Here is a 43,822-nt window from a genome sequence, read left to right as displayed (position 1 = left end):
CCATTTATGCCCTCAACTTCGTTATTATTCGCTTATTTAGAATAACTAAACTACGCTCATGCTGCCTTGTTGAGAACAAAAATGGCCTCCAGCAGGGACGATGAAATTAGTGTTTACAGGCCCTAAGAAAAATAGCTCCATGGAAGGAAGCTTATGTCACTTGCTATTACCTATACCCGGGCGCAGGTAGGGATTGATGCGCCGCTGGTTACTGTTGAGGTCCACCTGTCAGGTGGGCTACCTAGTTTTGCCATTGTTGGTTTACCGGAAACTGCTGTTAAAGAGAGCAGGGAGCGGGTACGTAGTGCCCTGATCAACTCTGGATTCGATTTTCCCCAGCGTCGTATTACCGTTAATCTGGCCCCGGCAGACCTGCCAAAAGAGGGCGGGCGTTATGATCTGGCGATTGCTATTGCGATCCTTGCTGCGACTGGCCAGATACCTGTAGATACGCTATCCAATGTTGAGTTTATCGGTGAATTGGCGCTGTCTGGTGAGTTGCGCTCCATTACAGGTGTTTTGCCGGTTGCATTGGCATGTCGTTCGGCAGACCGGAAGCTTTTTCTGCCAAAGCAGAATCAGGATGATGCATTGCTAGCTAACGGCTTGGAGGTTCTTCCCGTTTCCCATCTACTGCAGTTGTGTGCTCATCTTACCAATACCGAGTTGATACCTGTTCAGGTTGGTAAAAAGCAGAGGGTTGAGATAACACAGCAATATCCTGATATGCAGGATGTTAAGGGACAGGCTCAAGCTAAGCGTGCCTTAGAGATCGCTGCGGCTGGTGCACATAATTTATTACTTGTCGGTCCTCCGGGAAGCGGTAAAAGTATGTTGGCTAACCGTCTGCCCGGATTGCTTCCGGAGATGACCGAGGATGAAACTCTGGAAGTGGCCGTCATTCATTCTATTTCTCAAGTGAACGGTGATTCGTTACCGCAGATCAGGCCTTTCCGTGCTCCTCACCACACAGCGTCTTCCGTAGCATTGGTAGGTGGAGGTGGAAATCCTAAACCCGGAGAGATCTCTTTAGCGCATCAAGGTGTTCTGTTTCTTGATGAATTACCCGAATTCAGTCGCAAGGTTCTTGAGGTGTTACGTGAGCCTATGGAGTCTGGTGAGATTCTTATCTCGCGGGCAGCAAGGCAAACAACTTTTCCTGCTCAGTTTCAGTTGGTCACTGCAATGAACCCTTGTCCCTGCGGTTATTTTGCGGATGGAACTGATCGTTGCCGTTGCACACCTGATCAAGTTCGACGTTATCAGTCTCGTGTCTCCGGGCCATTGTTAGATCGTATTGATCTGCAGTTGTCGGTACAGGCTTTGTCGCAACAGGAGCTGATGTCGCATTCATCAGAAGAGGAAGGCAGTGGTTCAGTACGTGACAGGGTCGTGGCATGCCGTCATCGTCAGTTGCGAAGGCAAGGGCTACCTAACCAGTTGCTGGTAGGAAAACAGCTGGAACAGTGTTGCCAGGTAAGTGATTCAGATAGAGAGATGCTGGCGCAAGCGTTAGAGAAACTGCAGCTATCAGCGCGGGCTTATCATCGGGTGTTGCGGGTTGCTCGGACTATTGCCGATTTAGCTGGAGATGAAATGGTCGAACAACGGCATCTGTTTGAGGCGTTAAGTTATCGTGTGTCAGCTCGGAATTCGTTTAATTAGTGCTTAGCATGCGTATGAAATCTTCGAAGCTAACTGGAGGGCTGTAGTAATAGCCTTGAATCTGGTCACATTGATGGTTAATCAGAAAATCCAACTGTTCACGGGTTTCCACGCCTTCAGCGATGACCTTCATTTTCATGTTCTGCGCCAGGCTGATGATGGAGCGGACAATCTCGGCTGCTTCGTTAGAATCATTTACATGGCTGACAAATGAACGGTCAATTTTTAGAGCGCTTATAGGCAGCTTGTGTAGCAGTGCGAAAGAGGAGTAGCCGGTACCAAAGTCATCTAGTGAGAAGGTGATACCATCTTCTGAAAGTGCATCCAAGCATTCACGAACATGCTCTTCATCGTTAAAGATAGCCGACTCTGTGAGTTCAAATTCCAATACCGAGGTGTCGATCTGATTCTGAGTGATGATCCTGCGAATTGTACTGACCAGATGGTCGTCTCTAAATTGACGGAAAGAAAGATTCACACCAAGGCGGTCAATATGCAGTCCGAGCGTTTTGATTGTTTGTAGGTGTAGCCCCGCCTGATGGATGACCCAGTAACCTATAGGGACGATAAGCCCGCTCTTCTCACTGGTTGGAATGAAGTCGCTAGGCATTATTAGGCCACGGCTTGGATGATTCCAGCGGATTAATGCTTCTGCTCCTACAATCCGGCCGGAATGGAGATCGATGCGGGGCTGATAATGCAGAGTAAACTGTTCACCACGAAGTGCGTTCATTAGATCAGCAGCAAGATCGGGTTGGTTGTTTATTTCCTCCTCCATGCTGGAACGGAAGATGGAATAGCTGCAGCCATGAACCTGTTTTGCAGAGAAACGAGCGATAGTCGCTTTGCGGGTTAACTCATCAAGTTGAATGCCATGTTCTGGCGCTAACGCAACACCAATACTGCAGTTTAGTACCGAGCTTTCATTGCCGTGAATGTAGGGGTCTTTCAAAACGCTGATAAGGCGATTTATATGTGCATTAACTGCGATATCCAGATCTTCTTCCGGACTGCAGTCCAGAATTAAGGCAAATTCATCGCTGCCAAGCCGTGCGATAACCTCATCAGCTCGTGCGCTGTTCTGTATGCGTTGGCACATATCCTGAACAATCTGATCCCCACTGGATACCCCAAATCGGGTATTAAACTTACGGAATTCATCCAGATCTATAGTGATGAGCGCCAGTTGGCGTGGTACATGAGGAAGTTGTGTCAGTTTTTGCAATAGAGCTCGATAGAAAAATTGTCGATTCCCGACAGTAGTTAAAGGGTCTCGATGCAGGAGCTGATCAATTTCACTATTTTTCTGTTGGGTGCTTTCCGCATAGCGGAGACAGCGTAACAGTGAATCGCTGGTTAAGGTGTCTGTAGATAGATAATCGGTAGCATTGGCCTGAATCAGTCTTTCACCATGTTCCGGGCTGATATTTTCGCCGATAGCAATAATAGGCAGATCGGGATGACACTGAATAAGGTCGGCTATCATGCCCTGGCAGGGCAGAGGGCTAGAGCTGCAGCAAAGCAATACGATATCAGCACCAGAAGCGTACATGATCTGCATCGCCTCAGTGTGATTTTTGCACACGGTGAGCTGGTATTGCTCCATAGGAGCAAGTAGGGGCTCTATCCGTTTCAGATTGTTGCCAATTTCTTCAATCAGCAGCACCTGTTTGGTGGTATTGGCTTTCTGTCCAAGCGCTGAGCGCATACTTCTTTATCTCAGTTTTCGCACTTAATCTTTGGCAAAGTGCTCCGTAAGAAATCCATTCATGTCATAATTACCCCTGCAAGTACCTTATGCAGGGTAACACTCCTGAAAATCGATTTAAACGGCTGTTTGAATCTTTGTTTTTCAATGAGTTATGTGGCTTTTTGATGTCCATTTCTAGCTGTCAGGTCTACTATATCTCGGCTTGAATGCAAAAAGCTTTAGCCTTTATTCAGAGTTTATTAAGGTTTTTTCAATGTCCCGGTTAAATCCCCGCCAGAAAGAGGCGGTGGAATATATAAGTGGGCCGCTTCTTGTGTTGGCAGGGGCAGGTTCAGGTAAGACAAGTGTTATTACTCAAAAGATAGCGTATCTGATCAACCGATGCGGTATCTCTGCGCGTAATATTGCTGCGGTTACCTTCACCAATAAAGCATCACGTGAGATGAAGGAGCGTGTGACCTCTTTATTGCAGGGAGGGGATGCCAAGGGACTAACCGTAGCGACTTTCCATAACTTGGGTTTAACCATCATCCGCCGAGAATATAAAACTTTGGGCTTTAAGCCGGGGTTCTCGATCTTCGATGATCAGGACAGTAAGGCACTATTGAAAGACCTGATGTTGCAGCATGGGGAAGAAACTGATCAGGTGGATATGGTGCTGAACTATATCTCCAACTGGAAAAACGAGATGCTTACGCCTGAACAGGCTTTAGCAACAGCACAGTTACCGCAGGATATTCTGGCAGCAAGAGCCTATGAAGTTTATGAGCAGCATTTGAGAGCTTATAACGCTGTTGATTTTGATGACCTTATTCTGATCCCCGTGCGTCTTTTTGAGGAACATCCACATATTCTGGAGCGTTGGCAGAATCGCCTACGTTACCTGCTCGTGGATGAGTATCAGGATACCAACCTGTCGCAATATAAGCTGGTTTCTCAACTGGTTGGTATGCGAGGGGCGTTGACTGTTGTAGGTGACGATGATCAGTCGATCTATGCCTGGCGTGGCGCTCGTCCGGAAAACCTAGTACAGCTTGAGAAGGATCACCCGAGCCTGAAAGTGGTGAAACTGGAGCAAAACTATCGTTCTACCAGTCGCATTCTTAAAGCGGCTAATACGCTTATCGCGAACAACCCTCACGTCTATGAGAAAACCTTATGGAGTGAGATGGGTATGGGTGACCCAATCAGGGTTATTCACACTAAAAATGAAGATGGTGAATGCGAACGTATTGCTATGGAAATTACCACATTGCATTTGAATCACCGAGTCCAGTTTAAGGATATGGCGATCCTCTACCGTGGCAATTTTCAGGCACGTCTATTGGAGATGAAACTCCAGCATTACCAGGTGCCGTATAAGTTAAATGGTGGCACTTCATTCTTCGCCCGTGCCGAAATTAAAGACCTAATGAGTTATCTCAAGGTGCTGGTAAATCCGGATGATGACAATGCCTTCCTGCGTATTATCAACCTGCCCCGTCGTGAGATAGGCCCTAGCACCCTGCAAAAGCTGGGGCAGTATTCGGTAGAGCGTCAGATCAGCATGTTTGAAGCCTGCGACGAATTAGGTCTGGAACAGGTGATGCCCGCCAATGCGTTGGAGAGATTACGCCGTTTCTGTAACTGGATGCAGCATATCAATCGTCAATGCCATACGGGCGATCCTATCTCTGCCATTAACGAGATGATTCGTGATATCGATTACGAAGGTTGGATAGCACAGAACAGCTCCAGCGAGGCGATGGCAGAGAAACGAATGCAGAATGTCTGGTTCCTCATCGATTCACTAAAATCCACTTTGGAGCGCCTGCAAGAGGATGATCCGGATGCGGGTATTCAGGAGGCGATTAATCGTCTGATCCTGTTGGATATGCTGGATCAGCAAGAGGAAGAGGATGACTCCAACCGTGTTCAGCTCATGACACTTCACGCGTCAAAAGGTTTGGAGTTCCCCCATGTGTTCCTGATGGGGATGGAAGAGGAGCTGCTTCCGCACCGTAACAGTATCGAAACAGACAATATTGAAGAGGAACGCCGTCTAGCCTACGTAGGGATTACACGTGCGAAACAGTGCCTGACTATTACGCTAGCAAAACAGCGCAAACAGTATGGTGAAGTGATGGACTGTATGCCGAGTCGTTTTCTTGATGAACTGCCGCCAGAAGATCTGGAGATCGAAGGGGCTGGGGAGAAGTGTCAGGTGCAGAACCAGAAACGTGGTAAAGCAACACTGGATAGTTTGAAGAACCTATTTGATTAAGCTCCTAAAGATGAAGCATTAAAAAAGGCCGCATATAGCGGCCTTTTTTATAAACGATACTCTTACTTAGAGCCGTCCAGCATGTGCTGAATAGCGCCTTTCAGGTCATCGTCTGAACAGTCCATACACAGACCACGTGGTGGCATGCCACCGATACCATTGATCGCGTTAGACAGCAGAGTGTCCATGCCTTTCGAACCACGGTCAGCCCAGTCTGGAGTGCCGTACTTAGGAGCGCCTGCAGCGCCTGTAGCGTGACAAGCAGCACACTTAGTGTTGTAAACTTCTTCTGGCGTACGTGCAGCACCACCTGCTGCAGCCGCTGGAGCAGCAGCGCCACCACAGCTGTCATCGCCTTCAATACATACAGAACCAACAGCTTTAATACGCTCAACTACAGCTTCATCGTTAGAAGTAGCCTGAACAGATGCACTTAGTGCAAGACCCAGACCTAGAGCAGCTAGTGCTGAAGTGATTTTTTTCACAGTCACGACCTCTCAATACCATAAATTTTAATATGGGCAGCGCGGCCTGTCAGGATGCCCGGCCTTAAGAGGTGCTCAGGGGCGGATATTCAGACACGACTGCTCAAAGTTTCACCGGCTGCGGATTATAGCGGTAAATAATCACAACTGAAATGGGGCTTTGGTCCGCAGGGGCTAGAAACTTCTGATTTGAGACATAAATTCGTCTAATCCCTATAAAAAATTATGAATTGAGACAAAAAATAAAATAAAGGTTGGCTTTTAGTCAGTGAAAGGAGTAAAAACGAATTAAGACTAAGGTCTATAATAATTATAAGAGTGAATTCTAATGACCAGCAACGGAATGTATGCAAAATGCGTTTGCCACACTCTAAGTGGGGAACCGGGTGAAGATTCTAAACTGACACTGCTCAGTACTATTCCTAATCAACGAATTTACAGGTGTTGTAACTGCCATTCGTTCCTTTCATATACAGAAGATGAGGAGCATTGGGAGGTATTACTTCAGGGTAATCTGGAAGAAGAGATCAAAGATCTATATCAGACTGATGCTTCCGCACATGGCGCAGCATGAAAGTGTAATAAAGCTTGGCGAACTCAAACCTCCCCGGTAGAATACGCCCCGCAAACACTTCTTGAGTGCGCCTGTAGCTCAGCTGGATAGAGTAGCAGGTTCCGATCCTGTTGGTCGGGGGTTCGAATCCCTCCAGGCGCGCCATTTTTTTACGTTAACTCATTGATAATTAAAGATAATCAGTATTTTCTGATAATTTGATACCCTAAAAAATACCCTAAATGTAAAAGGCTTTCGTGGTTCTCTATCGGACTTTGTGGGAAAGTTCCTGTGTTGTTTCTTGCGGGGTATCTGACTGCCACTCCTCACGGAGTGTCATCATCTCTTATCCCGAACGCTAATGGAGTGGCGTAGCTCCGTGTCGCTTCGCTAACTCCGCTACTTCTCCAGCGTTCAGTAACGAGATGAAAAGTTCCAATGCTTAATCTTCCATTGTTTATTTTCTTATAGGAAAAATGGAACGTTTTTAGAGTTGGAAGCTCATTGTCCAGGCAGTTATGTTTAGGCTGTTATTTGAGCTAGTGAGGGTAAGGCTAAGGTTTCACAAGCCAAGGAATAATGTCTGACCATTACCCACTAGCTCCCCTTCAAGCCTTGGACTGTTCAGGCCTTCTGCAACACACTTTCGATGCGCACTTCTTGCGCGTTAAGAGTTTAAAAAATTCCCATCAATCTATGTGCCCCTAGCTCCCCTTCAGTCCAAGCATTAATCCTATACATATAACTTCTACATGCACCTTCCTGTAAACGTACAGCAACGTACAGACTTCGCTATAAGCGAAACTATCTGCATTTATTGAAGAGGTAATACTTACTAAGCGCATTGATTGGTGCTGACATGCCCCCCGGTGTTTTTCTTTTAAGAGGAGTGCTGGTAGGAGGTCTGTCCTGTTGTGCTGGAAAAACCATTGGAGAACCCAGCAATGATTAAATATTCAGAGTACGAACAGGAAGCTATCAACGTAGCTTTATCAGCAATACAGCAGACCCTAACAAGCAGTGACGTTATGGACTCACCGAAGGAAGTTCAGAACTACCTGACATTAAAACTAGCGGCTGAACCAGACGAATGGTTCGGTGTAATGTTCCTTACTAACAAGCATCGCCTGATAAGCTTTGAGAGGCTGTTCAGGGGTACTGTAAACGCATCACATGTCCATATCAGAGTCATAGCCAGAAAGGCCTTAGAGTTCAATGCAGCAGCTGTCATACTGGCTCACAATCACCCCAGCGGTATAGCTGAACCTAGTAGTGCAGATCAGAGCATAACGACCAACATTAAAGAGGCATTACAGATCTTTGATGTTAGGGTGCTAGATCACTTTATCGTTTCACCAGGAGAGTCATGCTCTCTTGCTGAACGTGGTTGGTTGTAAGCAATCTATATTAGCCAAGCCGTAAGGCCTGGCTATTTTTTTCTGGGCAGTCTGTTACCTAGGTAAAGCGCGAATAAGGCCAATAATCTAGAAGGCCACTCCCAAACCATCCGACCTACAGAGCTTCTTCATTAAAAACTTAATCGAAGGTTCCCTAGCTGTTTTTCTAGACTCCTTGTCAGATTAGGTCTGGTTTCTATTGACGTGAGCATTTCATTTTATGAGTTTATCGCACTAGCCAATTCATTCAATAATTCACGGCCATGAGTGGCAGGTGTTAGATCCCTGCTTGCCACTCGATTATCAATGTCCTCAACAAGTCTATTGAAGTCTCTCAGGTCGTCATTACAGTATTCTAAAATTTCTTTTTGACCAATCACCAAAAAGCAAATTAACGTCGCCTTATCGACTAAGTCTGTCACTACCGCTTGTGTTTCGCTAAAACTAATAATTGAGGCGGGCATTGAAGTGAGATTGTGTTTTGCAGAAAGCACATTGGATAGCTCGGTACATAAATCGATCGCTGATAGCTTAGATAGTCGGGTTACATAATTCTCGATACCTTTTTCATCGTGAACATCAGTCGATTTCTGCATTGGTGAAGTGATAATAATTCTATTTATAGACTCATCGTCTTCGTCAACTTCCGAGTTTATCAGTGATGCTATCTTTTCCAGGTAGGAGTCAACAAAACCGTCAGGAAGCTGCATGCGCCTGCCTACCTCGCGCATTAGTTCGACTTCGTTATCATGCAACACACCATCCTCATAGGCTAATCGACACAAAGCGATTAAATACTGCTGCTTGGTTTTTATGTCTTGCGGGTAGACATTGCCGACTTCCGCCAAATTCTCCAGCAGCTGCCTGACTTGATCTGGTGTTAAATCAAGCTCGTCTACTGCTATTTTAAAAATAATTTTTACTTCGCCCTCATCCATTTCACCATCAACAGCGCTGAGGAATACCAAGTCCCTAATTAGCGTTTTTTTCCATAGCTGCTCCGAGTCGCTGCTTCTTTTTAAAAAATCAAACATTCCCATTCAATATCCCTCTAAAAATGTGATTGAGTGTCTCGCTCTCTTCCTAAAGTAGCACCAAGAGCCATATTACATGGCGCTTATTTGTTATTTCTACATCTAAGTAAGCAAGCGTATCGGTGATATACGATACGGTAACTATCGAGAACCTACCAGAGATTGTTCATAGACGATCTCGCTTTGGTAATTGGGAAGTGGATACAGTCTTAGGCAAGAAAGGGACAGGCGCCTTGGTCACCTCAGCAGAACGAAAAAGCCGAATGTATTTATACTGCAAAGTTGCAGCAAAGCGTGCTGCAGATGTTCGAGATACGATGATAGATATGCTGAAGCCTTACGCTGATTCTGTACAATAGTAATCGAGGTTCGATATCTAACAACAAGATCATTTGTAAAGTGAATGAGCATAACGGCTAAGAATCGCCTAATACAAAGCCGTCCTTGCGCTGCTTGATTACGCCATCAACCTGCCTGTAGTCGTCATAAGGGACGACTAAAAACACCGTAGAGCTATTAGGGTGAACCCAGAACTCTATACCTAGGTGACTATCTCCCTTCTCAGCCGTACGCTGTGCAATGCCTGCCGGCACTTCTAACTTATCAATCTGCTGGCTCTGTAACACCAGCGCAACTTCTTCAGTGCTCTTGGCAAGATCCCCATGCTCACTATGATTCCTGAAGTGTTCAATTACACGGAGGGACACTGCTATAGGGCCTAGTTTCGAAGTCTCAATAAATGAATCAATGTTGCTCCTTGGTCAGATGCGCTCTGATAAGTATAGCTACCGCGCTTCACTTGCTAGATGCCTGCACAATGACATCTGGTTCATGGACTGAGAATCTGCATTCAACATAAGGTAGGAATTATGCGCAACTGCAAGCAGTCGTTCACTATCGCCGCATAATTTACCTTATGTGTAAATGCTTGCATCGGCAGTGTTCTTTTCTTGATGCTAGTAGAATTGATTTGCAGCCCTAAGGCACAAAAAAATAAGAATATTTCCTAAAGAATGTCATGTATTTTTATGCTAGGTTCATGAAAGTTAATTTTACAATGCCATTAAAGGAATAAGATAAATTAAATTTCTAGCAACAATGATAGCAGCATCGCCTCTGTCATCAACTGCTAGCTGATAACCACTATAAATATAAAAAGGCTTAATGTTATTTTTAAAGCGCGCTTTGTCTTGATAAATATATATTATTTAACCCAAAGATCATGATTTGAAAAAGGAACTGATTATGCTGTTTGATATATTTAGTAAAGAAGAAAAGAACAACGAAACTCCTCTAAAGATCTATATCAAAAACTGTAATAAATATCGAGGAGATGATGTTTTTGTAACTATATGGAATGATTTAGATACAGATTCCTTTACAGGGGATACTTTCGCGGAAATGACTTATGCATATACTAGGCGAACCATTGCAGCTTTTCTTTACTTGCAAGGACACTTTAATGCCGAGGAAATTGGTTATCAGCAAGAAGTTTTTCAAGCGTTTCAACATAGGACTAATGCGAGCTATGACTTCCAAGAAGCAACGGCTGCGGCGTCAATCGATTTTCTGATCGAATATTCGACTTGGTTTACCAAGGAAAGAATACAAAGCGCTGTAGGAGCTGTAATTGGTGGGCAAGTGGTTGATAACAAGTCAATGGGGATTTTCCACTCAGCAGACACCATCATGAACATGGTGGCCAACATAGCTTCTCAGCAAGGGTGATGATTTACATAAATTTAAAAAACATTTTACAATAAGCTTTCAGATTCTATAACTAAATAAACTATATCGGATTAAAATTAAATGGAATTGAATTTTAATTTAATTGAAAGCGTCCATGAGCTTAATCGCTTCAATTGTGATGCTATTACCTGTTTAACTTCGTTTGTAGTTGGTGGCTGTGAGTCTGGCAATGTATATAATATTTTTTTTGAGACTGGGAAAGGGAAATATTGCTACCAAACCTTAGATGTGAGCGATTACATTTCTGCACAAGACTTTGTATTTGAATGGTCACGTAAAAGGGTTAACCTCATAATATCTGCTATTAATAACCATAGCAGGATAATTATTGGTGCCTACACTATTTCTCAAGAAGGGATCTCTATTGATGGTGATATCTTTTGCTGGAAGGATTCGTTTTTAATATTTGATGGAATTCGGACGATACTTAAGAATAATTCGACTGGAAAGGCATATTCAATAGATAATACCGAAGATTTTTGGGGGTATTTGATTACATGCTTGTTGCATCCTTCACCTACTCAAGAAGTTAAAGAAGCCAAAGCCAAGTGGGTAGGTCGTGATTTAATTGCCGAGCAGGCTGAGAAGAATAAAATTGAAGCAGTGTTGCATTTGCAAGCTTTAGAGAGAAATTATTTAGAGTCTATATTTAGAGGAATGGTTCTTAACGCTTTAAATAATTCAAGTTCAGTCATGTATCCAGCCTCCGATGATTGTGATCCCCAAGATACTAATCAAAGCTTTCATCGTGAAATATGGAAGTGGGATGAGTTCTCTGATGATGAATTAGAGGTTGAAAAAAATAATGATGCATTCGGGTCTGTTAGTTCTTACGTCGGCGATTGGGAATTAGAAAGTGGGAGCCTTGACGATGAACTATTGCTAGACGACTTTGATATTGACTATGTATACCATATTACTCATTATTCAAACTTTCAGAATATATTGCGTAATGGCTTGCGTGCGCATGGTAATAGATTTGTTGTAAATAATATAGATAATGCTGCTGTTAATAAATTGCGGTCTAAATCTGAACCTATTTTTAATAGAAGTATTCATTCCTATGTGCCATTTTATTTTAACCCTAAGAATCCAATGCTTTATGTTAACAAACATCGGCAAAACGACATTTTGATTTTAGCCTTCAATCGTAATCTACTAACAAGAAAAGGAGTTGTTTTTACCGACGGTAATGCGGCTAAAGATAAAACCCATTTTTACAAAGATCTATCGGATCTCGATAAATTAAACTGGGATTGCTTGCATGCTAGTTCTTGGGCTGACTTTGAAAACGGTAAAAGTGATCGCATGGCCGAAGTTTTAGTTGAAAAAAAAGTAGGCATTGAGCATATAGAAAAGATATATTGCTTTGATAAAGAAACATACTTATTCATTAAAGATATTGATAATGCAATAGATGTTGAGATCAATAAAGAATTATACTTCTAGGCTATTTAAATAAAATGATAGAGATCATCAAAGGAAATATCTTTACAACGAAGTGCCAAGTAATTGTCAATACTGTCAATTGTGTTGGAGTAATGGGTGCAGGTATTGCTCTAGAGTGTCGTTTACGTTATCCAGACATGTATGGGCGCTATGTTGAACTATGTAATCAACATAAAATTGATATAGGGAATCTATGGTTATATAAGTCTTCAACTCCTTGGATACTAAATGTCCCCACAAAAAAGGATTGGAAAAAGCCATCCTCTGTTTCATACCTAAGAGCTGGGCTTGATAAGTTTTGCCAAACTTATGAATCTAAAGACATTCATTCTATAGCCTTTCCTTTATTAGGGGCAGATAAAGGCGGTATAGATCAAGAAGTTAGTTTAGATATAATGACTGAATATTTGAGCGATCTTGATTTGAAAGTAGAAATATACAGATATGACCCAAAAGCAAGTGATGACTTATACGATAAGCTAAAGAGCTGGATGTTATCTAACGATGAGACATATATTTCATCAGTTACCGGTGTGAGGAAAAACTATATACATATAGTAATGCAGTCACTTGATCGTGAGGACATATGTCAATTAAATCAATTAGCTCACATTAAAGGGGTTGGAATAGTCACGTTAGAGAAACTATTTCGGTTTGCAATCGCTGATACTATCGATTCTTCCCAAAAAAGTTTGTTCTAGTTCTATATTCTAAATCTGATATTTAAAATATCAGTACTCCGCTTACTGGATTTATAAATATACATAAACAGCGATTTCCTATTGAGATACTTCAATGTTTTGGAGATATCTGATGACTAGCAACTCACATAACCGTAGTATTCTTCATAAGAACTACATACACAGTGAAAACCAGGAACGTTCGAAATGAACTCACCGGATATAGAAATGTTGCGGCAGCAATATTGCGCCACTCCTCATGAATTCGATGCCTTTGTACCTAAAGATAAATTTTCAGCTAAGGAAATTCAGCTGATAACGCAGTATGGCAACTGGTTTGATGCGATCTGGCGTGGTGATGTGCCATTGGTAACAGACAAGCTACGCCACTTCTATGCTGCAAGATCTCGTAATTGTGTAGGACGTACCGGTGTAGAGGAGGTATGGTTCCGTTACGATTCTCTTCGGATACCATTCTGACAAGAAATGTTCCTTTAGCAATATTGGCAGCCTGACATCAGAATTAGGGGGGGGTAAGTACACCAACCCTTCCTCTAGTTCTCATACATCCCCATAAGTACAGCTACCGCGCTTCGCTTGCTAGATGCCTGAACAAGCACAATTTGAAATTGAACTTGTAAAGGCACCGTTTAGCTTATGAAAGTAACGCCAAGGGAGCGGATGGATGGAGAAAACCCAGGGGGAGCCCCATCCGTCCGCTTTTTTACTGTGAGCTAGTAAGAGCGAATATTTTTGGTTCAACCTCCTTAACAATTCCGTTTTCCACAAGCCTGTTAACAGTGTCTCGAAACTTTCGTTTTTTCGACGCCAGCGACAGATCGCCATCGTCAACAGCTTCAACAAAGTTCTTTTGCCATTGAGGTTTTTCACTCTCAAAGCATTCCACTGCGATTTCCTCGTATTCTTCAGACTTGGTTTTTGACATAAAGCCAACTTGAGCCACACATGCTCCTTTGATCTTTTTGCCATTTTTGTCTTCCTCATCAAGTTCGACAGGGGTTACTCTGAAACTTAATTCTGGGATTCTGTCATCCGCATCTTTTTGCTTCTCAATAAAAAGCTCGCTCAGTCTTACTTTGTTAAATTCAAAGGGTTTAAGCACCAGGCTAAAATCAATGTTGGCTCTTATTGAGGATGCTCCTCTTGAACCGCTTTTTTGGTTTTTACCTGTGTGATGCACAATCATTATTGATGTGTCATACGCTTGTTTAATCTGCTCAAGCTTGTTGATGAAGTAGGCCATGTCCTCATTGCTATTTTCACTGCTCTTCATTAAATGCCTTGAAAGCGTGTCAATGATGATCAAATCGGGCTTCTCATCTAGGGCTTCAATTGCATTCATCAGATCCTTGAAACCGTCTTCAGTGTCCACTCCGATAGCTCTCTCTGAAAAGAAAATATTTCCCTGGTTGATCTCTATCTCATGGTGCTTTTCGATGGACTTTAACCTTTTGGTTAAACCTCCATGACCTTCACCAGCCATCACCAAGACAACGCCTTGTTCAGTGGTTTTACTGCACCACTGTATTCCGTTAGCAATACAGGCAGCCATGTGAAGAGCAATGTGTGATTTGCCTGTTCCAGAGGGTCCGTAGAGCATTCCTACTGACGGTTTCGGAATGTAGTCCTCTATTAGCCAGTTGGTTTCTACCGACTGTTTAAATACATTTGAGAGCGGTACGAACTTGTATTCAGGCAACTCGAACGAAGACTGTATTGCATGTGTATTTAAGCTACTCATCAGATGCCCCCTTTACTTGAGCTATATTCAGCCAACGAGTACTCCGCAATCCTTCTGCGAACTAGCCCATTTTTCCGTTTGGCTTTTACGAGCTTGGTTTCAATGTCGAAGCCATCAGTTCGCAGTTTGCTTATAACCGCACCTGGTGCATCGATTCCTAGCTTTTTTAGCTCTTCAGTTGTTACAGTTCCTTTTTGCTGAAGAAGAGCTAGAACAAGGTCAGCTTGAGTGTATTTCTTCAACAGTGGACTTAAAGGCTGTTTGTTTTTAAGTACTTTGAATAGTTTCATTGCATGATCCCTCCATCACGAGAAGCAATGCGACTTTCAATCCATTCAGCAACTTCAGATTCAACCCATGCGCTGGAACGCGCAGAAAGTTTTACTTGTTTGGGAAACTCACCTTTTTGCGCAAGTGCGTAAAGGTGTGATTTTGATAAGCCAGTTTGTGCCATGACTTGAGGCAATTTTACAAATATTGTCATCAGGAATTCCTTCAACAGTTTGATGGCGTAAACGGGATTGCTTACGCTCGGCGGAGGAATTTACAGATGACACCGAATAGAAAAAACTGGTCAAACTAGTCAAAGTTTTACCTGAGATTTTGACCACATTAAAACCTAGTTGTGGAGGGACTTGTAGCCAACTTGATTAATGTTGCTGCTTGGCTTTTCGACCACTTTGGAAGTTAATAATCTGCTGTTTCTTGAAAAATGTATCTCTCCCGGCGTTGAACACCCTTCCGTCAAATTTTTGTAGTTCTTTCCACACATCTTTTTTTTTCGTGTTTCTAACCACTAAGGGGTCTTTGTCTTTTAACCATTCGATCAATGCCTTCTCTCTTTGGTCCTGCTTGGTCTCTTTGGCTGCTGGGTCAGGCTTTAGGAACTGATCAATACGCTCCAGATCTGATTCTCGAATAAAAACATGGCTTAAGCCAATGCCCTTAAAATCAGATGGAGCGGTAAGTAACTTACTATCTGCATGTATCTGATATAGGCAGTCGGTTTGCTGATATTCAATCAATTCATCAAAACCTTCTATGTCTTTAAAGAGGTCAATTTCGTTCAACACACCTTTGAAGAGCTTGTCGAACTGATCTACATTGGAAATCGAGAGCATCTGCCCTCTGGTAAAAACCATTTTTTGTTCTTTCTCATGAAATCTTCTTTCTTGAGGAGGTTCATCCACTTCTTCATATCCCCAGCGAATCATGTGTACATATTTATCAGTTTGATTGGCGGCATAAAAAAGCATGTTTTTTCTTATACCTTCGATAAAAATTTTTTTAAGCTGCGCAGGAGATTTAATGTGCTTTTCTGCATCCGAGAAAGGAACTAGGTCAAAAAACGAGATTCTTTCATTGGCCATTGCTTTTTAATCCATCCAAGTAGTCAGCCCACTCCTGCATCATTTTTGTTCTCTCAGGCATGAGTTCAGCTTTATTGTATGTGGCCCTTATACGGTCTTTAGAGGCGTGTGCGAGCTGTAATTCTATTGCATCAGCATTGTAACCTAGTTCATTTAACAGGGTAGAAGCAGTATGCCTGAAACCGTGAGAAGTCATCACGCCTCGTCCAAGGGCTTCGCCAGTGTCTTTGTCTTTTATCTTGATGATTGCCTGGTTCAGGGTGTTTTCGCTCATAGCCTTACCGGTTCGCTGCCCGCAAGAAGACAAGAAAACTAGTTCGCCATTCCCTGTCAGTGACCGCATCTGATCAAGTATGGAAAGTGCTTGTGTAGACAGAGGGACTTTGTGCGGACGATCCATCTTCATTTCATCATCTGGAATGGTAGCTAACCGTTCATTGAGGTCTATATATTCCCATCGTAAAAAACGAATGTTGTAAGGCCTCAGCATAGTTAGTGAGGCGAACTGTAGTGCTTTCTTAACGGAGTAATCGCCTTGATAGGCATCGATGCTTTTTAGTAGTGCGCCATATTGGATTGGGTCCGTTATATGAGCAAAGTTTGCTGATTTCTTCGGCTTCGGTAGAAGTTCGGCAATTGTTGCCGCAGGGTTGTTCTGAATTAGCTGTAAGGCCAGTAGGTAGTTGAATGTTTGACGACAATAAGTGGCTAGGTCTTTGGCAGTTTCTCTTTTTCCTGCATCTGCTATTGGTTTGAGAAGGTTTAGTAAGTCTACTGCTGTGATGGTATCCACGGTCTTCTTATCTAGCGGGGTGAAAAGGTGCCTCTTCATTTTGGCCAGTTTCTTAACTGCTGTGGAAGGTCTGAGGTCCTGGCTGTTCAGCATCTCTTGAGCGTAGTAGCTAAATGGTTTTGTTAGTAGCTCTTGTTCTTTTGCTTTGTCTCGAGGGTCAGAGCCGCTGAGAACAAGGTTTCTAGCCTCTTCATGGAGCTTTCTGGCTTCAGCTAGGGTCATGGTAGGGTATTGACCAAAAGTCAGTGTGGCGTACTTCTCATTGAACTTGTAGTCATAGCGAAAAGACTTGCTTCCCTTGCTGGTCGTATGAACATACAAGCCACCGCCATCAGCTGTTTTGTAAGCCCTGTCCTTGGGCTTTAGGTTTTTAATTTTTGTGTCTGTGAGAGAGCGTTTCATCTGATTGTCCTACACTGTCCGATACCCTATATGATACCCTAAAATGCACAGGGTATGGCAAGACTTCTCAGGACGCTATTATTTATAAATCAATATAAAACAATAAGATATGGTCTTTATTGGATGGTGCTGGAAGTGGGTTTGACTTTCTCCAGGCGCGCCACTTTTTCATGCCGTATTTTTACTTCATCCCCGTTGCGATAATGAGATATTCACACATATCTTGAACGGAGGGTGAGACCCCCGACTGGGGTTCGAGCCGAGCGAAGCGAGACAACGGAGCGTAGCGACGGCCCGAAGGGTGAGGTGAAGCCGAATCATCCCTTTTTAAAACAGCGACTAGGACGCCTGCGGCTTCTAGTGGCGAGAACGCTGCTTTATCAGCTACTAGGAAAAGCTCAAATCCTTTCTATTTCGTTTCTATTCAGTTATTGCTAACCCATCCATCTGAGCCAAAGACGCACCCAAGAACCGTTTGCGGGGCTTATTCATCGGTGACTACGCTGTTCACAGTGTCGGAGGGGGATGTGTTATTATCTCTATCGTTTCGGAGAGTTTTATATGGATTGAAAAAGGACATAATGTCGTGAAGGAAGTACTTTGCTCTTGGATTCTTGCACTTGGATTACTTTACACCTTTATACTGCCGGGATTGGCTTCTGCAGAGTCAAAGTACCCTCAGGTAGAAGTGTTAACATCGCATTTTAAACCCTACAGTTACCTAGAAAATAATGAGCCGGTTGGTTATTCAATTTCACAGGTGAAAAAGGTTTTTGAGCAGTTGGATTACAATCCGAAAATAGGGATTGTAAAGTGGAAGCATGTATACAATCGCTCATTACATCGGCCTAATATACTGATCTTTTCTTTGCTTAGAACTCCAGAGCGAGAAGATAAATTCCACTGGATTGGCAAAATTGGAGAGGTTGAAACGTTTCTTTTTAAGAAAAAGGGAAATGTCGAAGTTACAGTGTCGTCCCTTGATGAGGGTAAGATGTATATTACCGGAGTCATTGAGCGTGATGCTAAGGGTAAGTATCTCTCCAGTAAAGGGTATAACCTTTTTCCGCTAACTAGTCAGGCCTCCGCAATTAAGTTACTAATGCGCGGGCGTTTGGATCTGATTTTGGGAGACAAAAGGTCTTTGCTACACGATTTAAAGGAGCTGGGGTTACCTAGTGATACTTTGATCCCAGTATTAAAGCTGGAGGAAGTTTCCAAACCCATATATTTGGCGTTTAGCAAAGGCACCTCTACTGAGCTAGTTGAGGATTTCAGGAGTGCATATATGAGAGCTTTTCACCAAGAGTGAATAAGCAAGGCACTCGTCTAGTCTGATGTTTGCGCTTTCAAGCAGAAACCCTTGGCGCCACTTTTTGCATCTCCCTATCTCATTGTTCCTATTCAGTGATTGCTAACTCATCCATCTGAACCAAAGATGCACCCAAGAACCGTTTGCGGAGCCTATGCAACGGATGGTCACTCTATAGTCACAGTGCCGGAGTTGAGGGGCTTTATGTTTGTAGATCCGTCTCCGGGCAAACGGTCTACAATATGCTCGGTTCATACAGTACCAATCTTGACTTATACCTTAACTGAGTTGTTAATTACTCGATGATACTCTTCATTATGGACTCAGCTAGCAGGTAATAATGAACAACCCTGATCAGAGCTTTTTAAATGACATAAAGCAGGAGCAACTCCATCTCCTATACAAGGCTCTGCCTATGTCGCAAACAGTCGCGATGGTCAATGCTGCTGTTTTAGTGTTTTTCTCCTGGGGCCTTTTACCGTTCAGTGTAATAACCACTTGGCTCAGTATATGGTTGTTGGTGACCTTGATAAGGCTCCTGGATTACAAAAGCTATACGAGAACTTCAGATAATAGAGAGGTTAACTGGGAAAAAAGATTCATATGGGGAGCTGGTGGCTCTGGCGTGGTTTGGGGCGCTGCCGCCTGGGTTCTTTTTCCTGAGGAATCAGCTGCCCACCAGATGTTAGTCATTTTTGTTCTTGCGGGTATTACCGCAGGAGGACTAACAACTCTTTCTAGCAATAAAAAGGCATATATAACATTCCTTTGTTTGGCCTTATTACCGCTTTCAGTACGCTTATTTTTATCTGACTCTACAGCCGGCTTGATGATGGGGGCTCTGGTTCTTTTATATATAGGGGCTCTGATAAGTGCGGGGAAGCTACTTCACAATAATATCAAACAGAACATTCTCTTGCGGTTACAGGCTGAAGTCCGTGAAAAAAAGCTTGCTGAAAATGAGGTGATGTTGATTGCTGCTAATGAGGCTGCTGAGGCTGCAAATGAAGCTAAAGGTGCCTTTCTCGCAAATATGAGTCATGAATTAAGAACGCCTATGAATGGGATCATAGGAATGACTCATCTGGTTATGCAGTCAGACCTTAGCAGTGAGCAGAAGAATATGGTTGGTAAGGCGCATACATCTGCTAAATCGTTATTGGCAATTCTTAACGATATTCTTGATTTCTCAAAGGTTGAAGCAGATAAGCTGGAGCTTGAAAGTGTCCCTTTCAACCTGAGGGCTGTGTTGAATCAGGTTATTCAATATACAAAACCTGCAGCGGAGGAAAAGAACATCTCACTTCGAGTGAAAGTGAAGTTAGTGCATAAAGAAAACTTTATAGGGGACCCGGTCAGATTGGGGCAGGTGCTCACTAATTTGGTTGGCAATGCAATAAAGTTTAGCTCTACCGGTTCTCATGTGACTATCAGGATCGTAGAAAACGATGCAACAAAGACAGATAGGCACGCATCTGTCACTTTCTTGGTTGAAGATGAAGGTATCGGTATCTCAGAAAACCAACTGGATATGCTGTTTCAGCCTTTCACTCAAGCGGATGTTTCTACAACCCGGAAATACGGGGGGACTGGGCTAGGGCTCACTATTACTCAAAATCTGGTTTCTTTAATGGGAGGACGTCTGAGCGTAGAAAGCCAGCCAGATGTCGGAAGTTCATTTGCTTTTACTTTAGATTTTCTAATTGCCAGGGAGCATGGTCAGGAGGAATTGACTGATAAGAAATCTGAAGCGGATTCTCTTTATCAGGCTTTACACGGTAAAAAAGTTTTACTTGTTGAAGATAATGAAATTAATCAGCAGGTTGCGGAAGGGATTCTGAAACAGCAGAAGATCGATGTGGTTATCGCTAATCATGGTCAGGAAGCAATTGAGTTCTTGAGCACGGGCCATTTTGATGCGGTGCTGATGGACTGCCAGATGCCTGTATTAGATGGATATGAGGCAACAAAAATTATTCGTTCTAAAGAGAGTGATGACCGTATACCAATTATCGCTATGACTGCTCATGCGATGAAAGGTGATAAGGAGAAGGCTTTGGGTGCAGGAATGGATGACTATATAACCAAACCAATTGATCCATCCCAGATATGGGAATGTTTAAGTAAATACTTTACATAGTTTGATTTTTTATATCTCTAACCTCTTGTTATTGCTAGCCTTTCCTGCTGAGCTTGCAGAGCACTAAAGAACCGTTTGCGGGGCGTATACATCCGTAGGTCACAATATGCTTACAACGCCGGTGGAATGATGGGTAACAAGCACATTGACGCTAGGTGATAGTTGGCATTAATGATGTGGTTTTCGGGCAATTACGAAAACACTTATATCATCCATGCCGTGATGCCATTGGGTTTCAATTGCAAAACCGGCATTTTTCAATTCATCTATCAGTTGGGTCTCTGACATTATGAAAATATCAGGCATAAGCCCTAAGAGCTTACCGATAGGGGCTAGCAGTTTCAGAAACCGTAGATATGAGTTTCCAAGACAACCGGTGCTGCTGACAAAAATCCCTCCCGGTTTCAGAATTCTAGCAACTTCTCTCAGCGTCTCTCCTCGGTTGGGTAATAGGTGAATAACATTTAAGCCCAACACAGCATCTAGACTCTCTGATCCTGCATTAAATTCGGTTAGGGTGCCTCTTGAAAAGTTAATGTTATCAACATTAGCGGCTATGGCCTTTCTGCGGCCAATTTCCAACATCTTTTCAGATATATCTAGCGCATCGATATGTTGCACATGTGCTGAGTGCTCAATCGCTGTTGTTCCTGTGCCACAGCCAAATTCAAGAATACGCATGCCGGATGAAAAGAGTTTCTGAGTTTCAAGCAGTTTTCTCTTATAACTTTCTTCGTCAGAGATCGGGCTTTGGGAATATCCCTCAGCTTTTTTATCCCAAAATGGATCAGATTTGCTCATATATGGCTCTATGAATTGTTACGACTTTAGGTTTTGGTGCTTAAAACTCTACTAGAGAGTAAATAAATTTTATAACACGTATTTATCGTATTAAGAGCTTTGTGTGATGGAAAATGCGTTAATAGACCTTCAGGCGAAGGTCCTGACTATAGGCCGTTACCTGCTGGCAGGGCTTATGACCTATCCCCTGCAACAACCGCTAATAATCTGCTTGTCGGCGGGGAGCTTAGCTGAATAACCTCCCTGCTTACACGTGCTGTTGTTCCCTCAGTTGTAGTCAGCTCTTACTCCTGAGCCTTTGTGTGTTAATGCTATGATTGGTTATCCGAACCGGGGGACATTACATGCAACGCAGTTTGAAAATAATAGCGATTATATTCTTCGTAAATTCATCCAGCCTCTGGGCGCATTCAGGTGCCACAGGAATCGTCAAAGAACGTATGGATAACTTCAAAGAGTCTAAAGCGTCCATGAAACTTTTGAAAAAGGCTGTCCGCAATAAAGACTTTGACGTAATCGTTAAAGAGGCGGGGTCTATTCATCGTTGGGCAGAAAAATTGACCACTTACTTTCCCGAAGGGTCTAATCCGCATCCATCAGAAGCGCTGGATCTGATATGGAAGGAAATAGATCGATTTGAATTACGGGCCGTTGATCAGTTAGAAGCGTCAGGTCGTCTCCGTCAAGCCGGCATGGAGAGAGACTCTAAGGCTGCGGCATCAGCTTTTTCAGAGTTAGGAAAGTCCTGTAAAGCTTGCCACAACGATTACCGGGAGTAACTACCTCGTCTTCTTCATTTGGCTCAATCAGGTCAAAATGCTGGAGGAAGCATTGCTGAGAAGTGGTTGGTCAGCCTATAGAATCTCAATCTAAAGTCAGGCTACGTAGAAGGAGGTTCGCTTCCGTTACGATTGGAGGCTGGAGAGATGATTGTTTGTTGTCGGGCGATTGTTCTTTAACAGAATTGTCCACTAACTCCCAGCCTTCTGTAATGTCACTTTTCCAATGAGCACTGCAAATATCACAACTATAGCTTTTAATATGCCCAAAGCGCGCAGTTTTTGTTAGGTGGGGGTGACCTTCTCTGCGGAAAAATAAGTTCTTACAGTATCCGCATAGTGAGCTGGGTGCGTGAAGCCTCATAATCGAACCTCCTTGTTAGGTAGATAAAAAGATTAGCTAAAGCTATAACCAAAGCAAATAGGAAAAATTCTTAATTTTAATCTCCAACTCGTTACTTAAGCCAAAACACTCACATGCATTGTTAGCGGAACTGGCTCACATACTGGCAACGATATGGTTACGCTAAGAAGGTTGGTTTTGAGGACTTATGGAGCAATGTTTGAGGATTGATGCTATCAATAATAATTGTGGTTGTTTGTGATTTTCGAGCATTTGGAATGTATATTCAGCTTCCCTTGAAGCATCAAAATAAAAAGGCTGGTTAGTGAAGACGTCTACTGCAAAAGATATAGCTCAGAGCCAAGTGATAAAAGTACGTGAGGATGATTCTATCCGTTGTGCCGTTGAGCTGATGTATAGGGAAAACCATCGTGATGTTATTGTCGAATCAACCAATAACGATCATCGTTTTGGTTTGCTAACTGCCAGCGATCTCATCCGTTTGAAGGTATTGCAAGTAGACTTCTCTCAACCTATCAAATCCATCAAGTACGATAGGGTTTTCTCGATTTCTGAAGATACACCGCTTGAAGAGATACTCGAAGAGGTGAATCACGAGGTTGAATGTCTTTGTACAACGGATCAGCGGGGAGAGTTAACAGGGGTCGTTTTTTATGCTGATATTATCTCCAGTATTGACCCTCAAGCCTTACTGGAAAAAAGGATGATTAGCGAGATCATCCTTAATCAGCATATCAAAAAAGCCCAAGTTACAGATGAAACAATCAATGTGATCAGCCTAATGGATCATCACCTGAATGACTGTGTGCTTTTATACGATAACAATGAGCCTGTGGGCATTATAACGACAAAAGACATTATTAAGCTTTTTGGCGAAAAGCTTGATCTGCAGCTGCCCATTTCGAAATATATGAGCACACCTGTTGAAACGATTCGTTATAACACCTCCATTAAAAATGCATTGGATTTCATTCGTCGGAAAAACTTCAAGCGGTTAATTGTTGAAGATCGAAATGCAACTGTTATTGGGCAGATTACACAAGGGGAACTGATTAGCCGAGTCTATTCCCGGTGGACTGATATGGTTAGGGACAACGATGACCACCTTAAAAAGCTTAATAAAGAACTAAAAAGCAGGGCCACAAAATTCGAAGAGCTTTCTATTGTTGATCATCTGACCGGTATCTATAACCGGGCTAAGTTCGAATTTGAGCTACAAAAAGAGATTAACCGGGTTGAGCGCTATAAAACAGAAACGTTTTCCATCGTGTTTTTGGATATTGACCACTTCAAACAAGTGAATGATAAGCATGGGCACGCTGTTGGAGATATTGTGCTTCAGCAAGTCAGTCGACATATGCAAAATCAGATGCGCTTGACGGATGTTTTTGCTCGATGGGGAGGGGAGGAGTTTGTTGTTCTTCTTCCGTCTACCTGTTTAGAAGACGGATATGTTGTTGCTGAAAAATTGCGAAAAAGTGTAAATGAACTGCCTCTGGAAGGGGTTGGTTCAGTGTCCTGTAGTTTCGGTGTGGCAGCATTCAGTGAGGGAGATACATTCCATACCGTTATTCTTCGAGCAGACCAGGCGACTTATAAGGCAAAAGCGAACGGAAGAAACCGGGTTGAGGTTTCTACGGTATAAAAGTGCTCACTTTATTATCGTTCCAGTTCAGCTTTTTTCTTAGTCAATCCGCCTGAGTCAAAGGCGCACGTGAGGTCTTGCGGGGCCGTGTTACCCGTGCGACACATTTTTTATCTGGTTCAGATATAGATCTGCAAGATCACAATCATCACGGTTAGCAAATAAGTTACTGAGCCTTGAGGCTATTTCAGGGGTAGGTGTAAATACTGACGCAGAGACAATTTGATTTTTGTCTTGGCGAAGAAATGTAGGCACTAAAGGTGATACTTGAATGTAAAGTGATCCGTCCTCTTTGTACGCTACATAATATGAATCGTGATGAGAATCAGGATGATCTTCTGCAACTATTTTACCTGTCCGGCATGTTGCGGCTGATCCAGTCTCACCCGCAGCAGTGGGTTCGAGTATGTCTGTTGGATCTGCTACTGCCAGAAGAGAGCTTATCTGTGCAGTAGATAGAGTGGGTTGCTCAGATAGATTGTTCTCTGAAGACGCATCACCCCAAGCCGCATCAAATAGACTGAAGCTGATCTGAGTGCATAAAACTGTCCCTGCAATTATGACAACGGGTAGTGGTAGATATTTCATGGCTAGTCAGTGGTTATTTGCATCAAGATGATCAAATCTTATACGACCGATCGGTCGGGATGAATAAAAAGTCTTGCTTTTTGTAAGGGCTTTGTTTGTTTCTTGATCTAAATCAATCTGTGTGGAATCGCTTTCAATTTCAGATAACGGTAATTGTAAAGAGTGAGAGATAACGGCATTTGCTATGCCTGTCTATCTTCGCCAATAGATTAGGTTATGTGGCTATTCACTCATTGCCCCGCTCTGGTCACAGTGCAGGAGGGGTATAGTCGCTATAAAATTGAGAGTTTTGTTGCTGTTGTTTGGAGAGGGGGCTAGAGATATGAAAGCCTTGTATAACATGGCAATCCAATTGATCTCTTACAAAAGCTAGCTGTTCCTCTGTCTCAATTCCTTCAGCAAGAAGGTTGAAGCCCATCCCTCGTGCTAGACCTGAGATTTCTTTAACGATATGTGCATCATCAGGATATTTAGGGAGACCATCGATAAAATCCTTATCTGCTTTCTCTTTAGCCTATCCGCCCACGTAACCGGCTCATCATTAGACCTGTTTGCAGGGTGAATATCTCGCAGGATAGGAACTCTATATCTCATTTAACATTATGATTTTTATGACATTTCCTTGCTATATGTGCGGTTATTCGCATTGGTATTTTAATTGCTTAAGTGTTCGTTAGGGTATCGAAATTAATCAGCTCTATAGCTGGGTTTCAGTACGGGAAACTCCTTATACGGATTTATTCTCTACAACCTAATTCCGAATAGCCCCTATTCATCATTGATTGGGGAATTTTAGGGTTAGTAGGGGCTAATAAGTATATCTCCATCGCATTCCTCAGAGGATTGAGAATAGCTTTGGATGTTTATGGGGCAAAGCGCTCAAGGATGGTGCGAATAAATTTATAACGACCAATTCAAGATGGAAGTAGTTATGTCGAATGTGCTCTCAAAACTAAGTATCAAAAGTAAACTCTTTATTAGTTTTGCAACGATTCTTGCTGTTCTCTGTATTTCATATCTACTGACGTTCTCACGTTTGCAGCATATGTCAGAAACTCAAGATGATGTTCTTCTGGTACGTACCCCTGTTGTGGCGAATATTCTGCAGTTTGTTGATGGGGTCCATCTATCTCTTGCAGGGTTGCGTGGATATATGATTCTTGGGGGCGCGACTGATAAAGCTACATTATTCAAAAATGAACGAGCATCTGGTTGGACTAAAATTGATGAGTCGTTAACACAGCTTGAGAGTTTTGATGTGCTTTGGGAATCATCTGAGAACCAAGCCCGCTTAGCGAAAATCAAAACATTGGTTGAAGAATTCAGAACTGCACAACAACAAGTAGAAGATATATCGCATACAGCAGATAACATACCGGCCTTCAAAATGTTGTTAACCGAAGCAGCCCCTCTTGCAGGTGATATAGCGGCGGCTATAACTGATACGATCAATATTGAGGAAACATTACCCGCCACTCCACAGCGTAAGTACCTGTTAAAGCTGATGGCTGACAGCCGAGGCTCCTTTGCTCTAGGCCTTGCAAGTGTTCGTGCGTATTTGTTGTCCGGGGATCTCTCTTATGCAGATAACTTTAGGAAGCGCTGGGAGACAAACACCGCGCGCTTAGAAGAACTGCAAACGATGTCCTATCTATTCGAGGGCGCACAAGCAGATGCCTGGAATAACTATGTAACAAAACGTCAGGAATTTTCGGCCTATCCAGAAAAAATGTTTAGCCTGCGGCAAGCGGAAGATTGGAATAAGGCTAACTTCTTATTGGGCACTGAGGCTGCACCAAGGGCAAATAAAATTCTGAAAATTTTAGCCGAGTTAAGAAAGCAGCAAGATCAAATTCTGGATAAAGACAATAAAGCATTGCACGATGATTACGATTCAGTGCTGCTATGGATGTTCGTTGGTTTGGTCATGGTCGTGATCATCGGTATTGCTATTTCAATGATACTGGCGGGTTCAATTTCAAAAGCGGTCGATCAAGTCGTTTTTCGCACCCGTCAGATCGCCAAAGGTGACCTCACTACAGCGGATGTTGAGATCGATGGAGATAATGAATTTGCAAAGCTAAACAAAGCCATCAATCAGATGAATACGGGTTTGAATGATCTCGTATCTAAAGTTACCGGCTCAAGTCTAGAGATCGCTTCAGCATCAGAACAGATGATGAGTGCATCCACCGCAAGTTATAACGGCATGAAAGATCAACAGTCGGAAGCTGATCAAGTTGCAGCGGCAATGAATGAGATGGTTGCGTCTGTTCATGAAGTTTCCTCCTTTGCTCAGAATGCATCAGAGCAAACATCCCAGGCTGAAGTCATTGTTGGTGAAGGCCGTAACTTAGTTGATTCCAACTCGCAGAGTATCCAAGAGCTTACTCAAAATATTCAGAATGCAGCCGCAGTGATTGATGAGCTGGGCAATGACACCCAGGGTGTCAACGAGATTGTGAATGTGATCAATGAAATCGCTGAGCAAACTAATCTGCTCGCACTCAATGCCGCTATCGAGGCTGCTCGTGCAGGAGAGCAGGGTAGAGGTTTTGCTGTAGTAGCTGATGAAGTTAGAACCCTTGCTTCGAGAACACAGGTATCAACTGAAGAGATTGCCTCACTTCTTGATCGTGTTACAAATCGCGTAAATGAAGCCGTGGTAGTTATGGAGAAAAGCCAAACAAGTGCTGAGCAAAGTGTACATCAAGCCCAGAAAGCCAGCACCTCTTTCTCTGAGATTCACTCAGCTGTTACTACTACGACCACTCTCAATATTCAGATCGCAAATGCAGCTAAAGAACAAAGTGATGTTGCTGAAGAGATGAATCAGAGCATTGTTCGAATTCATGATGCTTCCTCATCGACAAAGGAGAACGCTGCCGAAACTAATAAGTCTGCAGAGCGACTTAAAACTCTATCGTCAAACCTGCAGCAACTGGTTAGTCAGTTCAGGTTTTAACCTAGCCATGGTTAAAAGCAGCCCCCGATCTTATTTGTCGGGGGCTGCCCGAGTCATCCCTTCAGTTTTTAAGCTATGAGCTCAGACAATTTTGTCTGTGATTGTCGGTTCTATATAAAACGAACAACCATCTCTATGAAATAAGCACCCTAAACTACCTGCGGTGATTTACATGTAATTAGAGTATCCTTGCCTTGAAAGCCCCTCTTATGAATATGGATTCAAGCCAGTAATGAAACCTAACCCCTCTTCCCTTCCTATCCAGCTGAAAAGTTGTAGAGCTATTCCTGGTTATGTTCCTGGCTATTCACAACCACAAGTCATAATTGAGTTGGAATTAAATGTAAGCCAAGTGAAGCCCCATGCGCTGAAAGCCTTTGATGCCATAATGAAAAAGCTATTGTCGCAGCAACCTAATTGTCCGATTGGAATTGCTCTGGGGAGGGAACCGGTCTTAGGGAGGTTGGCACGTTGCTCTCTTTCGATTCTTGAAAAGGCAGGTATGCCCCTGTTTTTTGAAACGGTTAGAGGTTTACCCAAGAGTGGCAAAAAAACAGCAACTCTCATATTTCCTGGACTTGATCATCATGAGTATCCGGTTAGAGAAGCAGTCATACAATCGATCAGACTCTTTAATCTCGCTATAGCCGGAAGGTTAACCACAAATGCTGGAAAGCAGGTAGAGACCACGATTGGCCATATAAAGGGGATCGCTCCTAAAGGGATGAACTCATTGCGATTTCTTAGTGCAGCAGATCAGTCTGGAATACCCTGGCGGAAAGTACGAGGAAATGTATACCAGTTTGGTTGGGGCGTTAACGCACGTTGGCTTGATAGCTCGTTTACGGATAACACTCCAAATATTTCAGCGGGATTGGTTAGAAGAAAAGATACAGCAGCTCAAATATTAGATAGCTCGTTGATCCCTGTTCCGAAGCACTATTTAGTAACTAGCGGAGAACAAGCCATAAAAGCGGCTGAACAATTGGGATACCCCGTTGTAGTTAAACCCGCAAATCTGGATGGAGGCAAAGGGGTAGAAGTTGGTCTTAAAACTTCTCATTCTGTTCGTGACGCTTATACAAGAGTGTCTGAATTATCGAACCTTATTCTTGTAGAAGAATACATTGAAGGTAATGATTATCGCATTCAGGTATTTGAAAATAAGGTGTTGTGGGCTAGTCACCGTATGCCAGGAGGGGTGACTGGTGATGGAATCACAACAGTTGCAGAATTACTGGACATAACAAATGCGGACCCTCTGAGAGGGGAGCCAGGTAGTAATGCATTACTAAAGCGTATCAAACTGGATGACGAAGCATTTGCGTTACTCGAGGAGCAAAACCTTAGTGTAGAGTCAGTTCCTGAAGTAGGAAAATTTGTACGGTTGCGGCGGGCATCCAATGTGGCTAGCGGAGGAATGCCTGTTCCAGTTTTAGATATCGCACATCAAGATAATTTGGAACTAGCGGTAAGAGCTGCTCGAGTTTTACGCCTGGATCTGGCAGGTATTGATTTGTTAGTGCCTGATATAAGCCGCTCTTGGAAAGAAACTGGCGGTGCTATATGTGAAGTTAATGCGCAGCCGCAGCTATTCCCCCATCTGCCCGCAGAGATACTAGAAAAATTACTGGTAAATAAGGGACGTATCCCCGTGGTTGTGATTGTTGGCCAGGTCACAGAAGAGCCTTGGTTCAGGGCTTTGCGTGAAGCGTTGGATAATGATGGCCGTTGTGTGGGGTTAGCATTGCCAACGAGCACCTGGATCAAAAATCAGCAAATCTCTGATGCCGTATTAGGGGGTTATCGTGGTGGAAGTGCATTAATAAATGACTCTACGGTTGAACTGGCTGTTTTAGTAATAGACCGTGATGAAATAGAGAACAAGGGATTGCCGGTGGATAAGATCGATTTGCTGGTGATCGCAGGCCCGGAAATTGATGATAGTGAGGAAGACGATTGGGCTCGTTCCAGAAAGTTATGCTCCTCTCTATGTTCTATCAGTGAAGAAGTTTGTATTGATGAGAAATATGCTCACTGGATTGAGTCTTTAACTGAGGGCTCAACTGTAGTTCGTCAGCCAGAAGAATATACAAACAAAGTATGCAAAGTTATATCGGGGATGTAATGCAAGACAAATCTAAGAAGGTATGTTTAAGCGCAGCAGAAATAGAAAAACTATCTTCTCACTACTTGAATGATGGACGAAAGCAGGAATCCTGGAAAATAGAGCAAGTTGAAATTAGTGGGGATCTGTTGAATGCGACTTTGTCGATGAGCTCCACCTATGTGTCTGATACGGATGAACATGGCTTTCATCTGACAATTTTTTCCACCCTCGAATTTCTTTCACAGCTGATGATTATCTACGGTCATAATTGGGCCGGGCTGGATGAGAAAACAAGAGAGGGCTGGATGGTTGAGAGCCATACTAAGACTGTTAGAGCTATCCGCAACCCAAATGCTATTTATGTGGAAATGAAAGTACAAAAAATGCGCAAGCGAGGCGAAAACTTATATTGTTCAGCTGACTTTCGTGTGACCGATGAGCAAGGCGGGCTCTTTGAAGTAAAGCTAAAAGGTTTCTTATCTTAACTGTTTTAAATACTTTTAATCTTTATTCCCAGATTCACTCTGCTTATGTTGAGATGAGGGCCAAATTAGAACCCGTTTGGTTATCGGTCGCATGAGCATGTAAGCAGCTCGAAGGGCTTTGTTTGTTAAGCCGTTATGAAGACGGACTCCAAAATTTTAAGACAGGCTTTAAGAGGTTTTTATGCATAGTCCTGATGTCTATTGGGTGATCGGTGACTCTACCAACTGTGGCAAGACGACCCTTACTTGTGCGACAGCGCGTGTTCTGAACGCGTCTGGTCGAAGTGCTATCGCATTCAAACCGATTCTCGGAACACGTTTTAAAGAAACCTATGAGTTGTTACTAAATTATAATCCAGAGTCTGAATACGGACTGTGTGGCGACGAATCAATCAATCTATTTCTATCCTCAGACCTTAGTGATTGGAAATTGTTAGATGTGGTAAATCCATTCTGGATGTTGTTTCGTGAAAGCATCAAAGAGCCTATGCTTGTTCGTTGCGGATCAAAGTCATTAAACACGCTTTCTTATCATAAAAGCCGTTTGTTTGATGAGTTTACTGCGAAAAAGGATTTAAAGAATTTTCTCGGTTACTCCCCGCTGTCAAAGCTGGATATGACCGCTTTACCTACCCCTGGTGAATATCTACCTAAAATAGAATCTGCCTATCGTTATATAGAAGGCCTGAACCCAGATGCTATTGTTATCGAGAGCGCGGGCCCCTTTTTGCCTGTCTGGAGGGAGGAGCAGGCAGTTACTCATATCATATTCATATCGGCAGGGAGCGTTTATTTGTTCCCTGAGATAAATTTAAAAAAACGCTTTGATACTTCAAGAGTGCTTCACGTCAAGAACATACAAGCTGAACTCAATGCTGCAGGCGATAGTGCTCGTTCGCTTAAAATGAAGCAGGTTGAAAGGAGCCGGGTCTCAAGCTTTTCGGATAAACTTATGGCGCAGTTACTTCGTTTAAAGGACTGAAGTAATCACCGCTTTTCGTCGAGTCTATCCCAATATCGATAGCCTATTTGTCAGAGACCCAAGGTCTAGGCCAAGACCAACAGATGATGGCCCCTGAGGCGGGCTCTGTTCCATGACTGCCAAGTGGTCAGAAATTTTCTATTGTCTGCATAGGAAAGCTTAAAGAAGAACTGCTCATCTGATTCCGTCTCGACATCATCAATGAGTTGTACAGCAATATCTAATGAAAAACGCCTTCCTTAAAGGCCTGCGCACCGTTGGGTCCATAAGCCAAAATCTTTATGTTCTATGGATTCAGAACGTTATGGCCTTCTAGTATGTTGATCAAAAAAATCTGCTTGATTACTATGACCGAAATTTTATTCAAACTACTATGCTAGGCCAAGTAATGGGAATTCCAGAACAGAATATGATTGGACTTGATAATATTTATTATTGCTGTGTTCAAAAAACTGCAAGCCAATGGTTGCGTGCGGTGTTTGATGATCCATTATTTAATCAATATACAGGTCTAGCTATGCATCCATATAGGGTGCTTGGGTTAAATACGGCCAATATAACTGAGCCTTTTCCTGAAAAGACGGTTGTTACCCATTTGTATATTAATAATGACACCTATAAAAATATTAAAAAAAGTGGTGCATATAAAACTTTCTTCATTACAAGGGACCCGAGAGATAGTGTTGTCTCTTGGTATTATTCAGCGAAGTATTCTCATAAGCTCATGGACCCAATTCCAGAGATGAGAGCTCAGCTCGTTCAGCTTAATAGGGATGATGGTTTAAGGTATATAATCGATAAAATTGACTCTTTTGGTTACTTCGATGCCCAGCTATCTTGGGCAAAAAGTGGTGAAAAGGTATTCAATTACGAGCTGATTTCAAGAGATCCTGAAGAGTTTTTGAAGCAGCTATTTATATTTCTAGATATTCATATGGTCCCTGAGGATTTTCAACAGCTTTGTCATAAACATAGTTTTCAGAAGAAAGCTGATGGTAGAGAGCAAGGTGAGGAAGATATAAATTCGCACTTTAGAAAAGGTGTCGTTGGTGACTGGAAAACTCATCTTGATCAGGGCTTACTCGACTATCTGGATAGTAAATCGCCTAATTTAATTGAAGAGTTAGGTTATCAATAAAATAACCCAGCATTTGTTTGTTTTTATTTCTACTAAAGGCAATCAAATATCATATTTTTTTTGTAATTGCCTTCTGTGACAATCTTTTGTTCACATCTATGTTACTTGAATAACACTTACCAATTTATGGCTCTTACTAACGTTGTTTTATGACTGGTTTTCGCCAAGGTTAGAGTAAAGAGGTAGATCCATCTCTCCTGAGATGGATCTATAACCGTGGATCAATTGCTAATCAGTCAGGTACATCTGCTATAGAAGGCACTACTGCAGATGGAAGATCCGACAGAGCAGCAAGAGCGGCTTCGTGTACTTGCTCGGATGGAACCGCTTTGCCCGTTACTTTTGAGGGCAGAGAACGGGTCGCTGTAGCTGAAGCTACCACGGTAGGGTTATAGCCTAAGCTGAAAGCACCACGAGCAGTGGAATTGACGCACATATGAGACATGAAACCAGCCAGGATAAGGTTGGATACCCCTTCATCCTTCAGCAAGCTATCTAGCTCGGTTTGAGTGAACGAGTTAGGGAAGTTTTTAGTGATAACAGTTTCCCCATCGATAGGAGAGACAATATCTGCAATCTGTCCAATAGGTGCACTCACATCATATGGGGTACCTGGTCCCGCATCATGTTGAATGTGGAAAATTGGCCGTCCAGCTTCACGGAAGCGATCTAATAGTTTTTTGCATTCCTCTAGCGCTACTTCAACACCGTCAAGCTTCATCACGCCCTCGCAGTAGGTGTTTTGCGCATCAATAATAATTAGTGCAGAGTTACTGATAGCGCTGGACTCATGTCCCAGACCTGCAAGATCACGAATGGTGGTTAATTCACTCATAATTTCTCCTTAACGGCTTTATTTTGCTGCGTATTTAGTACGGGATTGTTCATCCTGATTTTTTAGAGGTTGATATTATTTGCCGAACCTAGATGATATACCGGAGGCGTAAGCGGCATAAAAGAGGCTGAAAGTGACAAAATCTCAGATTGATATCGGTATCGTGCATTACCCCGGCGCGTTGCTATCTGCAGTACAGGGTTTGGCAGAACAGTTTTATCTGGCGAATACAATCTGTAATCAGCATGGATTAGGCGATGTATTTAAAACTCATATGTGTGATGGTTCACTGCTGGATACAGTGGCAGAAGCTGAGATAAATCCGCTTCGGGTAATCATTCTACCTCCCTGTTTGGATGATAGTTATTACCTTGACCCTCAAGCAGGATTGCTCAGGTGGCTTAAGCAGCAACACCAGAATGGAGCGATTATCTGTTCTGTCTGTGCAGGCGCTTTTGTGTTGGCGGAAACCGGGTTACTCAACGGTAGAAGGGTTACGACGCACTGGGTGTTAGCCGATGAGTTCTCTAAACGCTTTCCCGATGTGGAACTGGATAGTAACAAACTGCTGATCAACGATATGGACATTGTGACGGCTGGAGGCCTGATGAGCTGGATCGATCTTGGTCTGGAGCTGGTGGCTCAGTTCACAAACTCACAGATTATGCGCCAGTTAGGTAAGTTTCTTATCGTAGATACCTCTCCGAGAGAGCAACGCTACTATCAAACTTTCACTCCTAAACTTGGTCACGGAGATGATGCCATTGTGAAGGCTCAGCATGCTCTGCAGCGCGATTTTAATAAAACGGTTGTGATAAAAAATCTCGCCGAACTCTCTCATCTCACAGAGAGAACTTTCTTACGCCGTTTTGTGAAAGCCACAGGCTTCAAACCAACTCACTATCTACAACATTTAAGGGTGCAAAAGGCCTGTGAGCTTATTGAAAGCAACACCGGCTCTTTTGAAAAGATCGCCACCGAAGTCGGCTATGAAGATATCAGCGCGTTCCGCAAAACATTTGTAAAGATTACTGGGCAGACTCCTAAAGAGTTTAAAAGACGCTTTGTCTGAATATTGATTCTAAGCTGACGCTGTGTTTTCCAGATCACGGAACGTAAGGTCTCAGCTCACCTTAAATAGTTTATCGAACTTGGCAACTTTAAGGATTTTAGATGCAGAATCAGAAGGGTTTTTCAGCGTTACCTCGCCACCAGACTTTTCTGCCTTCTCCTTTAGAATCAATAACATTCCAAGAGCAGAGCTATCAATATGCAGGGTTTTGGATAGATCTACGGTGTATTTAGTATTGGGTTCATTGTGGCTGTCATAGGCCGCTCTGAACTCCTTGTGAATGGAGTAATCGAACCGGTCTGCAACATCGATAGTGAGACTTTTCTTGGATGAATCAAGGTGGGAACGAATCATAGCGAAGGATCTCTTAATCAGCCCTCCTTAGCCTTTTAATATATTCTTGGTGATCCTAAAGATCATACCGTACTTGATTAGGGTATTCACTTATTTTTTGCTTCGATTTTGAGTGGTTGCGAGGGCTTAAGTTAACGCTCTACGATAAATTAATAGCTCTATATACCGTTGGGATAGCAAGACTAAAAGTACTTTTTGATGTCTGGTCTAGGTTACGCAGCTGAGTTGATTTATGTTGGCCGACAGAATTGAAAATAATAATTCAGAATTTCCCGCCAATATGGATGCTTGAAGCAAAGCGACATTGCTATCCAGATTCACCTGGCTGATTGTTAGTGAAAGGGCCTTTGGGGAGATATACCCCCTTGCGGGGGTAAACATTTGGGGAACTATCAATGCAAATTGCGGGCGAAGTTTAAATAGACCAGCCCTTCAGAATTCTCAAATTTTCGTCCCACTTACTTTCCTGATTACCTGCTGCGGTTGGTTCCTTTTCCATTAGTGTATTGATGTTATCCATCTCAGCGCTCTGCGTAAGCGACGGAGGCAGAATCACATTATCGATAACATGAATGACGCCGTTACTGGCCATGATATCTGCGCTGATAACATTAGCTTGATTGACCATAACGGTTTTACCGTTATAGCTCAGGCTAATCTGTTCACCTTGAACTGAGTCAGCAGCCGATAGAGTGGTTGCTGTTGCTGCATCAACTTTTCCTGAAACAACGTGATAGGTGAGTACACCTTGAAGTTGTTTTTTGTTTTCGGGTTTAAGCAGTTCGTTCAATGTTTCTTCAGGGACTTTGCTGAAGGCTTCATTGGTAGGGGCAAATACTGTAAATGGGCCTTCCCCTTGTAGAACTTCTGCCAAATCAGCAGCTTTAAGAGCCGTCACTAGGGTGGAAAAGGCTTCATTGCCAGCTGCAATGGATACGATATTCTGTTTATGTGCATGATCCGCACTGCCCCCAGCGAATGCTGTCATGGGGGCAGCAATGATAAGCGCAGCCGTTAATTTCTGAAGTAAATTCATGGTTCATCTCCTGGTTCGCGTTAGCTTCAATCATTCGCTGTAATATTCCCTTACTACTAGTTACGAGATGGTGTTGAAGTTATGTTCCTTACGCGGCCTTTAGATGACTGGATCAATTTACGGTTGGCTATTTATCACAAGGGCTGGTATTTAGTTCACGGGATCGGGTGTTGAAGTCCTCCATCAGCTGCATAAACTCTGGGCTGGATAGAGCAGTTTTGCGGAATAAGAACTGGAAATCCTTTGTATCATTTTTTACCGGTTGAGCAATTAACTCTTCATACAGAGCAGAAGCTTTCTTGAATTCTGGGCTGAGTTTGGCCAGTTTTTCTTCCTGCTCAGGTGATAGCTCCAACCATAGATTAATGCTCCCCCAAGTGCTCACTTCTTCCGGAAAATGTTTTAAAGCAGTGTGGACTGCGTGTTTATGGCGTTCGATCGACGCCAACTGGATATCCCGATATTGGTTAAGCCTTTCTACGTATTCTGGTAGAAGCTCAGCTGCCAATTTCGAGCTATCGTGTTGCCAGCTGATTTGCGCTTGAGTATACAAGTCGTACTTTTCTGTACAGCTAAGTGTTTCGGCAGAAACAGAAGATGAGATAGCCAATGTGGTACACAACGCGAGGCTATTGAAAATGCGAGCGATTTTATTAGACATTTTAGGGCAGCTTTTCTAGATGTTTTTACTGATTATACGGCGATCACAACGGCTATACGCAGCTACTTAAGTATTGAAATTGTCAGTCAAATAGGCCACATGGAAGGCGATGGTGTGCTGCTGAAGTAGGCCCTACTAGAAAACTGATTCCCGGATAAAAATCGCCATCGCAGTCTGTATAAAATCGTCGATATACGCTCTGGCCTGCCCATGGATCACAACTCTTCCTCTAAGGGTTCGTGGCTCATCTGATGAGTAGCTGCTGTTTAGGGACAGAGTGACTTTGTAGACGGCTTCTTCTGGAATCAGGTTCTTTCCACTCTGGCGGACCAGTATCTCACCTCCATGGGTTGAGGCAAGCATGCCTTGAGGCAGTGTTCGGGTTGCGTCACGGTCTATGCTGTGCACTGTTACCGCTAGCTGAGGCAGGTCTGCGGCCTCGGGATAGAAAGAGCCAATATTGCCCGTCTGGATTCGCTGTAACTGGCTTGGAGTCATATAGGTAACTATCTGCCAGGATGAGGTATCTACCACTGAACCGATCACCTCATTCGCGCCTAGCCAGCTACCTGGCTTAAGATTCTGGTCTTGTGGATAAAAATGACCTGACAGCGGGGCAGTGATTTGATAACGGGTGAGTTCTTGTTCTAAGCCTGCTAACTCGCTCTGTGCTTTCTGCTGCTGTGCTTCTAATGAGGCAAGCTTTTCACGCAGGCTTTCGGTAACACCGGCGGTGGTGCTTTGCCACTTCAGGGTCTCCAGCTGAGTTTCAATTGCTTTTATCTGGAATCGGATGTCTGGGGCATCCAGTCGCATAATGCTGTCGTTTTTGGCGATATGGGTTCCCTGGTGGGTATTTATCTGCAGGACTGTAGAAGGACCTGGAGCAACCAGGAACTGATATTTTTCGGGTTCCAGAATTGCCTGGGTACTGACTCGCTGATCCCAAGGGATGACTGCAACGGCTATCAAACCTGCCAGAAACATCAGTGTGACCCAGGTACGTAGCGAAAGAATGATGCTAAGACTCTGGCTGAACCAGACTTTTATCTCTTTAAACATAGGCAGAATAATAAACCAGAATAGTTCCACTGCAGCCAGTGCAGGTCCCAGCGGCTTGGGCAGGAAGTTATATAGCATAATTGCTATACCAACGAACAGAATCAGCCGATACAGCCAGGTGGCAAGACAGAACAGAATTAGACCGCGTTGGCGTTTAGCGCTGAAATATTCAGGAGGTTCTTCTTTTAAGCCAAAGAGTAGCTCACGCAGCCACCACCTTCCCATGGCAAAAGCGCGTTGATGCAGGTTGGGTATCTCTAACCAATCCATGACCAAAAAGTACCCGTCAAAGCGCATAAACGGAGAGGTGTTAATTAACAGGGTTGAGATCCAGGTAGTGCTGGCAAGAATAAAGGCCGCATCTTTTAACATCCCCGCAGGCAGCAGTGCCCAAAGCAAAGTAGACCAAGCAGCTAAATAGAGCTCGGTCAGAATTCCCGCAGCACCAACCAGCAGTCGCTGACGTTTCTCTTGCAGCTTCCAGACCTCATTTACATCGGTATAAGCCATGGGGAACAAGACCAGAAATGCTACACCCATGGTTGGAACACGACAGCCAAAACGTTTTGCAGTGAAAGCGTGGCCGAGTTCGTGCAAAAATTTGGCAAAGGCTAGGGTAATAGCAAAGGCGGTTAACCCCTGCCAGCTGAAGGTATCTACCAGTGATGCGGTAAAAAGGTCCCACTGCCGTGATAATTGGAACAGTCCTAAACAAAGCGCAACAAAGGTAATCGCCTGAAAGGTTTTGCTATAAAGGGGATTGGTAAGAAATTTCCAGTGGCTGAGCCAGGAATCCGGTTGCCAGAGAGGGATCCGGAAAAACAGATAATGGTGCAGTAACCACTGCCATAGAGAGGTTTTCTGCTTCTCTTGTTTAGCTTTGAACCAGTTAGAACTTTCTGGGCTGTTTTGCTGGAGAAGTTCATTGTCGCTGAGGAACTGAACAACTTGCTCAATATCTACCAAGTCTACTGATATAGGTGTTTCGTCTTCTATCGCCTTTAGAATCTGCTCCGGGCTGTTCAGATGCCAGCGTGAAAGTACCTCAAAGGTGAGCCAGTCAATCTGGAAGAACAGATTACGTACTGGGTCCTGAAGTGACCAGGTTGGCGCTCCCTGTTCTGTTGTTGGGGCTGGGTAGAGGCTTAGCTCCTGACGAAGAGTAGGTTGCATCTTACCAGCCTAACCAAGCCCTTGTTGAAGCGATCGGGCGACGGAATATCCAGTAGCCAAGTGTTACTTTCTCCCCTTCCAGCTTGGCCGTGCCTTTCAATCCGATACGGGGACTGTTGTCACTGTCAGTCAGTTTGGCGCGAACCCGATAGGCATAGTTACCGTCTGGACGTAGTTCGGCCTCATGGGCGATATATTGTAGTTCAGCGTTGATCGATTTTAACGGTTCGGAACTCAGATAAAGAGTAACTTGAGCATTGTCTTGAAGTGGGATAAGATCAGATGGGGCTAGCCAGGCTTCCACTTCGACTTCGCGTTCATTTGCCAGCACCATGATCTTTTCGCCAGTAACAACCGGGCGTCCTTCCCACTCTGAACGGTCATTAAACAGTACGATACCATCGTGTTCTGCTTTGACGATGCCGCGGGCATGCAGGTCGTTCAGGTAACTGATCTCTGTTTCTTTTTCGGCCATCTTCCCTTTAAGTAGAGCCAACTCAGTTTTATGACGCTGATCATAGAGAGCCTGTTGCGCTTTCTGACGGTAATCAGCTTTGATCACAGCTAGAGAGTCTTTGGCAAGCTGCATCCGGTTTTCGATACTGGTGCGGTCATATTCCAGAATCTGCGTATCAGTGTTTACCTGATCATTAGGCTGAATATTCAGCTCTGCAATAACACCATCAAGCGGTGCACGAATTATCGTTGGGTTGAGCGGAATCAGTTCAGCAGGCGCCAGTACATTCTGCTTAACTGGATAAAACATCGCAGCGGCAGCCAGCCCAAGGATGATATTTCGTGGGTGGAACACAAGACGGAGTCCTTGGCTAATAGCGCCTTTGCTCTGATAGGGCGAAGGTTTCCACCAGCGGCTGTTCTGCGCCATCAGGTAATCAGAGCGCGCCCAGACTGATAACCACTCTTTCAGTAGTTGGATCTCGTACTCGTGCCAGGGCTGCTCTCTGGATAGAAAAAGGCCTCCATGAGACTCTTTATTCGCATCGATGACCAATGGAATAAAAAGCCCATTCGCGGGCGCCCACTCCTGCCACTGTTGTGCTGCTTTTCCAGTGAGTTTGCTTGCATTCACCATCAGAGGTTCACAACCCTCTTTGTGCAGCCGTTTGCAAAGTTTGTTCAGCCACTGCATATAGGGTGCATTTGCTTCGGGTGATGCTACGCCGGAAATATGTTGGATGCCGGTTTTTGGAAACCAAAGTGCTGCCTGACGATAAGGGCTCAGGGTATGAGTTTCATTTACGGCAATAAATGCCAGCTCCTGACGATCTTTGGCACTTCGGCATCGACGTGACAAGTGCAACAGTGCATTCAGTAGCTGGGCTTCAGGACTGGGAATGTTAGCTGCGGTCATATTCAGACTTCAGACTCACGTGCTGTGGATAACTCATTCAGCGCCTTACTTAAGGCTGCTAATTGATCCTGATTCTGTTTCCAGGCAAAAACATTTTGTGACTGTAGTTGTTCAGATAACCCTGCCTTGCCCTGAAAACTGGTCAGGTTGTCATCTGGGTTAATCTGGATAATTAAAGTGGTTTCTACCTGACGGCCAGCGGCGTCACTGGCCATAACTTTAATCTCCAGCTCTCCGCTGAAGTCTGCTGGGGCTTTGCCGCTGAAGACCCCTGTTTCGGCATTAAAGTTGAGCCACTGAGGAAGATCTTGACCATCGGCTATCTCCGCTTGGTAAGCAAGCTCAGACGAACTGTCTGTATGGCTGAAGGTATTTGGCGGAATTCTATAGTTGAAAGCCTCTCCACTGACAATAGAAGGTCCGGACAGCATTTGTGGAACAGTAATGGCAGATCCAATCGGATTGATATTATTCTCTTCTGCCTCTACTTCCTTCATGATTTTGTCAAAGGCTGAGTTAAATACCCTAACCACTTGCAGTTCATGTTCTAGCGCTATGCTTTCAGGCACCTCAAATAGCTGATCAGCGTTAGGGCGAGTATCCAGCAACCCCTGATCTTGCTCTGCACCAAATAAAAGGTGGTCAATATCAGGCGTGAGTGAGCGATATTCAGATAGAGGTGATTGCTCTACCACGGCAAATCCAACAAACGCTTCTTGCCCCGACAGCTTCTCTAAGATCTCAGGACGTAATTGTTCTGCTTGCAAAGGATCATCGTAGACAGGCCTGATAATGGTAACTTCGTAACTCGAGGTGGCTGTATAATCGAGGATATCTGTCACCGTGAAGGTGATCGTAGCTGCCGTATCACCTTCAGGTGATGAGTCCAGACGTGGAACAAAATCGTAGGTTATTGTCCTTGTCGCTTCGTCGTAGGCTGTTAGGGTCAGCTCACCAGTGTCTGTATCCAGCGTAATAGCGTTACTGTTGATCGCCTCCAGATCCGCAGGGGTAAGGTCATTTCCATTAACGGTTACAGTAGACAGGCCTTCCGCTGCAGTGAAAGTGAAACTGTTATTAAGCAGTCTGCTGTTCTCAGGTAGCTCCACTCTGGTTGGGATGCTGAGATCTGCGGTAGGTGGAATATCTATTCCGATAACGGTGATATCTACAGTGGTGTAGTCCAGGCTGCCATCGTCATCCGTGATGGTGTAAGTGAAGCTGTCGAGCAGCGTCATACCATCCTGCAGTGAGTTAACTACAGCATTGCTCTGATCGAGAACATAAGTGTAGGAACCATCAGCTTGTACTTGAAGGGTGCCATAAGTGCCAACTACTTGAGTGTCCAGAGTTGTCGGGTCATTCAGGGTTGCCATGGTATAACCTGAAGCAAGCCCTACAACTTCATGTTCGCCATCCATACTCAGTATGTCAGGTGTGTTTGGCCCGGTGATCAGATTTCCAGTAACAAGACCAGACTCTGAGGTTTCCTCAATATCATTGCTGTCGGGCTGGGCATCGGGGACCGAATCATCAATAGAAATATCCAGTACATCAGAAGCCGTACGTGTGTTTACATCCGTTGTTGTGATGATAAAGGCATCTAATATCGGCCCAGAGCTATGGTCCAGAGGGGCGGAAAGCAGGGTGTACTCGTAATTGGTTTCACCTGTACTGCTATCGTATCCAGTAATTGTGATTGTGCCGAGAGAGGAGGTCACAGCGATAGGATTGTTTTCTGCATCTAATAGTTGAGCAAGTGTTATGTCGGTGCCACTGATGCTTATGCTGTCTAGCCCATCCTCAGCCAAAGCAATAAAGGATGAGGTAATACCGGAACTGGTTTCAGCGATAGTGATATCACCATCGGTTTCAGCATTGGAATCCTCGATAGTTACAATAGGTTCGCTTACACCATCAATAGTGATGGTGATGGTTGTATTGCTTAGGCTACCGTCTGCGTCTTGCAGGGTATAGGTAAAGATGTCGCTTAGGCTTTCCCCTCGGTTGAGGGCATTAACTTCGCTGTTTGAAGTATCAATTGTGTAGGTATAGTCACCATTGCTTTGAATGCTCAGAGTGCCATAAGTGCCGGTAATATCAGTGTTAATTGTGCCTGCATCGATCAGATCAGATCCGGTATCCCCTACGGCTATGCCAACAATAACGCTAGGCGTGTCATAGCTTAACTGATCTGCTCCCGTTGCATCGGTGATTGCATTACCCATAACCGTATCTGTAAGGGGTTTTTCATCAATATTGTTACTGTCTGGTACGGCAATTGATGCGCTGTCTTCAATCAGGATCTCCAGAGTATCAGTGGTGGCGCGAGCGTTATTGTCAGTGACGGTGATACTGATACTGTCGAGCGGGTCACCTTCGCGATGGTCGATAGGCGTGGCGCTTGAGCTGAGATAGTTATACTGCACCACTCCGGTTGCATCGTTATAGTCGGTAATGGTCAGGGTGCCTCTTGCGGTGGTTACAGCTATAGGTGTTGTGCTCGCAGCGAGTAGCTCTGCCGCAGTAATGTCTGTGCCTGCGATGGTCAGTAGGCTAAGCCCATCAGCTGCTTCGATAGTAAAGCTGGCAGCACTGATCTCCACCCCTTCCTGCGTGGTGATATCTCCGTCCGCTGTATCGTTACTATCGGTAATGGTGATAACCGGTTCATCGACGCCGTTAACGGTAATGGTGATTAAGGCATGGGTTACACTGCCATCTGCATCTTGTAGGGTATAGGTAAATAAATCGTCGAGGCTTTCACCTGCAGCAAGGGCATTAACATCGATGTTAGCGTTATCCAGGGTATAGGTGTAATCGCCGTTGCTTTGAATATTCAGCGTACCGTAGCTGCCGCTGAGCTCTGTGCCTACGGTGCTGGCATCAACTAAGTCGGCATCTGTATCACCTACCGCCAGACCTGAAACCACACTTGGTGTGTCGTAGCTGAGCTGATCTGCACCCTCTGAATCAGTAATGGCGTTGCCTGTGACGGTGTTGGACGCAGGCTTCTCTTCAATGCTGTTGCTATCTGCTTCGGCAATTGAAGCACTATCTTCAATCAGGATCTCCAGGGTATCAGTTGTGGCACGAGCGTTACTGTCAGTGACGGTAATACTGATGCTGTCGATTGCGTCACCTTCGCTATGGTCGATAGGCGTAACGCTTGAGCTGATATAGTTATACTGCACCTCTCCGGTTGAATCGTTATAGTCGGTAACGGTCAGGGTGCCTCTTGCGGTGGTTACAGCGATCGGAGTTGTGCTCGCGGCGAGTAGCTCTGCCGCAGTAATGTCTGTGCCTGAGATGGTGAGTAGGCTAAGCCCATCTGCTGCTTCGATAGTAAAGCTGGCCGCGCTGATCTCTACCCCTTCCTGCGTGGTGATATCTCCGTCCGCTGTATCGTTACTGTCGGTAATGGTGATAACCGGTTCATCGACGCCGTTAACAGTAATGGTGATTAATGCATGGGTTACACTGCCATCTGCGTCTTGCAGGGTATAGGTAAATATGTCGTCGAGGCTTTCACCTGCAGCAAGGGCATTAACATCGATGTTAGCGTTATCCAGGGTATAGGTGTAATCGCCGTTGCTTTGAATATTCAGCGTACCGTAGCTGCCGCTGAGCTCTGT

At 44.0% G+C, this 43,822-nt stretch carries 37 protein-coding genes, 1 tRNA gene, 1 other RNA gene and 1 pseudogene; 21 read left to right on the top strand and 19 right to left on the bottom strand.

The genetic code is table 11. The features are described 5' to 3' along the window. The first annotated feature begins 153 nt into the window (after positions 1-153). Positions 154-1,665: a YifB family Mg chelatase-like AAA ATPase gene (locus tag GY843_RS06765; protein ID WP_297307830.1), complete on the top strand. Its 1,512-nt coding sequence runs from the start codon at positions 154-156 to the stop codon at positions 1,663-1,665. On the opposite strand, the gene GY843_RS06760 is transcribed toward GY843_RS06765, so the two are convergent. Continuing rightward, positions 1,658-3,373, bottom strand: coding sequence for a GGDEF domain-containing response regulator (locus GY843_RS06760; protein WP_297307828.1), 1,716 nt, complete (start codon positions 3,371-3,373; stop codon positions 1,658-1,660). The genes GY843_RS06765 and GY843_RS06760 overlap by 8 nt on opposite strands. A 256-nt stretch (positions 3,374-3,629) precedes the next feature. Here GY843_RS06760 and rep point away from each other — a divergent pair, with 256 nt between their 5' ends. Further along, a complete protein-coding gene (gene rep, locus GY843_RS06755; RefSeq protein WP_297307826.1) occupies positions 3,630-5,639 on the top strand; it encodes a DNA helicase Rep in 2,010 nt (669 codons plus the stop codon). Between the two features lie 62 nt (positions 5,640-5,701). Here rep and GY843_RS06750 read toward each other — a convergent pair whose 3' ends face one another. Then, positions 5,702-6,124 (bottom strand): c-type cytochrome, encoded by a 423-nt coding sequence (locus GY843_RS06750; RefSeq protein WP_297307824.1) that lies wholly within the window; start codon positions 6,122-6,124, stop codon positions 5,702-5,704. 328 nt (positions 6,125-6,452) lie between these two features. Between GY843_RS06750 and GY843_RS06745 the strand changes: the two genes are divergently transcribed. The 3 genes from GY843_RS06745 to GY843_RS06735 all read left to right on the top strand — a co-directional run bounded on the left by GY843_RS06745 (position 6,453) and on the right by GY843_RS06735 (position 8,074). Continuing rightward, positions 6,453-6,698, top strand: a complete 246-nt coding sequence (locus tag GY843_RS06745; RefSeq protein ID WP_297307822.1) for a hypothetical protein — start codon at positions 6,453-6,455, stop codon at positions 6,696-6,698. 67 nt (positions 6,699-6,765) lie between these two features. Further along, positions 6,766-6,842: transfer RNA gene (locus GY843_RS06740), tRNA-Arg, on the top strand. A gap of 779 nt (positions 6,843-7,621) precedes the next feature. Next, on the top strand, positions 7,622-8,074 hold the full coding sequence (locus tag GY843_RS06735; protein WP_297307820.1) for a RadC family protein: 453 nt from the start codon (positions 7,622-7,624) through the stop codon (positions 8,072-8,074). A 218-nt stretch (positions 8,075-8,292) separates the two neighbouring features. Here the strand turns inward: GY843_RS06735 and GY843_RS06730 are convergent, their stop codons facing one another. Further along, positions 8,293-9,114 (bottom strand): hypothetical protein, encoded by an 822-nt coding sequence (locus GY843_RS06730; RefSeq protein ID WP_297307818.1) that lies wholly within the window; start codon positions 9,112-9,114, stop codon positions 8,293-8,295. A gap of 116 nt (positions 9,115-9,230) precedes the next feature. Between GY843_RS06730 and GY843_RS06725 the strand changes: the two genes are divergently transcribed. Next, the gene (locus tag GY843_RS06725) at positions 9,231-9,467 is read left to right on the top strand and encodes a hypothetical protein (protein WP_297307816.1); all 237 of its coding nucleotides are present in this window, start codon (positions 9,231-9,233) and stop codon (positions 9,465-9,467) included. Positions 9,468-9,524: 57 nt separating this feature from the next. Here GY843_RS06725 and GY843_RS06720 read toward each other — a convergent pair whose 3' ends face one another. Then, on the bottom strand, positions 9,525-9,815 hold the full coding sequence (locus GY843_RS06720; protein ID WP_297307814.1) for a hypothetical protein: 291 nt from the start codon (positions 9,813-9,815) through the stop codon (positions 9,525-9,527). A 520-nt stretch (positions 9,816-10,335) separates the two neighbouring features. Here GY843_RS06720 and GY843_RS06715 point away from each other — a divergent pair. The 4 genes from GY843_RS06715 to GY843_RS06700 all read left to right on the top strand — a co-directional run bounded on the left by GY843_RS06715 (position 10,336) and on the right by GY843_RS06700 (position 13,466). Next, on the top strand, positions 10,336-10,836 hold the full coding sequence (locus GY843_RS06715) for a hypothetical protein (RefSeq protein ID WP_297307812.1): 501 nt from the start codon (positions 10,336-10,338) through the stop codon (positions 10,834-10,836). A gap of 81 nt (positions 10,837-10,917) precedes the next feature. Beyond that, positions 10,918-12,306 (top strand): DUF4433 domain-containing protein, encoded by a 1,389-nt coding sequence (locus GY843_RS06710; RefSeq protein ID WP_297307810.1) that lies wholly within the window; start codon positions 10,918-10,920, stop codon positions 12,304-12,306. A 14-nt stretch (positions 12,307-12,320) separates the two neighbouring features. Continuing rightward, positions 12,321-13,007, top strand: a complete 687-nt coding sequence (locus tag GY843_RS06705; protein ID WP_297307808.1) for a macro domain-containing protein — start codon at positions 12,321-12,323, stop codon at positions 13,005-13,007. A gap of 186 nt (positions 13,008-13,193) precedes the next feature. Further along, positions 13,194-13,466 carry a hypothetical protein gene (locus GY843_RS06700; protein ID WP_297307806.1) on the top strand — a complete coding sequence of 91 codons (273 nt, stop codon included), beginning with the start codon at positions 13,194-13,196 and terminating at the stop codon, positions 13,464-13,466. 244 nt (positions 13,467-13,710) lie between these two features. Here the strand turns inward: GY843_RS06700 and GY843_RS06695 are convergent, their stop codons facing one another. From GY843_RS06695 to GY843_RS06675, 5 genes are all read right to left on the bottom strand, one after another. Further along, positions 13,711-14,748, bottom strand: coding sequence for an AAA family ATPase (locus GY843_RS06695; RefSeq protein WP_297307804.1), 1,038 nt, complete (start codon positions 14,746-14,748; stop codon positions 13,711-13,713). Next, positions 14,748-15,038: a helix-turn-helix domain-containing protein gene (locus tag GY843_RS06690; RefSeq protein WP_297307802.1), complete on the bottom strand. Its 291-nt coding sequence runs from the start codon at positions 15,036-15,038 to the stop codon at positions 14,748-14,750. Before GY843_RS06690 ends, GY843_RS06695 begins: the two co-directional genes overlap by 1 nt. Continuing rightward, entirely contained in the window at positions 15,035-15,232 is a 198-nt protein-coding gene (locus GY843_RS06685; RefSeq protein WP_297307800.1) for an AlpA family transcriptional regulator, read from the bottom strand. Before GY843_RS06685 ends, GY843_RS06690 begins: the two co-directional genes overlap by 4 nt. A 166-nt stretch (positions 15,233-15,398) precedes the next feature. Beyond that, positions 15,399-16,118, bottom strand: a complete 720-nt coding sequence (locus GY843_RS06680; RefSeq protein ID WP_297307798.1) for a hypothetical protein — start codon at positions 16,116-16,118, stop codon at positions 15,399-15,401. Next, positions 16,108-17,313, bottom strand: a complete 1,206-nt coding sequence (locus GY843_RS06675) for an integrase arm-type DNA-binding domain-containing protein (RefSeq protein ID WP_297307796.1) — start codon at positions 17,311-17,313, stop codon at positions 16,108-16,110. Before GY843_RS06675 ends, GY843_RS06680 begins: the two co-directional genes overlap by 11 nt. A gap of 214 nt (positions 17,314-17,527) precedes the next feature. Here GY843_RS06675 and GY843_RS06670 point away from each other — a divergent pair. From GY843_RS06670 to GY843_RS06660, 3 genes are all read left to right on the top strand, one after another. Continuing rightward, positions 17,528-17,648: non-coding RNA, RtT sRNA (locus GY843_RS06670), on the top strand. A gap of 251 nt (positions 17,649-17,899) precedes the next feature. Next, positions 17,900-18,625 carry an ABC transporter substrate-binding protein gene (locus tag GY843_RS06665; protein WP_297307794.1) on the top strand — a complete coding sequence of 242 codons (726 nt, stop codon included), beginning with the start codon at positions 17,900-17,902 and terminating at the stop codon, positions 18,623-18,625. Between the two features lie 340 nt (positions 18,626-18,965). Further along, entirely contained in the window at positions 18,966-20,765 is a 1,800-nt protein-coding gene (locus tag GY843_RS06660; RefSeq protein ID WP_297307792.1) for an ATP-binding protein, read from the top strand. Between the two features lie 168 nt (positions 20,766-20,933). Here the strand turns inward: GY843_RS06660 and GY843_RS06655 are convergent, their stop codons facing one another. Beyond that, entirely contained in the window at positions 20,934-21,566 is a 633-nt protein-coding gene (locus GY843_RS06655) for a class I SAM-dependent methyltransferase (RefSeq protein WP_297307790.1), read from the bottom strand. Positions 21,567-21,910: 344 nt separating this feature from the next. Between GY843_RS06655 and GY843_RS06650 the strand changes: the two genes are divergently transcribed. Both GY843_RS06650 and GY843_RS06645 read left to right on the top strand, forming a co-directional pair. After that, positions 21,911-22,345: a cytochrome c gene (locus tag GY843_RS06650; RefSeq protein ID WP_297307788.1), complete on the top strand. Its 435-nt coding sequence runs from the start codon at positions 21,911-21,913 to the stop codon at positions 22,343-22,345. Between the two features lie 668 nt (positions 22,346-23,013). Further along, on the top strand, positions 23,014-24,354 hold the full coding sequence (locus GY843_RS06645) for a diguanylate cyclase (protein ID WP_297307786.1): 1,341 nt from the start codon (positions 23,014-23,016) through the stop codon (positions 24,352-24,354). Between the two features lie 90 nt (positions 24,355-24,444). On the opposite strand, the gene GY843_RS06640 is transcribed toward GY843_RS06645, so the two are convergent. Together GY843_RS06640 and GY843_RS21005 are read right to left on the bottom strand one after the other, a co-directional pair. After that, on the bottom strand, positions 24,445-24,942 hold the full coding sequence (locus GY843_RS06640) for a hypothetical protein (protein ID WP_297307784.1): 498 nt from the start codon (positions 24,940-24,942) through the stop codon (positions 24,445-24,447). Positions 24,943-25,189: 247 nt separating this feature from the next. Further along, positions 25,190-25,435: pseudogene (locus GY843_RS21005) on the bottom strand (EAL domain-containing protein); the annotation flags it as partial. A 438-nt stretch (positions 25,436-25,873) separates the two neighbouring features. Between GY843_RS21005 and GY843_RS06635 the strand changes: the two are divergent. The 5 genes from GY843_RS06635 to GY843_RS06615 all read left to right on the top strand — a co-directional run bounded on the left by GY843_RS06635 (position 25,874) and on the right by GY843_RS06615 (position 32,622). After that, a complete protein-coding gene (locus tag GY843_RS06635) occupies positions 25,874-27,907 on the top strand; it encodes a methyl-accepting chemotaxis protein (RefSeq protein ID WP_297307782.1) in 2,034 nt (677 codons plus the stop codon). A gap of 232 nt (positions 27,908-28,139) precedes the next feature. Continuing rightward, a complete protein-coding gene (locus GY843_RS06630; RefSeq protein ID WP_297307779.1) occupies positions 28,140-30,035 on the top strand; it encodes an acetate--CoA ligase family protein in 1,896 nt (631 codons plus the stop codon). Continuing rightward, complete coding sequence (locus GY843_RS06625) at positions 30,035-30,502, top strand: hypothetical protein (RefSeq protein ID WP_297307777.1); 468 nt, start codon at positions 30,035-30,037, stop codon at positions 30,500-30,502. The genes GY843_RS06630 and GY843_RS06625 overlap by 1 nt, the downstream gene beginning before the upstream one ends. Positions 30,503-30,683: 181 nt before the next feature. Beyond that, positions 30,684-31,484, top strand: a complete 801-nt coding sequence (locus tag GY843_RS06620) for a hypothetical protein (protein WP_297307775.1) — start codon at positions 30,684-30,686, stop codon at positions 31,482-31,484. A gap of 388 nt (positions 31,485-31,872) precedes the next feature. Next, the gene (locus GY843_RS06615) at positions 31,873-32,622 is read left to right on the top strand and encodes a sulfotransferase domain-containing protein (protein WP_297307773.1); all 750 of its coding nucleotides are present in this window, start codon (positions 31,873-31,875) and stop codon (positions 32,620-32,622) included. Positions 32,623-32,854: 232 nt separating this feature from the next. Here GY843_RS06615 and GY843_RS06610 read toward each other — a convergent pair whose 3' ends face one another. Next, the gene (locus tag GY843_RS06610) at positions 32,855-33,457 is read right to left on the bottom strand and encodes a cysteine hydrolase family protein (protein WP_297307772.1); all 603 of its coding nucleotides are present in this window, start codon (positions 33,455-33,457) and stop codon (positions 32,855-32,857) included. Positions 33,458-33,590: 133 nt separating this feature from the next. Between GY843_RS06610 and GY843_RS06605 the strand changes: the two genes are divergently transcribed. After that, positions 33,591-34,529 (top strand): GlxA family transcriptional regulator, encoded by a 939-nt coding sequence (locus GY843_RS06605; RefSeq protein WP_297307770.1) that lies wholly within the window; start codon positions 33,591-33,593, stop codon positions 34,527-34,529. A 51-nt stretch (positions 34,530-34,580) separates the two neighbouring features. Here GY843_RS06605 and GY843_RS06600 read toward each other — a convergent pair whose 3' ends face one another. The 6 genes from GY843_RS06600 to GY843_RS06575 all read right to left on the bottom strand — a co-directional run. Beyond that, the gene (locus tag GY843_RS06600) at positions 34,581-34,883 is read right to left on the bottom strand and encodes an STAS domain-containing protein (protein ID WP_297307768.1); all 303 of its coding nucleotides are present in this window, start codon (positions 34,881-34,883) and stop codon (positions 34,581-34,583) included. Between the two features lie 415 nt (positions 34,884-35,298). Then, a complete protein-coding gene (locus GY843_RS06595) occupies positions 35,299-35,919 on the bottom strand; it encodes a fasciclin domain-containing protein (RefSeq protein ID WP_297307766.1) in 621 nt (206 codons plus the stop codon). Between the two features lie 127 nt (positions 35,920-36,046). Then, positions 36,047-36,580: a hypothetical protein gene (locus GY843_RS06590; protein WP_297307764.1), complete on the bottom strand. Its 534-nt coding sequence runs from the start codon at positions 36,578-36,580 to the stop codon at positions 36,047-36,049. A 135-nt stretch (positions 36,581-36,715) separates the two neighbouring features. Then, positions 36,716-38,815 (bottom strand): site-2 protease family protein, encoded by a 2,100-nt coding sequence (locus tag GY843_RS06585; protein WP_297307762.1) that lies wholly within the window; start codon positions 38,813-38,815, stop codon positions 36,716-36,718. A 1-nt stretch (position 38,816) separates the two neighbouring features. Then, positions 38,817-40,187: an HlyD family secretion protein gene (locus GY843_RS06580; protein ID WP_297307760.1), complete on the bottom strand. Its 1,371-nt coding sequence runs from the start codon at positions 40,185-40,187 to the stop codon at positions 38,817-38,819. 2 nt (positions 40,188-40,189) lie between these two features. Next, positions 40,190-43,822, bottom strand: a 3,633-nt coding sequence (locus tag GY843_RS06575; protein ID WP_297307758.1) for a VCBS domain-containing protein, incomplete at its 5' end; no start/stop codon positions are given.

Source organism: Neptuniibacter sp. (assembly GCF_024231755.1).
GTDB lineage: Bacteria > Pseudomonadota > Gammaproteobacteria > Pseudomonadales > Balneatricaceae > Neptuniibacter.
Note: the sequence above shows the minus strand (reverse complement) of the source record. Positions and strands in the feature narration are given on the sequence as shown.

What these genes read in the sequence shown, in the direction of transcription:
- GY843_RS06615 (WP_297307773.1), top strand. Translation starts at nt 31,873, where the DNA reads ATGGGAATTCCAGAACAGAATATGATTGGACTTGATAATATTTATTAT.
- GY843_RS06680 (WP_297307798.1), bottom strand. Translation starts at nt 16,118, where the DNA reads ATGGCCAATGAAAGAATCTCGTTTTTTGACCTAGTTCCTTTCTCGGAT.
- GY843_RS06600 (WP_297307768.1), bottom strand. Translation starts at nt 34,883, where the DNA reads ATGATTCGTTCCCACCTTGATTCATCCAAGAAAAGTCTCACTATCGAT.
- GY843_RS06655 (WP_297307790.1), bottom strand. Translation starts at nt 21,566, where the DNA reads ATGAGCAAATCTGATCCATTTTGGGATAAAAAAGCTGAGGGATATTCC.
- GY843_RS06630 (WP_297307779.1), top strand. Translation starts at nt 28,140, where the DNA reads ATGAAACCTAACCCCTCTTCCCTTCCTATCCAGCTGAAAAGTTGTAGA.
- GY843_RS06760 (WP_297307828.1), bottom strand. Translation starts at nt 3,373, where the DNA reads ATGCGCTCAGCGCTTGGACAGAAAGCCAATACCACCAAACAGGTGCTG.
- GY843_RS06610 (WP_297307772.1), bottom strand. Translation starts at nt 33,457, where the DNA reads ATGAGTGAATTAACCACCATTCGTGATCTTGCAGGTCTGGGACATGAG.
- GY843_RS06620 (WP_297307775.1), top strand. Translation starts at nt 30,684, where the DNA reads ATGCATAGTCCTGATGTCTATTGGGTGATCGGTGACTCTACCAACTGT.
- GY843_RS06650 (WP_297307788.1), top strand. Translation starts at nt 21,911, where the DNA reads ATGCAACGCAGTTTGAAAATAATAGCGATTATATTCTTCGTAAATTCA.
- GY843_RS06625 (WP_297307777.1), top strand. Translation starts at nt 30,035, where the DNA reads ATGCAAGACAAATCTAAGAAGGTATGTTTAAGCGCAGCAGAAATAGAA.
- GY843_RS06700 (WP_297307806.1), top strand. Translation starts at nt 13,194, where the DNA reads ATGAACTCACCGGATATAGAAATGTTGCGGCAGCAATATTGCGCCACT.
- GY843_RS06735 (WP_297307820.1), top strand. Translation starts at nt 7,622, where the DNA reads ATGATTAAATATTCAGAGTACGAACAGGAAGCTATCAACGTAGCTTTA.
- rep (WP_297307826.1), top strand. Translation starts at nt 3,630, where the DNA reads ATGTCCCGGTTAAATCCCCGCCAGAAAGAGGCGGTGGAATATATAAGT.
- GY843_RS06765 (WP_297307830.1), top strand. Translation starts at nt 154, where the DNA reads ATGTCACTTGCTATTACCTATACCCGGGCGCAGGTAGGGATTGATGCG.
- GY843_RS06580 (WP_297307760.1), bottom strand. Translation starts at nt 40,187, where the DNA reads ATGACCGCAGCTAACATTCCCAGTCCTGAAGCCCAGCTACTGAATGCA.
- GY843_RS06730 (WP_297307818.1), bottom strand. Translation starts at nt 9,114, where the DNA reads ATGGGAATGTTTGATTTTTTAAAAAGAAGCAGCGACTCGGAGCAGCTA.
- GY843_RS06675 (WP_297307796.1), bottom strand. Translation starts at nt 17,313, where the DNA reads ATGAAACGCTCTCTCACAGACACAAAAATTAAAAACCTAAAGCCCAAG.
- GY843_RS06710 (WP_297307810.1), top strand. Translation starts at nt 10,918, where the DNA reads ATGGAATTGAATTTTAATTTAATTGAAAGCGTCCATGAGCTTAATCGC.
- GY843_RS06695 (WP_297307804.1), bottom strand. Translation starts at nt 14,748, where the DNA reads ATGAGTAGCTTAAATACACATGCAATACAGTCTTCGTTCGAGTTGCCT.
- GY843_RS06690 (WP_297307802.1), bottom strand. Translation starts at nt 15,038, where the DNA reads ATGAAACTATTCAAAGTACTTAAAAACAAACAGCCTTTAAGTCCACTG.
- GY843_RS06590 (WP_297307764.1), bottom strand. Translation starts at nt 36,580, where the DNA reads ATGTCTAATAAAATCGCTCGCATTTTCAATAGCCTCGCGTTGTGTACC.
- GY843_RS06585 (WP_297307762.1), bottom strand. Translation starts at nt 38,815, where the DNA reads ATGCAACCTACTCTTCGTCAGGAGCTAAGCCTCTACCCAGCCCCAACA.
- GY843_RS06660 (WP_297307792.1), top strand. Translation starts at nt 18,966, where the DNA reads ATGAACAACCCTGATCAGAGCTTTTTAAATGACATAAAGCAGGAGCAA.
- GY843_RS06635 (WP_297307782.1), top strand. Translation starts at nt 25,874, where the DNA reads ATGTCGAATGTGCTCTCAAAACTAAGTATCAAAAGTAAACTCTTTATT.
- GY843_RS06640 (WP_297307784.1), bottom strand. Translation starts at nt 24,942, where the DNA reads ATGAAATATCTACCACTACCCGTTGTCATAATTGCAGGGACAGTTTTA.
- GY843_RS06595 (WP_297307766.1), bottom strand. Translation starts at nt 35,919, where the DNA reads ATGAATTTACTTCAGAAATTAACGGCTGCGCTTATCATTGCTGCCCCC.
- GY843_RS06745 (WP_297307822.1), top strand. Translation starts at nt 6,453, where the DNA reads ATGACCAGCAACGGAATGTATGCAAAATGCGTTTGCCACACTCTAAGT.
- GY843_RS06705 (WP_297307808.1), top strand. Translation starts at nt 12,321, where the DNA reads ATGATAGAGATCATCAAAGGAAATATCTTTACAACGAAGTGCCAAGTA.
- GY843_RS06685 (WP_297307800.1), bottom strand. Translation starts at nt 15,232, where the DNA reads ATGACAATATTTGTAAAATTGCCTCAAGTCATGGCACAAACTGGCTTA.